Origin of the sequence: Bacterioplanoides sp. SCSIO 12839, from assembly GCF_024397975.1 — a bacterium.
Lineage (GTDB): Bacteria > Pseudomonadota > Gammaproteobacteria > Pseudomonadales > Oceanobacteraceae > Bacterioplanoides.
This window is the reverse complement of the sequence record NZ_CP073745.1, coordinates 2677986-2735656: the sequence shown is the minus strand read 5'-3', so window position 1 is coordinate 2735656 and position 57671 is coordinate 2677986. Positions and strand designations below refer to the sequence as shown.

The window sequence follows — 57671 nt, the reverse complement described above, 5'->3', positions numbered from 1 at the left end:
AAGCCAATGCCAAAGCGTTGGTACAAGCGATCGAAACCGTTATGCGCGACTTTAATACCCGTATTAACGAGCAATATGGTGATAACTTTAAACGCCTGAATGAAAGCGTTGGCAAAATGCTGGATTGGCAGAATAACTATCGGGATCAGTTACAACAGCTGATTACCGAGCAGGAGCGAACATCCGGCTCAATGAAAGAAGCCAGCCATGCGTTTGAATACATGGTGAAACATGCCAACGCCTTTAATGGCATTTCTGAATCGCTGCAGGATCTCCTGAATGGCCTGGAGGCACAACGCCAGAACCTGCAATCACAACTGGGTTCACTGGCTGACCTGGTGAATCATGCTGCTGATGGTTTGCCGAAGTTGGAAGAGCGGGTGGTGGCATTGACGCAGGGCATGTCAGAAGCTGTGCAGTCCCAGCAACGCTGGGCGGTTGAGCAATTAGGAGCAATGCAGCGTGGTGTTGAGCAGCAGCTAGAACAGCAACTGCAAGCCAGTAACGAACGCCTGCAAGAACAACAGCATCATAGTCTGCAGCAATTGCAGCGTCTCGGTGAGCGGGTTGAGCGTCAGGTTGTGGCGCTAGATGAAAGCATGGAAGAAGAGCTGAATAAGGCACTGAAGTCCTTTGGTATGCAACTGACGGCTTTATCTGAGAAGTTTGTGAGTGACTACACGCCGCTGACGAAACGTTTACAGCAGCTGGTTAAAGTAGCCGAATCTGTCGCTGAAACTGAGCATGATTGAGTAGCTGCCGATGAATGAAAATGAACTGGAGCAGTTAAAAGAACAGGAAGGCCATTGGGTTGCAGTATCGGATTTAATGGCAGGTCTGATGATGGTGTTTATGCTGATTTCCATTGTGTTTATGGTGAACGTTGAAACCGAGCGTAATAAAATTCGCGATATTGCCATTCTCTACGATCACCTGCGTACTCAGTTGTACGATGATCTGAATAATGAATTTGCTCCGGATATGCAACGCTGGGGTGCAGAACTGGACAAAGATCTGGCGTTTCGGTTTAACAATACGGATGTGTTGTTCGATCAGGGTAAAGCCGAATTAAAACCGGAATTTGCCGATATTCTGGCCGATTTCTTTCCCCGTTATGTAAATATTATTACTCAGCCGAAATACCGTGACGATATTCTTGAAGTGCGGATTGAAGGGCATACCTCCAGTGCCTGGTCAGGAGCGGCGAGTGATGATGATGCTTATATTCGGAATATGGATTTATCTCAGGAACGTACTCGTACCACGTTGGGTTATGTACTCGGGTTGAATAATGTGGCCACCAATAAAGACTGGTTAAAAACACATTTAACCGCCAACGGTTTATCGTCTGCCAAAGTGGTACGCTCTGAAAGCGGTGTCGAGAATGAAGAGGGCTCTCGTCGTGTGGAATTCCGTGTAAGAACCGATGCGGATAGCCGAATTGCCACCATTTTAGAGAAAGTTTTATGAAGCTGCCGGATTTTCTCGACGATGCTGACCTGAATGCTTTGCGCCAGAAAATGGGAGCTAAACAGCTGGGAGAATTTGAACTTTTTGATCCGCAAAAACAGCTGACGTATTCCGAGCGAGAAGCATTGGAAGAAGGCCACTTCTCTATCAATGCCGCCGAATTACGTGCCTTAAAAGATAAAACACTGGCGTATAAAAACTCCCGCATTTGGCTGGGTCATGAACAAAAATATCACCTGGCTTATTGCCAAACGGTTCAGCAGTTACGTCACCGTCAGGTGAGTGTTGTTACCGGGACAGAAGCTAATGCAGAGGATGATTTATGCCTGGAATGCCTTGCACTGCTGAAATACCAGGGAGTTGATAGTCGCCGGGTTCGGCGCAATGAGTTTACTGAGCATGTTCAGGAAGAGTTTGATTTGGCTGACTTCAAAAAAACGTTTCCTTTCTACCCGGTTTAGCCGATTGATTGATGAGTTGTCCGCTCAGAACAACTTACTGTCTGTCTGACACATAGCTCCTGTTTCCCCGCTTTTGCACAATACCTGGCTTTATCCTGATAAGAATAATAGCCATGCAAACAACCACTTCTCCATCAAACACAGCACCAGCTGCCTCAATAAATCCTGAAATGGCACAACACCCACATCACTTTTATCGCTGTCAGAACCCGGATAAACCGCTGCGACCAGCACCAGCGATCAGTGCTCAGTACAGTACAACGTACGAGGGTTATCGTCGTATGATGTTCGCGGATTGTGATTATCAGATGAAAATGTCGGCTGCCGAGTTTGATGCGTTTCCGGTGACCAGGCGCTGGATGGATGCTGAGTGGGAAGGTGATTACACCAGTGACCAACTGGCACTCTGGATGCGTCAGCAGCCTAATAATCAGGGCCGTAAGTTGTTCGAACAAGCGTTGGAAAACGGCATTAACTCGGTCGCGGATGCTCCGGATATTCTGAAAGAATTTTTCGCTCAAATAGATGCTATCCCACAGTTATTCGACCTGGACAAAGCCCAGAAAGGTGCCGACCTACTCGCGAATATGTCACCACTGATGCATTACATGGCGAACACCAGCCTGATCTGGGTATCCAGTACCATGGGCCCGGTATCGCGTATGGTCGGTTCAACCGGGCGCTTTTTTAATGTTGAAAACTCATTAAGCCGGTTTGTTGAAACCAGTTCGTATGTCGTGGGAGATGTGTCTTCTGCGGATGTATTTCAGCGTTTCAGCCAAAGTTTTAAAACCGGTGCTCGCGTGCGTCTGATGCACTCTCTGATTCGTAATCAGGTGATTAAATCGGATAACAAAGATTTAATCGACTTTGCTGAGCGTGGTCACCCGATGTCCGATCATATTGGTGCCAATGGCGGCTTTATGTTCACCTTGTATTGCCTGAAGTTCAGTGCGTCAATGGGGGCGAAATACAGCCGTGAAGATTATGAAAACTGCTGTGAACTGGCTCGGGTGATTTCTTACATTAATGGTACTGGCATTGATGTGTTACCAAAGGACCTGGATGAATGTTACCTCTACGTTGACCATTCTCTGGCGATGTGTGAAGGCCAAACGCCCTTTACTGAAAAACTGAACCAGGCATTTTATTTTGGTATTCCGGATTTAATTGCTAAGCGACAGAGTTCCAGGTTGTTAGCCTTGATGAATCCACTCAGTCGGGGTTTCTTAAATGGCATTAATCGTTGGGCGTACGGCAACGACATTTTCCGCGATATGCCTGGGATGCCACAGCAAGCGTTTTGGGCTGTGCCATTGTTTGTGCTGATGCGGGAAGTGCGTCGTGGCTATCTGATACTGGATAAACTGATTCCGTTTTATGAGCAACGGATGAAGCGCCGCCGTCAGAAGCATCGGGAATTCAGCAATAAGAAGTTCGTTTCTTTTGTTGCCAGGCTGATGAAGCGAGAGGGCAGTGACGAAGTTAAAATGACCTACGATGGTCATGACAACTCCACCACTAAAGATCTGAAAGGTGCAGACTCTTAATCTGTCTGTATATCAGTCCGAAAAGCGGCCGGGGAAATACCTTCCCGGCGGCTGAAAGATCGGTCAAACGATGAGCGATCGGCGTACCCCAGCTCCAAAGCAATATGATCAATTTTATTTTGTTTATCATTCAGCAGCTTGATCGCAAACTGATGGCGCACCTGCTCATGTAATTGTTTAAAACGGGTGCCTTCCTGTTGTAATCGCCGCGATAGGGTTTTCCCGCTGATATTCAGCAGGGACGCCACCTCGTTTAAGGTGAGATTAAAGGCGAAGCCCTGATCCTGTTGAGTCAGGATATTACTCACTTGCTGAATATAACCACTGGCTTGTTCTTTATGAATCACGTCATCCAGTTGTTGCCGGATTGCAGACTTCATCGCCTGGTCTGGAAAGTCCAGCCGAACTTCCAGGCAGGATTCGTCAAAGATTAATTCGGTATGGCTGTGGTTAAAGCTGACGTGTGTGTCCGGAAAATATTGGCTGTACAGCTCACTGTATACTGGTTCAGAAAACTGAAATTTCAGTGACCGTAATGGAATGGGCTGACTGCATAAAATTCTCGCACTTTGCAAAATAGCGCTGACAAATAATTCAGCCCGTGTACGTTCTTCATCGGGTTGTCCCGGACTGATCTGGTGACGGGCAATCACCAGGCCATTTTTTTGTTCAATGACTGGTGCTTTATCCGAGGATAAATAACGATAATAACGGGTAGACAGATCCGCCACTTCGGCAAAGGTATCGCAATAACTCAGCATAAAACCGAGCAGACCATAGTTCTTTAACTCAAATCCTTGCCCAGCGATTAGTCCCAGCTGTGGTTGCTTTGTCGCTTTCTTGACGAGTTCAAGTAAATGATCGACTTTCTCTATCGGGAGCCTGATATTGGGATTGCGCAGCTGCTCTTCATTGACACCTAATGTGGTTAATACCTGACCATGCCATGGGCTACCAGTGGTGTCTGATTGACGCATGTGATTTAGGATTGGCATCAGTATGGTGATACGCATTGAGCCCGACACAGAATTTCCTAATTTAAAAACCGTAAGTGAATCTTACATGGCTGTAGCTTTGAGTTCATTGCTGGTATGTAGATTTCAATGGCCGCCACGACTCTATTGAGGATCGTTATAATTTAACTTATTAGCAATCAGTGACAAGAGAACATTGTCTGACGTTATTTTTATGTATAAAAAAACCCGCTTAGTTTTCACTAAGCGGGTTTTTAAAATAAGTGGTAGCTATGGGCAGACTTGAACTGCCGACCCCAGCATTATGAATGCTGTGCTCTAACCAGCTGAGCTACATAGCCACTTCATACATTGAGAAGAAAGATAATGACCTTGCCGTCTCAAGTGGCGCGTATTATGCCACGATCTTCTGAGTCGTCAACTATTTTTTCACTAGGCTTTTCAATAAGTTAACTCAGAGTGTCTTTCCTGCGGTAGAGTTGGCCGAAGAGCCACAAAAAAGGCTGATATTTTTGAGAATATCAGCCTTTTTTAATGTTTCACTTGGCTACCATGCAGAGTGCGGGAGTTAGAGTCAAGCTCTGACGAGCTTAAACCGAGAACGACTCACCGCAGCCGCACAAGTCTTTGGCATTGGGGTTGTTGAACTTGATGGTGGAGTTCAGGCCTTCTTTGCTGAAGTCGATCTCAGTACCTTTCACAAAGTTAGCGGCATCACCTGCGACATATAACGTCACGTCATTGGCGGCCTGAATGGCAATATCGCCATCCTGAGCCGCTTCCACAAATTCAATGTCGTACTTAAAGCCCGAACAACCGCTCTTCTTCACACCAAGGCGAATACCTGCCATCTCGGTGTTTTTCTCCAGTTGTTTACGCACATGTTTGATGGCCGCATCAGTCATGCTGACTTGCGGCGTCTCTGTGGTAACACTGGCTGGATCGAAGGTTTCAATCGTCATTAGTATCTCCTCCTTTGCTCTTACAATAAGAACATTTTGGCTTTTTCCAAGCCGCGGAACAGTGTTTCTACGTCTTCCAGGGTGTTATAGAAAGTGTAGGAAGCACGTACAGTGCCTGGAATACAGAACTGATCCATAATTGGCATCGCACAGTGGTGGCCAGTCCGTACCGCAATACCTTGCTGGTCGAGCAGGGTGCCAACATCCGCCGGGTGTGCACCTTCCAGTAGAAAGCTGAACACGCTGGCTTTGTTTGCCGCCGTTCCAACCGCTTGAATGCCGCCCAGTTGCTCGGCCAGCTCTACCGAACGAGCTAACAAGGTATCTTCATGAGCAGCCAGTGCCACACGATCCAAGCCGTTGAGGTACTCAATCGCCGCTGCCAAACCAATAGCTCCAGCAATATTTGGTGTACCAGCTTCAAACTTATACGGCAGGCTGTTGTAGGTGGTTTTGCCGAAACTGACGTGTTCGATCATTTCGCCGCCACCCTGATACGGAGGCATGGCATTCAACAACGCTTCTTTGCCGTACAACACACCAATGCCGGTTGGGCCAAACAGCTTATGACCGGAGAAGGCGTAAAAATCAGCGTCCAGCGCCTGTACATCAATATCCCAGTGAGCCACCGCCTGAGCGCCGTCCAACAAGACTTTGGCGCCAACAGCATGGGCCTTTTCAATAATCTCAGCCACCGGGTTAATGGTACCCAAGGCGTTAGAGACATGAACAACAGACACCAGTTTTACCCGTTCGTTCAGTAATTCAGCGAAAGCGGCCATATCCAGCTCACCAGCAGCAGAGACCGGAATCGGAATCAGCTCAGCACCGGTTTGTTCGCACAACATTTGCCAAGGCACGATATTGGAGTGGTGCTCCATTGCGGTTACCAGGATCTGGTCACCGGCTTTGACGTTCTGGCGCGCCCAGGTATTAGCAACGATATTGATGGATTCGGTGGTACCACGGGTCCAGACAATTTCTTCCGCTTTAGCGGCATTTAAAAATGCCTGTACGGTTTTGCGCGCATCTTCAAAACGCTGGGTCGCACGGTCACTTAAGGTGTGTGCACCACGGTGAACGTTGGAGTTATCGGTGCGGTAATAATCGCTGATGGCGTCAATCACGGCATTGGGTTTATGCGTGGTGGCACCATTGTCGAGATACACCAGCGGCTTACCGTTTACTTCCTGATGAAGTGCCGGAAAGTCGTTGCGAATCTGGTTAATCAGGTCGGTCATTCTGTTTACCTGTTCTCTCGGCTGTTTCTCTATTGGGTGGGCGCATCAAACGAGCGCATTAAGCAATATGGCGAGTCAGTGATTGCTCACGACCAAAACGGTGCGCCAGAATCGGACGTAAATAATTGCCGATGGCTTCGTCCGGTAATGCTTCTAATAATTCGTTAATAAATCCAAAGCTCAGCATGACTTCTGCTTCGCGTTTGGAAATACCACGGCTTTGCATATAAAACAGCGCTTTTTCTTCCAGCTGAGCAACGGTGGCACCGTGAGCACACTGTACGTCGTCGGCGTAAATTTCCAGCTCAGGCTTGGTATTAATTTCCGCTTCGTTGGTTAACAACAAGTTTTTGTTGCTCATTTCCGCTAGAGTTTTCTGGGCATCCGGATGAATATGGATGCGACCATTAAATACCGCTTTAGCGCTGTCGTTCATAATGCCGCGGAACACTTCGTTAGTGGTGCAACGTGGCACCTTGTGTTCGATGCAGGTGTGGAAATCCACCAGTTGTTTGTTCTGCGGAACATACACACCGCTCATTTCCACATGAGAGCCGCCACCGTTGTGGTTAACCACAATATCGTTACGGGTCAGCTTGCTGCCTAGGCCTAAATGGAATGAGTGATATTGTGCATCACGCTCCAGGTCGACATGGGTTGCACCAATATGCAACGCATCTTCCTGAGACATATTCAGGCGGTAGTGTTGAAGCTTGGCGTTAGCACCAATGGCAATTTCAGTTACGGCATTAGTGAAGCTGTTTTGTTCGGCGTCAGCAGATGCATAATGCTCAACCAGCGTGGCATTGGCACCTTGTTCAACCACAACCAATAAACGCGCATTCACGCTGAAGTTATCGTCTTGCTTAGTGGTTAACCAGCTAACCTGAATGGCTTGTTCTTGCTGAACATTTTTACCGATGTGCAGAAATACGCCGTCGGTTAATTGCGCGTTATTGAGTTCGTTAAATAAATGACGATTCTGACCGGCAACAATGGTGTCGAGCTTATCGGCAATTAACGCTTTTTGGTCATCATTGGCCTGGCTGAATAACGTCAGGTTTTCCAGCGCTTCGTTGCTGGATAATTCTTCTGATAAAACACCATTAACAAATACCAGGCGCTGGCTACCCAGTGCAGGAATAGTTGCGATACCGTCTAAGCCTGCGGCGCTATGGCTGCTTGCCACATTGCCATAAACACCTTCGGTTAAATGGCGCAGGGAGGTATATTTCCACGCTTCGTGTTTGCGGTTCGGAATCACCGCTTGCTCAAACGCAGCTCGACCGGCTGTATTTAAGTCAGCAAAGGCGCTGCCATTTTGGCTAATGGCTTCGGTTAGAGTGAGCTGGTGAGCTTGAAATTGTTCAGACATTTTCCGCTCCTTATTGGCCAGCTTGTTCTAACCAGCCGTAACCTTTTTCTTCCAGCTCCAGTGCTAACTCTTTACCACCGGATTTAACGATTTTGCCGTCGGCCAGAACGTGAACATAGTCAGGTACGATGTAGTCCAGCAGACGCTGGTAGTGAGTCACAACAATAAAGCTGCGGTTTTCATCACGCATAGAGTTAACACCTTCAGCAACCACTTGCAGGGCATCAATATCTAAGCCAGAATCGGTTTCATCCAGAATGCACAGCTTAGGCTCTAACAGCATCATCTGCATTAATTCGTTACGCTTTTTCTCGCCACCGGAGAAACCTTCGCTCACGCCACGTTTCAGGAAGCTTTGATCCAGATTAACGGCTTTACACTTTTCACGTGCCAGTTTTAAAAACTGAACGCTGTCTAATGGCTCTTTGCCCTGATGTTCGCGAACGGCATCAACCGACGCTTTTAAAAATTCTAAGTTGGAAACGCCAGGAATTTCGACTGGGTATTGGAACGCCAGGAATAAACCTTCGCGGGCACGTTCTTCCGGGTCCATATCCAGAATATCCGTGCCGTTTAATTCGGCACTGCCGCCGGTTACTTCATAACCTTCACGGCCTGCTAATACATTACCCAGGGTACTTTTACCAGCACCGTTCGGGCCCATGATGGCGTGAACTTCACCGGGTTTAATCTCCAGGTTCAGGCCTTTGAGGATATCTTTTTCTTCAACTTTGGCTTGCAGGTTTTTGATGCTAATCATGGCGTTTTCCAAAATTTTTAATTTTTTACTTCAGCGCTTTTCGAATTGCTGAGAGGGAAATACAGGTTGTTATCTTCGGTGGCCTCCGGCAGCAGGGATGCTGGCGAAGAGCGTACATGGATGTATTTACAGCGTGCCGAAGAAGGTAATAACCTGTGATTTCTGAATGTGTTAAATAAAGCCCTTGGTTAATAAATGATTAACCCACTGACCCTTCGAGTGACACTTCCAATAACTTGCCGGCTTCCACGGCAAATTCCATCGGCAGCTCTTTAAATACCTCTTTACAGAAACCATTCACAATCATGGAAACGGCTTTCTCGGTATCAATACCACGTTGCTGACACAGGAATAATTGGTCATCACTGACGGTTGAGGTCGTTGCTTCGTGTTCAACCACAGCAGACGGGTGTTTGCTTTCGATATATGGGAAGGTGTGAGCGCCACACTTATCACCAATTAACAGCGAGTCACACTGGGTGAAGTTACGCGCGCCATCGGCATTCGGGCCCATGCGCACCAAACCACGATAAGCGTTTTGGCTTTTACCGGCTGAAATACCTTTAGAGATGATGGTTGAGCTGGTGTTTTTGCCCAGGTGAATCATCTTGGTACCAGTGTCGGCTTGCTGGAAGTTATTGGTTAACGCAACGGAGTAGAATTCACCCACTGCGTTGTCACCTTTTAAAATACAACTTGGGTATTTCCAGGTTACGGCGGAACCGGTTTCTACCTGAGTCCAGGAAACCTTGGCATTGGTATGAGCGACCGCACGCTTGGTTACGAAGTTGTAGATACCACCTTTACCTTCGGCATCACCCGGATACCAGTTCTGTACGGTGGAATATTTGATTTCAGCATCGTCTAATGCCACCAGTTCAACCACAGCTGCATGTAATTGATTTTCATCACGCATCGGTGCCGTACAGCCTTCCAGGTAAGAAACGTGAGAACCTTCATCGGCAACAATCAAAGTCCGTTCAAACTGACCGGTTTTAGCTTCGTTAATACGGAAATAAGTCGACAGTTCCATTGGGCAACGTACGCCTTTTGGAATGTAAACAAAGGAGCCGTCGGAGAATACAGCAGAGTTAAGAGCCGAATAAAAGTTGTCACGTTGTGGCACCACGGTACCCAGATACTTTTTCACCAGCTCTGGATGTTCATGAACGGCTTCCGACAACGGCATAAAAATCACGCCCGCTTCGGCCAGCGTTTCACGGAAGGTGGTGGCAACAGAAACCGAGTCGAATACTGCATCAACGGCAACACCGGCCAAGGCCATTTGTTCGTGCAGTGGAATACCCAGCTTCTCGTAGGTTTTCAGCAATTCTGGGTCAACTTCGTCCAGCGATTTGGGCTTATCTTCCATGCTCTTCGGCGCAGAGTAATAAGACAGCGCCTGGAAATCAGGCTTCTCGTAATTAACGTGGGCCCAATCCGGCTCTTCCATTTCCTGCCAGGCACGGAAGGCTTTTAAGCGCCATTCAGTCAGCCACTCAGGTTCGCCTTTTTTGGCGGAAATCCAGCGTACAACATCCTCATTGAGGCCCGGAGCAATGGTCTCCGATTCAATGTCCGTCACAAAGCCAGCTTCGTACTCACGATCAATGCGGTTACCGATCTCGGCATCTTTGCCAGTCAGTTCCACCGTCGCTTGTACCGACTCATCGGTAGCGGTTGTTTGTTCGATTTCTGCACTGCTGCTCATAGCTGTGTTTCTCCCAGTGACAGGTGTCTGTCGTTGCACGGTCTTGCAAACGTTACTGCCAGAGCATCCTGCATTGGCTTATTTAATTCCGAGCATTTTACTCGGGTTTGGTATCTCTGCCAAGAATCTATACCAGATTGGTATGCTTTTCTGAGCGGGCGCGAATTCTACCAAAATGAGTGAAATATGACCAATTGAGACAGTTTCTTATTCTCATTCGCACTGTGGTGGTGCATGTGAGAGTGAAAAAGAGGGGTGGAAGTGAAATGCAGGCAATAAAAAAGCAGCCGAAGCTGCTTTTATACGAGTGAGCAATGAAGGCTTATGCCCAACCTCCGCCATTGCGCTTACCACCTCGCAATGAAGGCAAAACAAGGCCTGCAAAAATACCGATAATCACCAGACCGCCACCATAGATCAGGTACGTTTGCTGACGATCATCGCGCAGCTGTGCGTTTTCGGCTGTCAGCGCTTCTACCTGAATCTCCAGTTCCTGGTTGCGTTTTGTCAGCTTCTTGCTCTTTTCATCCAAAGCCAGTGCATTCGATGAAATGGTTTTGATGCGATTCAGTTCTTTTTCCAGTTTGTCCTGACTACGGCTCAATCCAGAACGATCGCCTTTAAGCCCTTCAACCTGAGCTTCCAGCTCTGCTTTTTGAGTTTTAGTGGTTTCCAGTTCCGCTTTCAGCTTTTCCATCTCCCGATTGGCCAGAATCAGTTTTTCTTTGGCAACGGGTTCATTCACCAGAAAGCGGGTCAATACCCAGCCTTCCAGGCCTTTTGAGGTTTTAACGCGGGTGTAACCTTTGGCCGCATCTTCTTCGATAAAAATCAGATGCTCACCACTTTTCAGCGCTTTCAGGATACGAAACTCGGAGCTTGGGCCGCTACGCAGTTGCAACCAAAGGCTGTCAGCCACATAACGCTTTTCAACCGCTGCATAAGTGCCGGCGGAGAATGTTGTTAAAACAAACAGCAGGGTAGCGGCTGTTAACAAAAATTTGTTCACAATGATTTCCTTGTTTGGACTTATTGTTGGATTGAAGTCAGTGTAACGGAATTAAGGCAGTACTTTTTTGAACGGTTTAACAATTACCTGCTCATAAACGCCAGCCTGAACATAAGGATCGGCATCAGCCCAGCTCTGAGCGGCTTCCAAGGAATCAAACTCAGCAACCACTAAACTTCCAGTGAAGCCCGCTTCTCCTGGGTCATTGCTGTCAATGGCCGGGTGAGGACCCGCGACCAGAAGACGGCCCGCATCTTTCAGCGCATTCAGGCGTTCAAGGTGCGCAGGGCGGGCACCCATGCGCTTTTCTAAGCTATTTTCAACGTCTTGACTGATAATGGCGTACCACATGAGATGACTGCTCCTGAATTTCACTGTCGCTTAAATGGCGACCTGGATTTACAATGGTCAGCATTATGTCGTAAGCGGCTGAGTTAAGCCAACCTGTGCTTTGCCAAACCTCAGCTAAATTTAAAGGAGTGTCCTGTTGGCCTCAGAATTTGATCTACATTGTCACACTACCGCTTCTGACGGCAAGCTGTCGCCTGCTGATCTGGTTTTACGGGCTTGTGAGCGGGGTGTTAAGACATTAGCAATTACAGATCATGATACGGTTGAGGGTTATCGTGAGGCGCTGCCAGTTGCTCAGCAACAAGGGCTACGTTTGATTCCGGGGATTGAGTTGTCGACAGTGTGGGGAGGCATCAATGTTCATATCGTTGGGCTGAACTTTGATCCAGACAGCGATGCCATGCGTGAAGCTGAACGCGACCAGCTGGAAGCGCGGAAACAGCGCTCCGTTATTATTGCTGAAAAACTGTCGAAAAAACTGAGGCATGACATTCGCCTGGAAGATGTTCAGGCACTGGGGGGTGGCTCTGAAGGCAGTGAGCTGGTCGGCCGTCCACACTTTGCCCAGCACCTGATTAATGAAGGCCTGGTGCCGGATATGGCAACGGCGTTTAAAAAGTATCTGGGAGCCGGAAAAGCCGGTGATGTCAAAGCGAGTTGGCCCGGGACTGAACAAGCGGTGAAATGGATTGTTGCGGCGGGCGGCACCGCCGTGATGGCGCACGCGCACATGTACAAAATGACCCGCACTAAATTACGTGCTTGTATGGATGACTTTGTTGATGCAGGTGGTACAGCGATCGAAGTTGCCTACGGCCTGATGGACAGTGACCAGCAAGGGCAAATGCGCAGCATTGCTAAAGATTATGGTTTAAAGGGCTCGTGTGGCAGTGATTTTCATGGCCCGAATAAATTTGGTTTGGATTTAGGTGTTATGCCTCAATTTCCAAAAGACATCGAACCGGTCTGGGCCGACTGGAACTAAATGATATTTTCCGCGACGGATCAGCTGTTGTGGTATTGGAGTAAATAATGAGTCAGTTTTTCCAGATCCATCCGGAAAACCCACAACCAAGGTTAATTAAACAAGCGGCCGAGATTCTTCGCAGCGGCGGAATCGCGGTTATTCCCACCGATTGTGCTTATGCATTGGCGTGCCGTATTGGTGATAAAAACGCGACTGAAAAAGTACGCCGTTTACGTCAGCTGGATAAGCACCATAACTTCACCCTGATTTGTCGGGATTTATCTGAGTTATCGGATTTTGCCAAAGTGGATAACACGCAGTATCGGTTATTAAAGTCGCACACGCCGGGAGCCTATACCTTTATTCTCGAAGCGACTCGCCAGGTACCGCGACTGCTGATGCACCCGAAAAAACGCACCATTGGTATCCGGGTACCGGATAATCAGATTGCGATGGATTTAGCGGCAGAGATGAACGAACCGCTGATGACCACGTCCTTGATTATGCCGGGTGATGATATGCCAATGTCTGACCCATACGACATTCGCCAGCAGCTTGAGCATGAACTGGACTTGGTGATTGATGGCGGTTACTGCGGCTTTGAAGCCACCACCGTTATTGATATGACAGACGAAGTGCCGGAGCTGCTGCGCCAAGGTGTTGGAGACGCCTCTGCATTTGTTTAAATTAGTGGCATTTAGTTTGATAACGAGCCAGTAGCCATTGTTGCTAGGGCCTGTTAACAAGGCCCTAGCTCGTATGGTGCTCTGCCAGCCAGTCTTTTAACGCATTATCAATGCGGGTTTGCCAGCCCGGACCCGTTTCTTTAAAGGCTGTTAAGACATCTTCCGATAAGCGAATACTGATTTGTTTTTTTACGGGAGATTTTTGTTTACCCCGAACGCCTAAAGACTTTTTCAGTGATTGAGGAAGCACCTCATGCGCAGGCTTAAACATGTGTAAGTCTTCCGCTTCTAATTCTCGAACTTCTCCATTTGCATCAATGAGTGGCTTTTTCATAATGTTTTACCTCTCTGCTATTGGCTTTTCGCAAGCTGATCACACGAATGCCATGATCTATTTCTGTAAATACCAAAACGTGTAAGCGGGATTTGATAAAGCCCAGTGCTATGTAGCGAACTTCGCCATAATCATGCCGCAAGTCCTGTTTGATTAATGCGTTATTAAAGTCGAAGAGCCGTGCCTCTCTGAAATCAATGCCTCGTGAGGTTGTATTCCTCTGGTTTTTGACCGCATCAAACTCAATCTTCATCTCAATTCCCTTTGGGATGATCTTAGTCATCTGTAAGTTATGTTAGCTTACTTAAATTGTATATACAAAAAAATACTTAACTTAAGTGTTTACTGAGAAACGATCACGTCTAGGCCTGTATGCCGCTTGTTGAAACAGGTATGATAAGGCGCTTTATTTTTACCAAGTTTTGATTGAGTCCGTTTCCATGAGCAAGCAGCGCGTTCTTACCGGTATTACCACCACTGGCACTCCACACCTGGGTAACTACGTGGGTGCCATTCGCCCCGCGATTCGTGCCAGTCAGAGTGATGATGTTGAGTCTTTCTTTTTCCTGGCCGACTACCATGCCCTGATCAAATGTCAGGATCCGAAGCTGGTACACCAATCGACTACCGAAATTGCCGCGACCTGGTTGGCTTTGGGCTTAGATACCGACAAAACCATGTTTTATCGTCAGTCGGATATTCGCGAAATTCCTGAGCTGACCTGGATGCTGAACTGCATCTGTGCCAAAGGTTTGATGAATCGTGCTCACGCTTACAAAGGCGCGGTTGATGCTAACCTGGCTGAAAACGAAGATGCCGATAAAGCCATTACCATGGGCTTGTTCAGTTACCCGGTATTGATGGCAGCTGATATTCTGATGTTTGGTGCGAATAAAGTACCCGTGGGTAAAGATCAGATTCAGCACGTGGAAATGGCGCGCGATATGGCGCAGCGTTTTAACCATATTTATTCCAGCAAAAAGAATCCGTTGTTAACCTTGCCGCAATACGCCGTGGATGAAGATGTTGCCATTCTGCAAGGCTTAGACGGCCGCAAGATGAGTAAGAGTTATGGCAATACCATTCCTCTGTTCCTGACTGAAAAACAACTGCAGAAACACATCAATAAAATCAAAACCAATTTACTGGAGCCGGGTGAGCCAAAAGACACGAACGACTCAACCGTATTCCAGATCTGGAAAGCCTTCGCCAATGAAGAACAGCTGGCTGAAATGACTCAGGCTTACGCTGATGGTATTGGCTGGGGTGATGCTAAGAAAAAGCTGTTTGCATTAATTAATGCCGAAATTTCTGAAGCACGTGAAAAATACAATGAGCTACTGACGCGTCCACAGGATATCGAAGCGGAACTGCAAAAGGGTGCTGAAAAAGCTCGTAAGCTGAGTGTGCCACTGATGGAGCAGGTGCGTGAAGCGGTGGGTATTTTTGGCCTGAAGTAAGGGGTTGAAATAGGAAACTATTTCTTTCCCGCAGAAATTTAAAAGCCGATCCTAGTGATCGGCTTTTTTACGTCTGAAGCTCTTAAATAAACACTCACTATTGTTTTTTAGCAGCGACAGGATGTCGAATTAGCATCTAGCTACAGGGACGTAGCACAGATGCGACGGCTAAAATAATAGTGAGTGTTTATTTTGAAAGAGTTTCTAAGAATTTTAAAAAATCAGGTCGTTGCTCTACACCCTCAACAAAACACTGATCTCGTAACGATTTCAGCATTTTTACTAAGCTCTCTTCCTCATTCAGCTGGTTAGCTGGCAGCGTTAATAAATCATCCAATAAACAACCCAAAGCCCGTACCTCAACTTTCTCCATATCAGCACGCTGATTAGCTGGCAGTGTTTTGCAATCGGAAGCGGCGCCAAAATCACCCAGCAGAATTTCATTCTGATCATTCACCAAGGTGTTATGTGCGTACAAATCACCATGACTGACGCCTTGCTGGTGGAGGTGATGCGCTGCGCTGGCAAAGTCCGATACGATTTTGGCGATTTGCCCGGCAGTAAACGAAACACCTTCTGCAAAGGTGTCGCGGCTACAGGTATCAAAGTTAGGGGGATTACCCAGGTTACGATAACCCGCTGGAATCAGCTCCATTACGATGCCAAGTTCGCCGGGGTCTTTAATCTCACCAATAGTTTTTACAATATGCGGATGATGGCCTGCATCCAGGCAGCAATCTAACTCGTCTTGTGGATAGCCGTCGCTGGTGACATCCCCCTTAAATAATTTTACCGCAATATCCGGTTCACCCAGGTGTTCATGTGCCTGCTTCCAATGGCCACGATAAATGGTGCCGGAGGCGCCTTCGCCCAGTTTTTCATCCAGTTCGATATCACTGAGGTGAACAAACGGCACGGATTTCGACTCATGCTCCACGCCGGTAAATACTGAGCTGGAAAACGGATTGCCAGCAAACGCTAACCAGGATAGGCGAGGCAGTTGAAACAACCAATCGGGCAAAGATTCAAAGCGATTGGCGGACAGTCGAACCAGTTCCAGGTTACGGCAATTTGCCATACTGTCAGGCAATTCAGACAGTTGATTGCCCGCTAAGGCCAGCTTTTGCAGGCGATATAACTTGCCCATGGATTGTGGCAGCCGAGTCAGTTGGTTGCCCGTTAAAATCAACCAGCGCGTATGCTCAGGAATGCTGTTTTCGGCAAATTCGGTGAGCAGATTTTCTTTAAAGGCAATCATCTCCAGCGACGGGCATTGGGCTAATACCGGAGGGATATGTGTAAAGTGGTTGTTGGTCAGAAACAGGATTTTCAGTTTCTTCAGGCGTGGGAAATCATCCGGCAATTGTGATAGTTGGTTATTACCCAGATCAAGAATTTCCAAGGTATCGGCATGATCGAATACTTCTCGCGGAAACTCGGTTAACTGTTGTTGGATCTGAATACGTTTCATGGGCCGTCTGCTTACCTGTCATTATCAAGAAAGTCTTATCAATAATGCCGCCATCATAAGACAGATTGAGCGATTTAGGTAATGGTCGCTTTCCGCTAGAATGGGTGTGATCAATGGGGGCGACTTTGAATACATCCGATACACACACCGATGCGCAGCTAACGGCGGAACAAACAGCGCAACTAACGGCAGAACAGCAAGCCGTGGTGAATCATCAACACGGCCATGCCAAGGTGATTGCTGTTGCCGGTGCGGGTAAAACCACGACGCTGACACATTTTATTGCCGCGCGTTTGCAGCAAGGGGCGCAGCCGCGCCGAATGCTGGTGATGATGTACAACAAAGCCGCTCAACTCGATTTTGAAGCCAAGCTCCAGCGTTTATTACCGGGCCAGGCATTGCCAGAAGTGCGCACCTTTCATTCATTAGGATTGCGCATTTATCAGCGCTTGATCCAGCAAGGACAGTTGCCTGCATTTCAGCAAAAGTTATTGTCTGATGGTGAGATGGAAAACGTGGTCTGGCGTTTGTTGCAGCAGATTGCGGATGACGACACCAAACAGGAAATACTGTCGCAAAAAAAGAAATGGGTTGAACCGGCCATGGCGTTTATTGATCTGGTTAAAGCCGGATTGTTGCCCGCGCACGATGTGTTCGAAACACTGGATTTTCCTCCCGCTTGTCGCATTTTTATTGAGTGTTTTCAGCAGTTTGAACAATGGCGCAAACAGCAAGGTCGTATCAGCTTCAGCGATATGATTTATGATCCTGTGATGTTTTTCCTGAATAATCCGGAGGCGGCAAAGCAGTTTGGCGGCCACATGCAGTGGATTCTGGTGGACGAGTATCAGGATATTAATGAAATTCAGCAGTATTTTCTGGAAGTATTATACGGCGGCCGTGGTTCGGTGATGGTGATTGGCGACCCGGATCAAACCATTTATGAGTTCCGAGGCTCGAAACCGGGCTTTATTGTCGAGCAGTTTGATCAGCGTTTTAGCGGGCAGGATAATACCGCGATTGCTCGTTATGAATTGCCCCATACCTTTCGTTATGGTCATGAAATTTCGTTGCTCGCCAATCATTTGATTAGCCATAATCAAGAGCGCGAGCCGGTATTGTGTTTATCTCATCACAGTACCCCTGAAAGTGTTACTCAGTTACACACTACCAATAATGAAGCGGCATTGATTTTAAAACTGATTCAACGTGAAGCAGAATCCCGTCCATTAGAAAATATTGCGGTAATTAACCGCTTATGGGCGTTATGTGCTCCGGTTGAACTGGGCTTGTTGCAAAAGAAAATACCTTACCAGCTTCATAATTCATTATCGGTATTAGATCGTTGGGAATTACATATTTTCTGGTTGCTGTTTGAAGTTGCTGCCGGAAAATTTTCAGAACGTGATGTTAACAGGCGCGAGCAGGCCTGGTTGCATATTCTGACAACGCCTTATCCAAAAATTAAACGCAGTGTGCTGGAACATATCGCCAAGCAACTGGCGATGGCAGAAAAAGATTATGGCGAGGCATTTGTCGCTGCAATTCCTGAAGAGTTGTCAAAATGGCAGCGAGATCAATTGGAAGATCGTGCGGCCGTCATTGCCAATGCTGAATACATTAATACCTCGGCCTATCGGATCATTCAGGATTATATTGATCAGACTGATTTGTATCAGGGAATAGAAGATAGTGCATTTTCTGCCCAACAAATCGAAGATCGCCAGCAAACGATCAAAGCGTTTGTAGCTTTTATTCGTGATAGCCAACAAATGGTTAAGCACGCTTATGATTATTTATTGGAGCTTAAACAGCAGCGTTTACAGCAGGAAAACAACACGGGTGTGCACCTGACGTCTATCCACAAGAGCAAAGGTTTAGAGTGGCCGGTGGTGATTATTCCTGGCCTTAACGCCCATTATTTTCCGTATAATCCAGAAGGTGAGTTTACCACTCAGGCCAGCGAAGAAAGTGAGCGGCGTTTATTGTATGTGGCGATGACCCGTGCAAAAAATACCCTGCACCTGATCACACCATCACAAACGATTAAACGACAGAAAAACAACAATAACTCACTTGAGAAAATAAGCCGCTTCCAGCGTGAAGCCAATATTGACCATAGCCAGAAAATAGCCCGAGCAATCACCGGACAACAATCGATATTAGAATTAGTTGATAAAACGGCGCCGTGGGTGGGAGAGTATATACAAGCTGTGGGGGTGGACTTAGCGATAGCGACAGCCTCAAAATCATCTGCTGCAGAGCCTGCTTATGCAGAACAGAACCCGGGTAATTATATTATTGATCGAAAATACCCGGAGCCTGATAACAAACAACGTGTGGTTCATCAGGTATTTGGTCGAGGTTATATCCTGTCAGAAGATGAACGTTATCTGAAAGTTCGGTTTGATCATGAAGCCAAGCTAAGAACCTTTGATCGCAAGAAAGCCGCAGATTTTTTACAATATGATTCTTGAGAGTGGTGACGATCAGCTGGACTCATTGTAGTATCCTTGTGTGAATTTTATAGGGATGTATGAGTTAATGAAGCAAGTCATAAGTTATCTGATTTTATTCATTGTGGTTGTTGAGGCCGTTTGGTTTGTATCTGACCCAATGCGCAGACATTACATAGCAAGTCAGATACCGATAGAGCACTTTTCGCATGGCTATTCGCAAGAGTCTGCATATCAACCATTCATCCCCAGGCTAATACGGAGCATAGCCAATCCACCTGCACCTCCTTCAGTTGTTGTTGAGCAGAAGAAGCCTGTCGTTGCTCCTGTTAAATCTCCATTTGATATTTATGCTGGGGGTGTTAACTCATGTTTTCAGCCGCTTAAAGGACCGGGAAAAAATAAGTCTGATTCATCAAAAATCTATCGTTGGGTTGATGAAAATGGCAAAGTACATTTTGGGGATGATGGGAAAAATAAAGGATCTGTAATTCACGGAAATCGAGCGCCTGAACTATCCATTACCGTCAATGTAATTCCACATGATAGTCAGCCAAATAGACACTTCCAGAACAACCTTGCACGAGAAGCACGGTCAATTTATAACATTTTATTAGGAATTTTACCCCGAGAACAACTAAAACCGGTGTATCTTGATATTGTGGTGTTATCCAGCTATCGGAGTTTGAAAGATTATAAAACCTATCGCTTTTCGAAAGAGGGAAAAGGAACGGCTTATCAGCGAAACAGCCAGGCTGTAGCTTATGTAAGTATGCATCGGGGTGATGATGTTGATAGAAGTGTTAAACGTGAACTGACATATTCGATTGTCACTGCGCTGGTGGGGTCGGTACCTCAGTGGTTAGGAGAAGGTCTGGCCTCTTATATAGGTTACCTTGAGTGGAACAACATGAATTCTGCTATTGCGAGACCAAGGGGTAATTTTAGTAAAGGCTATATCAAGGATGATGACTTTATTGAATTGATGAATATGGACCACAGGACTTTTCAGCAAAGTAAAAGTTGGTCTTTAGGATACTTTGAGCAATCATACTCACTGTTTTACTTTCTGAAAAGCCACCAAGAAGGGAAGCAACTGATTACAAGGCTTTTTAAACATTATAGCCATTGGGATTGTCACCCTGATGATATCGAATCTGTGTTGCTGGAAAATTATCCGGGAGGGAGCTATATGCTGATGGAACGTTATAATCGTTGGTTGGAAAACAAAAATTTTTCCTCTCATAGTTTATAAATAATTTCTCTGTTTTACATGGGATAATGTATGAAGAGCTTGATCGAGAGTCTTTTTAAGATAGTGGCATATGTGGTGATGGTGCTGCTGGTGATCGAGCTCTTCTGGTATAACAGCACCCCGGAGCAGCGTAAGCATTGGTTAGAAATCAGTCCACGCCCATGGTTGGCGGATTATTTAGAATTACAGAAAACGAATTTCATAATCCCGCAGTTATTTCAGCTGATACAAAACCCGCCACACACCATTGTGGTGAGTGAAGATGTTGTTAAAACACCTGAACCTTCTCCACAAACGGTTGTGTCGAAAGAGCAGGAATCCGTTTTTACTCCGGGTATAAAATCGGCGGCTCACCATAGCGGAAAGTGCGTGAAGCCTCCGACACAAAAAAATCACGGATGTTGATCCTCAGGCGATCTATCGCTGGAAGGATGAAAATGGCAGGGTTCATTTTGGCGATAACTATAATAAAAAAACGCGACAGCAAGCTCAGGATCTGAGTAAAACCTACGGACGTCAGACGCAGGGTATTAAGCTGACATTGGATTTTAAAGGTTGGCAGGGAGACAGTCGGCTTGAATCAGAACTGCATAAAGAAGCATCATTAATGTATCGCATATTGACGCGATACATTCCCAAAGAGCAATGGCGCCAGATTAATCTGAATCTGGTGATCTTCCGTAATCAGGCGGCTTTTGAAGGATATAAACAGCAGCAACAGGCCAATGCCGGATGGGTGGCGTATTACCATGGCCGCCGGAATCAGGCATTTATGGCGATGCAGCCGAATCACCAAAGCACCCTGCGTATTGCTCGTCATGAGATGACCCATGCCATGATGCTTGGGATGTTAGGCAGCACACCGATCTGGATCAGTGAAGGTTTAGCACAATATATAGAGCGGTTGCGCTGGCAGCTCAGTTCGGCGCAGATCGAGGTGGATCAGGCTGCCTTTGAACAGTTGCCCGAGCACTCGGCTGCTTATCAGTTCAGCGCTATGGCGGCGATGAGCCATCAGCAGTTTAATGGTGAAAACCAACAGCAACATTACGCTCAGTCAGCGGCCATGATGCATTTTTTATTAGGCCATAAAGCAGGGCAGCAATGGCTGAGAAAGACGTTGGGATATTTTGCTCAGAATCCTTGTGGCGCTTATGACGCCCCCCGTTTTTTTGCACAGGCTTATCCGGGTGGCTTAGTGGCTGCTGCACAGCGCTATCAGAAATGGCTCAGTGGCGCTGAATTTCGCACTCACTATTATTAAATTGTGAGTGTGAAATTCAGGTGGCAAGGGATTAATTCTGGTTGTGAGTCGATTCGTATACCATGACCCGCCAGTTATGATTCAGAGGGTCGGGTGCTTCGGTTGATGGATTATCACGAGTAGGTTGTTCGATGTACAACCAGGCTGCTTTACCATCACCGATCGGAACAATTTCATCCAATCCCCCCAGCCAAAGGTTGTGCCGTTATCCAGTTTTAATTCCGTTGGACCTGCAACGATATTACCGTCCAGATCCAATTCCGCGAGGTAATAAGACATAGGCACTAACAGATCCAAACCGTTAATTCGGCTCAGACGAGTGTTGTAGCTATTGCTGTCCTGGTATTGGTCGCCATAGCAGAATTGTTTGGCATAACCCAACAGCAGGCGGCCATTACCAAGATTCACCAGCTGTGGGTCACTGTAAGAACAGGCTTGTGCGTCGCTGTCGGTCAGGCGTTTATTGTCGAAAGTGATATCGCCATCGGCATTCAAATCCCACTCGTCACCAATCCATTTAACCCGCTCACCCGGGATTGGCTCCTGGCCGTTGGTTTTTAATAAACCAATACGGGTGACTGAGCGCATGTAATGTTCGATGGAGCGTGTACTGCTGGTGTCTACCCCAACTTCAGGCGAAACCTTTAAATCATGAATATTAAAGAAGGGGGTCACACCATTATAGGTTTGGCTCTCATCCGTCAGTGACATTAAATGATCAAGGTAACCATTATCGCAGTTCGGGGTGGAGGAGGTATTACTCCAGCAACGGCCATTAATATCGAACGCGCCTTCTACCGGTAACGTTCTGTTAGTTGCGTCGTGCATAAAGCCATCAAAGGCGCTTTTTGACGTGTGTTGACCAGCAACAAACGCCAGCATATTGGTATTTTCATCCAGTGCGACTAAGGTGTGGCCGCCACCAATGGATTCATAGCTGTTGGTATTCTGCACTACGTGTACCCAACGGCCGCCCACTGTGGCATTGCTGTTTTCGTCTTTAATACCAATGTTACCGAGCTGGCTGTAAGGGTTGCCTCCCGCAGGACCAAATAAACTGTCATCGATGTAGCCAACATTGGCACCCATATAGTTATGGTCTGTGGTACATACTGCGGTGTATTCTTGCTTGAAGGGATCGTAAGCAACCCGTACGTGCAGTACATGGCCAACGGTGCAGTCTTTACTCCAGCCACGGCCGCTACGACCACTGGCTCCTGAGCCAAACAAGTCGTATTCCCAGATACCTTCGTTATCTTCAAAATCGCGTTTAATCACATTCAGTGAGCCAGAAACGTGGGAGGAGCCATCGTCAGCAAAATAACGGGTATTTTGGGCAAAAGCGTAGGTGCCCCAGCCACGGTCATCATCTTCGGCATCGGTATACAATAAATTCATTGCGGTTTTAGCACCGGAGCCGCCGGCTAATTTGGAAACAATAAAGCTGTCAAATTCATCATCCAGATTGACTGGTTCGGCATTGGCGTTCCATTCCAGCAACCAGACTTCATCGTTAGCCACATCGCGCTGAATATGGAATCTTTCTCTGAACTCGTCCATTTTTCCAGCAAAAGCCGGAGACTCGGCCAGTAAGGTGGAGAAGTGGCCAGAGTTCAGGTTTTTATAAACACTGTCGCTGTTAAACACGCCTGGGAAATGATTATTTAAGGTTGGCAGTACAGTGCTGATAGGAATAATTTCTTCAAGGTAAGTCGGCTCTCTGAAATCAAAGCGCTCGAAATTCACTAATGCATTCGGCAAATCTCTGAGGAAATTCGCATTGCCCTGATAATTATTCGACTGTTTCAGGTGTACATCATCGCTTTCAGCTACCAGGTCTTTATTGGCATTAAAACAAGGGTCAAGATTTTTTTCCGGCTCGGTTTCGCACAATAATGCTACGCGTGAGCAGTCGGCATTAACAGCAATACCGTGTGCCTGATGACACATGCCGTTGAGGATGATTTCGTTACCGGTACGAAGATAACTCTGGCTGGCACTGTCATATTGCATATGAAAAACAGAACCGACGTTATCTTCGATGCCATCACCGTCTTGTAATGTCATCGACACAAATAAGTTATCAACATTGTTGCCTTGATTATCCTGACTAACACAGTGCGCCCAGTGGGAGCGCATCGGAATAAAGATATCGTCTTTTTGATTTTCCCAACCCGTACGACCGTTGTAGCGTGAAGACTGAAATGTTTCACGGGCATTCGTCAGATTCTGTGGTAATTGTGTCGATGAAAAATGCAGCTGGCCCCAGTCATCGTCATTGCTGGATAAGGTCAATGTTTGGCCACTGGCCGGGGTAATATCGCCTTGGGAGGCACCAACGGTATAAATAACCTGGCCACCGCATTCGGTTAGTGTTGGATCGCCGGAACCCGGATTGTTTGGGGTTGTAGTATCGGAGCCGGGCTTGCCTGGGTCTGGGGTGTCTGAATCAGAGTCATCTGAGCGATCCGCCGTTGTTCCTCCTGTCGTTGAAGTAACACCATCGCTGGAACTTCCTCCGCCTCCACCACTGCAAGCGGTGATGCTGATGGTTATCAGCAGGGAAATAAACAAGGCATTAGTTTTGGGCAAGTTCTTCATCCTACACCCCTCTGGTTACTATGTTTTTATTGATACTATTGTCTTTTCTAAGGTGGCGCATTAGAAGACGCGGACGGGTGTTGATTTCTGTGATCTGTTTCTCTGAATGTGAACAATTGTTTTTCGTATCTTCATTGGCTGGTAACCAACAAGCCCTGTGATTCACCTCTTTCATTGTTATACTGATAGCTTCATGCAGCGTTGAATCAATAAACGCTGTTTCTTACCCTCCCGGAAGAACCGGGCCAAGTGGATAGCTGATAATGACTATTGCACAACATAAAGTTGTAACCGTTCACTATAAAGTGGTGGATGTGGAAACGGCCACTGTTATTGATTCATCGGAAGGTGGCGAGCCAATGACCTACCTGCACGGTGCTCAGAATATTATTCCCGGCCTGGAAAACGCGCTGGAAGGCAAGCAGGTAGGCGATGAGTTTGAAGTCACCGTAGCCCCTGAAGATGCTTACGGCGATTACAGTGATGAACGTATCCAGGTGGTTCCTGTGGCGGCGTTTGAGGGCGTAGAGCAGGTTGAACCGGGTATGGCATTCACTGCAGATACCGAGCAAGGTCCGGTTAATCTGATTGTTACTGAAGTGACAGACACAGAAGTGACTGTGGATGCGAACCATCCGTTGGCAGGCAAATCACTGCAGTTCAGTGTGACGGTTGAAGCCATTCGTGATGCATCTGATGAAGAAGTGGCACACGGTCATGTACATGGTCCTGACGGTCATCATCACTGAGCTAAGCCCAGCGTGAGTCTGTCGGATTAATCGTCAGATCTGCAATAAAAAACCACGGTCATATGATCGTGGTTTTTTATTTCCAACCCAGAAAATACATAGCGTACCCAATAATAAAAGCTGGCACCGCGCTATAAAGTGTTGCGCTTAAGGCTGCTTTTGGCGCTAACGCAATCGCTGGAAATAATGCATCACCATCGTTGCTGATGGCATTGGCAACCTGAGCGGCAAGCGGTACAACGCCATTTAAATATAAGGTTGTCAGCACAATTTGTGGGCCACAACCCGGCACAAAACCTAACAGAATAGCAAATAAGATAACGCTGCCGCCTAAGCTGCTGAACTGAGCCTGTAAGTCCAGTGCGGTAAAATACACCAGCAGTTCATAACATAAAAAACCGAGAATAACCCACACCGACACAAAGCTGGTTTCAGCGACGACCGTTTCTTTGAGGTATTTAATTTCTGATTTCACCGCAAATCGGGCAGACCAGGAATCCAGCGGCTGGCTGATCCAGATCGCAATACACAATAACGCACCGGTAAATCCGATCCACTTCACCGGCTCAACAACGGCAAATGCACCAAACCAGTGATTAGTATCCAGTTGAAACGCTTCTGCCAGACCAAGCACAGTCCCTGGTATTAGCATAAATATAAAAAAGTTCGTCAGGTTTGAGGGCAGGCGTGGTATTTCATAATCTTCCGTTTCAACGGAGTCATAGTCTGATTTCATATAGCCGGTGCCATGAATGGCATTAATGCAATAACCCGAAATAATGCCTGCACCCAGGCTTAAACTGTATACCAGCAGCGCTGTTTCGGGCTGTTGTGAGAGCAATAAAAAAGCGGCATCTCCCATGGTTGAAATCAAGACCGCGACCAATGCACCAAAAGTCATTTGGCCGTTTACAAATTGAGTGACCACAATAATGGCACCGCCACAACCCGGGAGCGCACCAAGAAAGGCCGCGACCGGAACCTGAAACAAGCCCGGGCGATTAAGCATTAGGGTCAGGTTCGCTTTCAGATAGCGATCGAGAAAATAGAAAACAGCCAGTGTGGCAGAGATGAAAATGCTGACACCTAAATAGGCATCACTCAGGGTAGAAATAATCAAATCCAACAGCGATGTATCGACCTGATATAAAAATAACAGTGCAAACAAGATCAGCAGCACTAACATATTGTCTTTGTTGAGCTGGGCCAATAAAGACGGTGGTTTTATCTGTCCCTGGCTGATGCCTATTTTTTTTAATATCCAGGTGGTCACAAACGCTCACCTGCATGCAAGTTGTTAAGAAGATTACTGACAAAATCGAGATGAGCCAGATTTTCATTCATGTTGCGATACGATAAGTCGAATACTTGATAGTCGTATTCCATTGAGATATTGCAGATTTCGTTATAAGCCTTCACGGAGAAAGCTTCGATATCGCGCAGGTGTTGTAATAAATTCTCGGTGGTCAGTGGATACTCTGGCGTAAAGAAAAGTTTTTGAGCCTGTTGTGAATGAGACGTTGCTTCCAAGCGTTTTAAGCAGGCGAGAATCTCATCGAAGTGGCTCTTATCCTCGTGCAGAGCGGTATGACAAAGATCGGTAATATCATCACTGATGCTGTGTGATGATTGCAAAAAATCGGTATACAGCTTGTGGGTCTGGCGTTCATTGTCCGCGACGGTTTTAAGAAGGCTGATCAGTTTTTGTGAGCGTTTTTCAGATGTGGTTGATTGAGTGGCGATAAACACAGAGAAACTCCTCATCTTTGTTAATGATAATTATTATCATTTAAAGTGAGGTGTATGTAAACCCTTTGTACTTTTCCCTGAGTATCCTTCCCTTTGTACTCTCAGCTTTCCTGTTTCATGCCCTCCAGCACATGCCGTTTCAACCGCTCCAGTTGTGCTTCATTCAGGCCCAGGTAATTCAGAATGGCCGGAGCCACGCGTTGCCATTCGTAGTTCTGATGAGCTTGTGCAATATAACCACAGGAATGGGAGATACGTTCAGCCAGCTTGAGCATGGCCATCAGATTCAGCATTTCCTCATTGGCATTTTCTTTAAATTGCTGATTGATCCACTGCGAAGCGTGATGATGCGAAATGACCTCAACCGCCATGTCGTCTACCAGCCAGCGCTTGGCCAACTGACCGCTGATTTCAGCATGAGTAACGCCCAGGTGATGTTTCTCAAAAGCGCTGATCGCGCCACTCTCATGACGATAAGCGGCTTTAACAATCACCCGATAGCGGCTGGTATGGTTATACAGTAATGCCATGCCGATGTTATGAAATAAACCAATTTCATAGGCGCTGTCGCTTTCAGCCAGCTTTAATTCCTTGGCAATAAGTACACAAGCCACCGCCACCCGGTTGGCGACATTCCAGATCTCTTCCGGAAAGCTTTGACTGCTAGTAAAGAAAGAAGCCCTTAATGAGCGGGCGGTTGCCAGGCGAACAATGCGTTCATGGCCCAGAAAACGAACGGCTTCTTCAATATTGGCAATGTTGCGTACCAGATTAAAGCAGGGGGCGTTGATGGTATTCACCACTTCGCTCGCTAACGCTTCCTGCTCAGCAATCATTTTGCCAATGGTATTGAGGTCCGCCATTGAGCGACTCAGTGTCTCAATGATTGCCGGTGGCGGTGGTATTTCAATCTTCCCTTGCAGGTTAATGGGTTGGTTGGTTTCCTGAGTTTCTGACATAACTGGCTCATTAACATAGTACGCTGCCTTAACTATAGCGCTTGATGCCAGAATTGCCTGTTTCATTCTGTTTTAGAACGCCGCTTAAGGCTCTGTTATCATTGTCTTTTTTCTATAACGGCAAGCAGGTAATTGTCATGATGAATATCATTGCTGCAATCATTATCGTCGCGCTGGTGGTGTGGGCTATCCGCCGTGCGACCGGTGTTAAGAAGCAGGCGGAAGAGAATAAGGTCAAAGCGGCTGAGTTCTGGAATGAAAATGCGACCAAAGACGGTGTGCAACAAACCCGCTCAGGCTTACAGTACAAGGTGCTTGAAGAGGGTACTGGCGCCAGCCCTGCGGCAACGGATATGGTGAAAGTGCATTACCACGGCACGTTGATTGATGGCAGTGTGTTTGATAGCTCGGTTGAGCGTGGCCAGCCAATTTCGTTTGGTTTAAATCAGGTGATTCCGGGTTGGACCGAAGGGCTGCAGCTGATGAAAGAAGGTGGCAAAACCCGCTTATTTATTCCTTCTGCGCTGGCTTACGGAGATCGGGCGGCAGGCAGTATTCCGCCAGGCTCTTTACTGATTTTTGATGTTGAACTGATTGCGATTCAATAAACGACGCTTCTGATCATAACCGTTTACAGCGATATAGCGACAGCAGTGGTAACAGTCGTAAGCGGTTTCCTCCTTTTCGCTCATGTTTTACATGAGTAGTTTCAAATGAGTAGTTTTCCTTTCTCCTCGTAGTTTCACTCACTAGTGATTGGCAGTTATCCAATGGCTGTCAGATGTGGTGTTCTTTCTGTTTTAGACCTTAGTAGGCAATTGCTTCTTCTCATGTAAAAAAACTACAGGGGGAGCTTGTGGTGCCTCTCAAAAACGGTCAAACTCTTTATCAGATAAAGAAATGACGGGAATAAATTCTGTGAATGTATGATAATGGTTACATTCGCGAGTCTTAATATTCTTCTTTTAAAGGCATTTATTAGCTTTTCGAATATAAAAGGATAATAGGTAAGACCAATATTTTTCTCGGTTTGCTTAATGTTAACTTTGTTGAAAACTGACAGGATTAATCAATGACCGACGATATCGATGTCTATGAAACCCAGGAGTGGCTGGATTCATTACATGCCACTATCCGCCATGCCGGACCTGAGCGTGCTGCTTTCCTGCTCAAGCAATTATTCGATAATGCCCTGGATAAAGGGGTTGCTTTACCTCAGGCGATTACCACGCCATATCGCAATACGATCCCACCTGAAAAAGAAAAAAGAATGCCTGGCGACTTGTTTATGGAGCGCCGTATTCGTTCATTAATTCGTTGGAATGCGCTGGCCATGGTGATGCGTGCTAACGATAACGATGAAGGTCTGGGTGGGCATATTGCCTCATTTGCTTCTTCCGCTACTTTGTACGATGTTGGTTTTAACTATTTCTTCCGCGGTAATGAGAATGGTCACCTGGGTGATCTGATTTATTTTCAGGGCCATGTAGCGCCGGGTATGTATGCCCGCTCTTACCTGGAAGGTCGTTTTGATGAAGAGCAGCTGGATAACTTCCGTCGTGAGGTGGATGGCAATGGCCTTTCTTCTTACCCACATCCATGGCTGATGCCAGACTATTGGCAGTTCCCAACCGTATCCATGGGCTTAGGTCCGATTCAGGCAATTTACCAGGCGCACGTGATGCGTTATTTGTCGGCACGTGAGTTATCGCCTCGCGGTGATCGTAAGGTCTGGGCATTCCTGGGCGACGGTGAATGTGATGAGCCGGAAACACTGGGTGCGATTTCTCTGGCGGGCCGTGAGCAGTTAGAGAACCTGATCTTCGTGGTGAACTGTAATCTGCAGCGTCTGGATGGCCCGGTGCGTGGTAACGGCAAAATCATGCAGGAACTGGAAGGTGTGTTCCGCGGTGCTGGCTGGAACGTGATTAAAGTCGTCTGGGGTCGCCATTGGGATGTATTGATGGAAAAAGACACCAACGGCATGTTGCAAAAGCGCATGGACGAAGTGGTTGATGGCGATCTGCAAAACTACAAAGCTAACGGCCCGGCTTATACCCGTGAACACTTCTTTGGCGAATACCCGGAGCTGGCGGAGCTGGCTGCTGAGTTAACCGATGAAGATATTGCCAAGTTAAACCGTGGTGGTCACGATCCGTTTAAAGTGTATGCCGCCTATGCTGAAGCCATGACGCATAAAGGTCAGCCAACCGTGATCCTGGCGCAAACCGTAAAAGGTTATGGCATGGGTGATGCGGGTGAAGCCGCTAACGATACCCACTCAGTGAAAAAACTGGATATTGAATCGTTAAAAGGTTTCCGCGATAAATTTGCGATTCCATTAACCGATAAAGAATTAGAAACCGTTCCGTATTATCGCCCGGCGCCAGACAGCCCGGAAATGAAATACATGCGTGAACGTCGCGAAGCGTTGCACGGTCCGGTGCCATCCCGTCGTACCGATTTTGAGCCATTAAAAGTACCTGCTCTGGACGCTTTTAAAGGCCAGCTGACCGGCAGTGGCGAACGTCAGATGTCGTCCACCATGAGCTTTGTGCGGGTGTTGTCACAACTGGTTAAAGACAAAGAAATTGGCAAGCGTATTGTGCCGATTGTGCCGGACGAAGCGCGTACCTTTGGTATGGAAGGTATGTTCCGCCAACTGGGTATTTATTCTTCCGCGGGTCAGAAATATACCCCGCATGATCACAGCCAGATCATGTATTACAAGGAAGATAAAAAAGGCCAGATCATGGAAGAGGGCATCAATGAAGCCGGTGCCATGTCAGCCTGGATTGCCAACGCAACAGCGTATAGCAACTCCAACTGCCCGATGATTCCGTTCTACGTGTTCTACTCCATGTTTGGTTTCCAGCGTATTGGTGATCTGGCCTGGGCGGCAGGTGATATTCAGGCACGCGGTTTCTTAATTGGTGCAACCGCCGGCCGTACCACATTAAACGGTGAAGGTTTGCAGCATCAGGACGGTCACAGTCATTTAATGGCACACACCATTCCGAACTGTCACTCCTATGATCCGACGTACGGTTTTGAACTGGCGGTGATTATTCAGGATGGCCTGAAACGTATGTACGACGATCAGGAAAACTGCTTCTACTACATCACCACCATGAACGAAAACTACGTTCATCCGGAAATGCCAGAAGGTGCGGAAGAAGGCATCATCAAAGGTATGTATCAACTGAAAGAAGGTAAAAAGACTAAGAAGTCTGATGCCCGTGTTCAATTGATGGGCTCCGGTACCATTTTACGTGAAGTGGAAGCGGCGGCGGATATTCTGCGTGAAGACTACGGTGTTGAATCGGATATCTGGAGTGTGACGTCCGTTAACGAACTGGCCCGTGACGGTCAGCGTTGTGAGCGTAACAACCTGCTGCATCCGGAAAAAGAAGCCGAAGTGCCTTACATCACTCAGCAATTAAGCACACAAAGTGGCCCGGTTATTTTTGCTTCGGATTACATTAAATCCTACGGCGAACAATTACGCGCCTTTGTACCGGGTGAATATAAAGTGCTGGGTACCGACGGTTTTGGTCGCTCGGATACGCGTAAAAAATTACGTCAGTTCTTCGAAGTCAGCCGTGAATTTATCGTACTGGCGGCATTAACCAGCCTGGCAAAAGACGGCAAGTTCGATGTAAAAGAACTGGAAAAAGCCCGTGTGCATTTAGGTATTGATGCCGAAAAACTGGACCCAACCCTGAGCTGAGAGGAGGCAAAACAATGAGCAATATTATCGTTAAAGTGCCGGATCTCGGCGGTTCAGAAAACGTCGAAATTATTGAAATTTCAGTCGCAGTGGGTGACAGCGTTGACGTCGAACAGGACTTAATTGTTCTGGAGACGGATAAAGCCACCATGGAAGTACCCTCCAGTCATGCGGGTGTGGTTACTGAATTATTGGTGAAGGTGGGCGATACCGTTTCTGAAGGCTCGGATATTCTGGCGCTGACCAGCGAAGCATCTGATGCACCGGTATCTGAAGCTGCGGTTGAACCCGTTGCAGAGCCTGAGGCAGTTGTGGAAGCGCCGGCTGCGGCACCTGCCACCCCTACCACAACCCCTGCTGCAGCACCTACAGCCAGTGAAACCATCGAGTTAACCGTACCGGATCTGGGCGGTGCCACCGATGTCGATATTATCGAATTAAGTGTTGAGCCAGGCGCCAGCGTCGAAGCGGAAGATTCGCTGCTGGTACTGGAAACCGATAAAGCCAGCATGGACGTACCAGCACCACAAGCCGGTACTCTGGTCGAGTTTAAAGTCGCGGTGGGCGATAAGGTTAATGAGGGTGATGTCTATGCCGTATTAACCACTTCAAACTCTGAAACTACTCCGGTCGCTGCTCCAGCATCTGAGTCAGCACCTGAGCCTGTGGCAGAAAAACCAGCGTCGGCATCTCAGCCAGCTTCGGCACCTGCACCAGTAAAAGCAGAGCCTGTAGCGGCAGCGCAAGATGCAGAGTCTAAGGCTGTGGTAGAAGGCAAAGGAGTTTATGCCGGTCCGTCATCACGTCGGTTGGCGCGTCAGCTCGGTGTCGATTTAACCAAGGTAAAAGGCTCTGGTGCGCGCAATCGTATTACCAAAGACGATATTCGTGCCTATGTAAAAGATCTGATTCAGAAAGCGGAATCCGGTCAGGTGGCCGTCACGTCTGGCTCGGGTATTCCAGCCGTTCCGGAAATTGATTTCTCCCAGTTTGGTGAAATCGACATGCAACCGATGAGCAAAATTAAAAAGCTCACCGCTGCCAATATGTCACGCGCCTGGTTAAACGTGCCCCACGTAACGCAGTTCGACGAAGCGGATATTTCCGATCTCGATGCGTTCCGTAAAGACATGAAAGCCGAAGCTGAACGTCGCGGTGTGAAATTAACGCCAATGCCGTTCCTGATTAAAGCGGCGGCGATGGCATTGCGTGCTGAACCAAGCTTTAACGTATCGCTGCACGCCGATGGCGAACACATGGTGCAAAAACACTACGTTCATATTGGTATGGCGGTGGATACACCCAACGGCCTGGTGGTTCCGGTGATTCGCGATGCCGATAAAAAAGGCATTTGGGAACTGGCGGAAGAAAGCAACGAACTGGCAGCTAAAGCCCGTGCCGGTAAATTAAAACCGGTGGAAATGCAGGGTGGTTGTTTCACCATCTCCAGCCTGGGTGCGATTGGCGGCACCGGATTTACGCCGATTGTGAATACCCCAGAAGTGGCGATTATGGGCGTATCAAAAGCCCAGATTAAGCCAATCTGGAATGGTAAAGAGTTCGAACCACGCAACATGCTGCCGTTGGCAGTATCGTACGATCACCGCGCAATTAATGGCGCAGATTGTGGTCGATTCTTTACCACTCTGGTCGCTATGATCAGTGATATTCGTCGTTTGGTGCTGTGATATTTAGTAGATTGAATGCACAGCAACAAATGAAGAATGCCCTTTGAAAAGAGGGTGATTAAAAGCCTGGTAAGGTGGCTGAATCTCCGGTATTCGAGAGCGGGGATTCAGGGCCAGGTTTTTTCCAGCGCAACACCGATACGTTTTCCGTCTGATACCGACCTCATATCGGATGGAGAGCGTATCGGTGTTTTTTTATGGCTCGTACTTTTTCCTAATTTTTGCGCACCTCTTGCTCCCGCACAGCCCCTCGTTCCCACGCTCTGCGTGGTAATGGTTCTGCCTCTGCCAAGTTTGCCCTACATACTGTGTTTTCCTGCTTGTCTGCATTCTCCGCCAGTGATATTTTAAAAACAATAGAGTCAATAGTGTGCACGACACGCTTGTCTGGAAGGGAATGATCTTGCTAAGGAAGGTTTCTGTTTTAAATCAGTTTGCATCCAAGTGCTAGAAGAGTTTCTTCAACTTTGAAAGGTGTGTCGCTTGCAAGGTAGTCAATCTTGCAAGGGCGTGTGATTAAACTGTTATGGCCTTTTAGGATCAGAGAAAAATGTCTACTAGCTCAATAAGTCGAAGAATGGAAGACAGTGTTAAGGCATTCATGGGCGAAGACTTCGAGACGTCTTTAATACATTACTTCCCTGCTCTTGATAAAACTGCAAAGAGAAGACGACCTAGCGAAGGTGTTGGAAATAGAATTCGAAACTTTCTAGATGATGAACTCGATATCATTAGCCATGTTGCTACCAGGAACATTTTTCGAATTGAATGCAATGGTCTGTCAATCCCACAAGCAATTTACAAATTTGGCAGAACATCTATAGCCCATGAAGGTGAACTGGACGCACGCCTTAACTTTGATAACCGAACAGGAATGAGTATAGGCCAAACGTGGAATCTACCGCCTTCGTTTATTACAGGATTAATTCTATCTGTAATAATTGCTCCCGAGAATGCAGGGGAAAAATTTGAAAATGAATATAGATTGAATATTCACGGTATAGATTTTCAGGTTTCCGAGCTTTGGGGGCAAAGGCAAAAAATCAGAGACTGGATGGAGTCCGTGTATGGGCGTCCCATTTTCAACTCGCAGCCATAACAAGTGGGTGTATGGGAAGCCATTACGTCCCGCCAATTTTTGCGTTTGCTTCGTAAATTATCGCAAAAAATAGCCCCACCACATAGCTCCTATGACCCTGGCGTGAGATTTATTATTGCTCCTAGTACCAAACTTGAACTGCGACGGTCGTAACTAAATCCCTCCGCTCCCACGCGGAGCGTGGGAGCGAGTAGAGTTTCAGGAAGCAAGTATTAACCGAAGGCATTACAATCACTGTATGCTTTTACAACTCACACTTCTTTGAGCTAAACGCCCGCACCATTAACCCAAACCGGGCTTTCAGATTACGGCAAGAAGCTCCCAGCAATTTTTTTATCCCGATATAACCATCCGTCACCTTGTCAGTACGCAACTCTCTTGCGACCTTCTCATAGTGCTGAAAATCAATGCAACCTTGTTCGGTTCGCTGAATGTGTGTGTGCGATAACCTGTTCATAGTGCTTCCCTCGTCAGTAGGTAGGTCGTGAGTAAGGCCTGTCTTGGTAGTTCGTTATCCGGTGTTGTCATGATTAAGATTACGACCAAATAATGATTGTTAATAACGATTAAAATTAATTAAATTGATCGTTAAATGTGATTTATAGGCCGCTGGCGGAGGACTTATGTCGTTACCCAATCTGAGTAGTGAAGTGCTGCGTACCTTTGTTGCGGTGGTGGAGCAACAGGGTTTTATTCGTGCTGCGGAGTCTTTGCATAAAACGCAATCAACCATCAGTCAGCAGATGAAAAAGCTGGAGCAGGAAGTGGGTGTTCCCTTGTTTAAAACGCTGGGGCGTAAGCGGGTACTTACGCACGAAGGCGAAATGATGCTGGGTTATGCCCGCCGATTATTGGCGCTACAGGATGATGCCATCGCCAGTTTGCAGAGTAGCGGCCTTCAGGGAGAGGTGCGCATTGGTGTTTCTCAGGGAATTGCGGAGTTGATGTTGCCCGACTTGCTGGCGGAGTTTGCCCGGCAAAACCCGGCAATTCGTTTGTATGTGGAAACCGGCTATTCCCCGGCGTTGCATCAGGGGTTTGATAATGACGAATACGACCTGATTATGACGGTATCTCTGCAGGAAATGCAGGGCAGTGGTGACTTATTGAATGTCGAGCCGCTGGCCTGGATTGGCGCCCCCGGCTGGCAATGGAGTGGTCAGCGGGAGTTACCCATCGCCGCTTACACCAGTAATTGTCAGTTCCGCATTGCCTGTCTGGAAGCGTTAAAACACCATGATATTCCCTGGCGTTTGGTGTACACCAGCTCCAGTTATCAGGGGTTAATGGCCGCGGTGAAAAGTGGCCTGGCGGTGACGGTTCGGCCTCAGAGTGCTGCGGCGGATGGTGGTGAGTTGGTGGGAGAACGACTCGGCTTGCCAGCATTGCCGAGTGTTTATTCCTGGCTGCGATACCGGCCCGGGTTTGAAGCCGGACGACAGCTGGCTGATTCGTTAAAGCGGGCATCGCTGAAGGCGAGATGATCTCGCCCGGTATAAAATCAGCGCAGCCATTGCTCCGGCAGGCCTTTGGTTTGAATCATGGCAGCAAAGTCCATGGTCAGGGCAATGGCGACATGCACCGCGACCCCTCCCCAGATTGAACGCGATTTTAACGCCAGAATGCCGAGAAAAAAGCCGAATAAAATAGCGCCGGTTGACTCTAACCAGAGCTTAGGGAAATGCAGCATTAAATACGGCAGGCACATAACCGCCACCGATAAACTGCCAAACTGAGTGCGTAAACCATTCACCAGAAAGCCCCGGAAAAAAAACTCAACGGCAATAAACTGGGTGATGTAAATACACTCCCACAATAACAAATCCAGCCAGCTGATATGGGCCAGGTCATAAAATGGGTAGTGGTTGGCAAAGTCACTGCGGAAGCTGGCCATAATGGCAAAACCAATAATCGGGGTGGTTAATAACACATATCCAAGCCAGTGTTTATGGACTTCACCCAGTTGCAAGCCGTAGTCTTTTAACGACTGTTTGAGTAAGCATTTAATGGTAACAACCGGGATAATAATAAATGCCAATAAATGCCAGAACCCCCACCATACATAGCCCCAGAGTTCGCGGTAAGCGCTGCCATAATAAGCATTCAGCCATTGCTTGTTAGGAATGGAAAACACACTCTCAAGCATCGGAATAGCAGTGCGTAAATTGCTGGAATATTTCAGATAATGCAGCATTAATAAACACACACAGGCAACGGCAATCACAACCCAGGCGCGGTTTTTCAGCGTATCCGGTGCGATGCCCTGACGATCTTTTTCTGCCTGACGGTCAATGTCGGTGACATGAGACCAGATCTGTTTCGGGTGAAGCCAATACAGGGGATTTTTATAGGAGCCGCTCACGTGTGTTTCCGTTTTGGATAAAAGGACAGCAGAGAGACTATTGAGCCGCTGCCCTCTTGGCAAGAGCGCAGCGTAAGTAGTTTTTCATGGTGTTAGCGCATGAGGCCAATACGCCTCAATGACCGCTTAGAATGGCTCTCTACCCGAGCACCTTGTTGCAGGGTTTCTTCAACAAAGGCCAGGTGATCATTCACCGCCTGTTGTGCTGCCTTGGGGTCACCGCTGATCACCGCATCTTTAATGGCCGCGTGTTGCTCGTTAATTTCGTGACGACGTTCGTCTTTGATGTATAAGTGTTCCAGGTTGCTGGCGATGGTTTGTTTAAACAAACTGAACAGGGCACGCATGGAGTGCAGTAATACCGCGTTGTGGGATGCTTCGGCGATGGTCAGATGAAAACGCCAGTCCATTTCAGCTTCTTCTTTATAACCTTTTCGCGCCTGGTGGCATTCCAGCCACTCCTGGTAGCGACGTTCTATAATTTCGTGATCAGCCGGTGTGGCGCGAAGTGCCGCATAGTGTGCAGCGACTTCCTCCAGTGCATGACGGAACTCCAGCAGGTCATAGTTAAACTCATCATGACTTTGAAATAACTGCGTAAGTGGATCTACGAACGATAAACCAATGTCGTTCGAGATAAACGTACCGCCGCCTTGCTTGCGCAATACCAGACCTTTGGCTTCCAGCTTTTGTAAGGCTTCACGCAAGGACGGCCGTGACACTTCAAATTGCAGCGCCAGCTCGCGTTCTGGCGGCATTTTCTGGCCTGGCGCCAGGCTGCCTTCCAGAATCATGGTTTCTAATCGCTTGGCGATAATGTCAGAAATTTTTGAGGCACGAATAGAATGTTCAGTCATAGAGCTTCCGCAGTGGCTGGTTGCATATTGGTATAAATACTTAGTCGCTGTTTTGGCTAATAAGGATTTTGTAAAAAGGTAAAACCAATCAGGTGAGTATATTGGAAGCCGATATCGGCTATCCAGATTAATTTACTCATACCAAGGTCTAAAATAAATAGGGGGATTAACCTGTCCTGGCATTTGACGCGCACTTCAGTATCACGATAATTTAGACACATAATCTCAATTGGATAAATGGTATTACCAATTTATTGAGTTGTCGATAATAAAATATAAGCGGTGATGTATGTCTTCGATGATGAATAAGCGCAATCGCACCTACCCGGCCAAGCCCCGGGCGGTATACCTGATGGGAACCTGTCTGGTGGACAGTTTTTACCCTCAGGCTGGTATGGATGCGATTTCTTTAATTGAGCGGGAAGGGGTCAAGGTGATTTTCCCTCAGGGCCAGACCTGTTGTGGCCAGCCTGCATACAACTCGGGCTATGACCAGGAAGCACGAGAGGTTGCTCGTCAGCAATTAAAAGCGTTTGCCGAAGACATTCCGGTGGTGGTGATGATGGGTTCCTGCGCCGCCATGGTTCATCACGATTATATCTCCCTGTTTGCGGGTCAGCCTGAACAGCCTCAGGCCCAGGCATTGGCTGAGCGCACCTTTGAGTTTTCTGAGTTCATGGTGAACGTGCTGCAGGTTGAGCTTAAAGAAACGGCTCAGCAACCGGTGAAAGTGGCGTTGCATACCTCTTGCAGTGCTCGTCGTTCGATGCAGGTCGCTGAAGAACACAAAGCGGTGTTGTCCGGCTTGTCGGGCGTTCAGGTTGTTGAGCCGGAGCGGGTCACGGAATGTTGTGGTTTTGGTGGCACCTTTGCAGTGAAACAAGCGGATATTTCGGCAGCGATGTCGGCCGATAAGGCAGACAACATTGCCGCAACCGGCGCCGATGTGCTCACCAGTGCCGATTGTGGATGCCTGATGAACATCAGTGGCACGTTAGATAAACAGGGCCGCTCGATGCCGGCCAAACACCTGGCAACGGTACTGTGGGAGCGCACACAATGAATCAGATCCGTGTTACCCAAATCAGCGCCGATGAAATGGCGACCCTGGTAAACCGCGAAGAACACGAATTTGCGGATATGCAGCAACGCCATTTTAAAGCCCGGGCAAAAATGTCACTGGAAAATGACGAATTGCGTGCCAGCTTTTTGGGCGCCAGCAATTTTCTGGTGGGAAAACGTAAAGCGATGTTTCCGGACGAAGATGAGCTGGCGGCGTTGCGCGATCGTGGCGAAGCGGTTCGCCAGCATACGTTAAATCAATTACCGGATTTATTAGAAAAGCTGGAAAATAATCTCACCGCTAACGGCATTGTGGTGCATTGGGCCGAAACGGCCGATGAAGCTTGCCACCTGATTCATAAAATTCTGGACACCAATAACGCCAAAACCGTGGTGAAAGGTAAATCCATGGTGACCGAGGAAATTGAATTAAATCATTACCTCGAAGCGCGTGGCATTGAATGTCTTGAATCCGATATGGGTGAATATCTGGTTCAGCTCGCCAAAGAAACACCGTCGCACATTATTATGCCGGCGATTCATAAAAATAAGCAGCAGATTGCCCGTTTGATGCACAGTCGCGCCGAAACCAGTGACGGCAAAGGGGTGCCTTACAGCGAAGATGTTGATGACTTAATTGGTAATGCCCGGGCGATTTTACGCGATAAATTTATGACCGCCGATGCTGGCATTTCCGGCGTTAACATGGCGGTTGCTAATAGCGGAACCCTGTGTTTAGTCGAAAATGAAGGCAATGGTCGTATGACCACCACCGCGCCTAAATTACACATTGCGGTCACCGGCATTGAAAAAGTGGTGGAGGATTTTTCTCAGGTCCCGGACGTGGTGAAACTGTTAACCCGCTCCGCCACGGGTCAGAAAATCACGACCTATTTTAATATGATTTCCGGGCCTAAAAAGCCAGAGGAAAAAGATGGGCCGGAACAGGTGCATCTGGTGCTGGTGGATAATGGCCGTTCGCGCATTTTTAATCACGAAACCTTAAAACCCACGTTGCAATGCATTCGCTGTGGCGCCTGTATGAATCACTGCCCTGTGTATGCCCGTATTGGTGGCCATGCGTATGGCTCAACCTATCCGGGGCCTATTGGTCAGGTGGTAACGCCACAAATTGGTGGCATTGATAAACACGGCGATATGTTAACGGCCTGCTCGTTAAATGGCGCCTGCGGTGAAGCTTGTCCGGTACGCATTCCGTTGCCCAAACTGATTCGTGAACTGCGGGCGGAAGCCGTAAGTAAAGACGTTAATTACGTTAAACCCGATTCAGTACGCCAGGTGTTTAATGCGGTTGAAGGACGTGGCACCAAACGCACATTAATGGAAAGCCTGATCTGGAAAGGTTGGGCAATGGCCCACGATACCCCGTTGCTGTACCGCCTGATGACCGGTGTAATGACACGTGGACGTAAATTATTACCGAAAAAACTCGCCCCCTGGACAAACACCCGATCCATGCCACAAGCCGCTGCTAAAAGTCTGCATCAGTTAGCAAAAGAGAGAGGTTTGGCCGATCAACCCGAGCGTGATGCGACAAGCAACAACGGAGAATCATCATGAGTAGTCGTGACCGTATTTTACAGCGTTTGAAAAATGCTCAGGCTGCGACGCCAGTGTCGCCTTCGCCGCTAGCGTTTGCCGCCACTGAAACCCGCCTGAAACCGGCTGAGTATAAATCTGAATTTGTGCAGAACCTGGTCGATAATCATGCCGAAGTGATTGAAATTTCTTCCCAGGATCTGGCGTCAACCGTGCAAACTCTGCTGGCCGATAAGCAACTGGAACGTTGCCTGATAGGCCAGAATGTGGAAGCTGCAGAGCTTAATAAAGCCTTGCCGCAGCTGGAAGTTTATGAACAGGCACTGGATAAAGAGGTGCTGTTTCAGCAGGTGAATGCAGGCATTTGTTGGGCGCAATATGGCCTGGCTGAAACAGGATCACTGATGTTGGAAACCAGTGTGCAACAGCCCAGAACCTTATCACTGGTGCCGCCGGTGAATATTGTGGTGGTGCGTGAGTCCGATTTATTAGCCGATTTTAATCAACTGGTTGGTTCAGAATATTGGCAGCAGAAAATGGCGGGCGAGACAAAACCAACTAATTTATTGCTGGTTTCCGGGCCGAGTAAAACCGCTGATATTCAACAAACGCTGGCGTTTGGTGCACATGGCCCGAAAGAGTTAGTCGTTATTTTAATCAGTGAGTGATGACATGGATAATCAAGAGTTTTTAGCTCTCTGCCGTTCGGCTGTTGGCGACCATAATGTATTAACCGGCGACACCAAAACGGAACATTACCGTACCGGCTTTCGCTCGGGTGGTGGTGATGCACTGGCGGTGTTATTTCCACAAACGCTGAAGCAGCAATGGCAATTATTGCAGGCGTGTGTTGAGGCCGACAAAATCATCATTATGCAGGCGGCTAACACTGGCCTGACCGAAGGTTCGACCCCAAGCGGTAATGACTACGATCGTGATGTGGTGATTATTAACACCCGTAAGCTGGATAAACTGATTCTGTTGAACGAAGGTAAGCAGGTGGTCAGTTTCCCGGGCTCATCTTTGTTCACTCTTGAGAAAATGCTGGCGCCACTTAAGCGTGCGCCACACTCGGTGATTGGTTCTTCGTGTATTGGTGCGTCGATTGTTGGCGGTGTTGCCAATAATTCCGGGGGTGCGTTAATTCAGCGTGGGCCAGCCTATACCGAGTTGTCGCTTTATGCGCAAATCACCGCTGAGGGCGAATTGGTATTGGTGAATCACCTGGGGATTAATCTGGGATCCTCCCCAGAAGAAATTCTCGACAATCTTGAGAATGAAACATTCAGCCCGGGCGATATTTTACAAGGCGATGAAAAAGCCTCGGCCAGCGACTATCCGGAAATTATCCGAGATATTAACGCCAATACCCCGGCTCGTTATAACGCCGATACGTCGCGCCTGTACGAGTCCAGTGGTTGTGCCGGCAAGCTGGCGGTATTTGCTGTTCGTCTGGATACCTTTGCCGTTGCCGAGCGTGAGCAAACCTTTTATATCGGCACCAATGATGCCGATCAGCTGACTGAGTTGCGTCGTCATATTCTGTCGGAATTTAAGCATTTGCCGGAAGTAGCCGAATACATGCACCGTGATATTTATGATATTGCGGAAAAATATGGCAAAGATACCTTTATGGTCATCAACTATTTTGGCACCGATATGCTGCCAAACATGTTTGCTCTTAAAGGTCGGATTGCAGCGACATTAAATAAAATCAGCTGGTTGCCTAAAGATATTCCCGACCGGGTGATGCAGTTCGCCAGTAAATTCTGGCCAAACATGCTGCCAAAACGTATGCAGGATTTCCGTAAAAAATACGATCATTACCTGATTCTTAAAATGAGTAATGACGGTATTGATGAAGCCAAACAATACCTGACGGAGTATTTTGGTCGTGACGACCGGGGTGATTATTTTGAATGCAGCGCCGATGAAGGAAAAAAAGCCTACCTGCATCGTTTTGCCGCCGCCGGTGCCGCCATTCGTTACCAGGCTGTTCATCAAAATAAAGTAGAAGATATCCTGGCATTGGATATTGCGTTACCGCGTAATAATCTCAGCTGGGAAGAGTTTCTGCCGGAAGAAATCAGCCAGCATATCGAGCACTCGCTCTATTATGGTCACTTTATGTGTTACGTCTTCCATCAGGATTACATCGTGAAAAAAGGCGTCGACCCAAAAGCACTAAAGGCTAAGATGCTGAAGCTGCTGAAAGATCGCGAAGCCAAATACCCTGCAGAGCACAATGTGGGTCATTTATACGAAGCTGAGCAGGGATTAAAAGATTTCTATCAGCAACTGGACCCAACCAACAGCTTTAACCCCGGGATTGGTAAAACCGATAAACATAAGCGCTGCTGCTGTTAAAACTGGCGTTGTTAAGACTGGCATTGTTGAGGCTGGCGTTCTAAGGCTTTAACAACGTTGATTTATATCGTTTAACAACTCAATCTTCTCCCGATCTCATCGACTCAAGAGGCCCGGGAGATTCACATTTGTCGTATTTTCGTCAACACTAGAGGTTGTGATGATGAGAGATACAGATAATGACAAACACCAGTGTACTGCCCGCGGCTCAGGCGGGCTTGTATCGTGAGCCGGGTATCCATGCTCACTACCTTGAATATCAACTGCTTCCCAATGTCGATGCCGATGCGGTAAAGCGAACCATTGCTCAGGCATTAATTCCGGTTGCGGATTGTTATGTTGGCGTGGCTTTTGGCGCTCAGGCCTGGGACCGTTTGCAGCCGCAATGGCGTCCTGCTGAATTGGTTCCTTTTGCCGAAGTGGCGGCCAAACATGTGATGCCAGCGACTCAGGCTGATGTGTTTTTCTGGTTGCATGGCGAAGACCGCGGTGAAGTGATGGCCGCTGCGTTACAGGTTCAGCAGCAATTGGCTGAGGTCGCCAGTATCACATTAGATGTCAGCGGTTTTAAGAATCAGGCTTCGCGCGACTTAACCGGGTTTGTTGATGGTACGGCGAACCCGAAAGAAGAAAAGCGTATTGCGGCGGCACAAATCCCATCCGGTATGCCGGGTGCGGGCGGTTGTTATGTGTTTTCACAGAAGTGGCGTCATGATCTTGAATCGTTCCGCAAACTGACGGTAAAGCAGCAGGAAGCTGTGATTGGCCGTACCAAGCAGGATGATATTGAGCTGGAAGGTGATGCCATGCCAGCGGATTCACACGTCAGCCGTACCGATGTCAAAGTGGATGGCATAGCGATGAAAATTTATCGTCGCAGTACACCGTATTATCAGAATGCAGACGATAAAGGCTTGTACTTTTTATGTTTTGCCAGTGAGGTGCGGCGTATTCAGATCCAGCTTGAACGTATGGTGGGTGCAACGGCGGATGGTATCAGTGATCACCTGATGGCGTTCTCTGAGCCGCTGAGCGGTTCTTATTGGTTTATGCCAGCCCAGGCAGATCTGCTGCAGCTATTAAAAGAGAATCCGTAAATGAATAAACACAATACCGGCCTGATTCTGGTGGACGTTCAGGGTAAATTGGCTGAGCAAATGGTCGATTATCAAGGCTTGTTCGAGCGCCTGAGAGTATTAATTGCCGGTGCTCAGCTGATGGATATTCCGATCGTCTGGATGGAGCAACTGCCTGCTAAGCTGGGAGCCACCCGGGATGAAATCATTGATTTATTACCGGGTCAGGCGCTGGAAAAAAATACCTTTTCCGGTTTAAAAAACGAAAAAATAGTTCAAACAATTCAATCTCATAAGCGCAGTAGCTGGTTAGTGGCTGGTATTGAAGCGCATATATGTGTTTATCAGACGGTGTCTGATTTGTTGTCTCAAAAATACGATGTGCAATTGGTGACGGATGCGGTGAGTTCACGCTCTGAAGAAAACAGAGCGCTGGCTATCGCAAAAATGCAGTCTCTGGGGGCCAGTCTGACGTCTGTCGAAATGGCCCTGTTTGAACTTCAGGAAATTGCTGAAGGTGATGTGTTTCCGGAGCTGATACGGTTAGTGAAATAAAATTTCCTGCATCAGCTGTTCTGCCTGATCAATGTAATGCTCACCAAACAGCAAAGCATGATTAAGAATGTGATACAGCTGATAAATAGGACGCCGCATCTCATACCCTGAGTCTGCGGCAATCACGCTGTGGTAACCCTGATAAAACTTCTTCGGAAAACGGCCGAATAACTCCGTCATCGCCAGGTCGGTTTCGCCGTCACCATAATAACTGGCCGGGTCAAACACCATCGGATAGGCCAGTGATTTATCCGGATTAAAACCGACATTTCCCGACCATAAATCACCATGAAGCAAAGCCGCTGCAGGCTGGTGTTCGGATAAAATCTGCTGACATTTTTGCAAGCATGGCTCGCTGTTGCTGAAGCGAATGTGTTGTTGCTCAAGCTGATTAATTAGTGGCATCAATCGCTGCTGGATAAAAAAGTCAGCCCAGTTGGTATTCCAGTTATTGTCCTGTGGTGTATCACCGCAATAGGTGGTACAGCCAAAGCCATAGCCTTGTTCGGATTCATGCTGATGCATTTGTGCCAGCTGCTGCCCGGCACTGAACCAGTCGCCATGAACGGCCAGTGGCAGGTGTTGCAGGATCAGATAACTTATTTGCTGGGTGTCGCTGCTGATGGTTGAGGCGGCTAAAGGAGCGCAGGTCGCGAGCGTATTGCTTTGCATCAGCGCTTTTAAACAGCGTTGCTCGGCGAGGCTCTGAAGGTGGCTTTCCAACGAACGGCATTTAATAAAATAAGCACCCGCTGCCGTTTGCACGGTAATTTGTGTCTGACCGGAGTGGCTCTGAAGGTTGTAACCTTTAATCTCCACGGATTGTGGAAATAAATTCTGATACTTCACTGCATGTTGCAGTATTTCCAGCACGATCTGGTCATTATCATCCTGAGGGATGTATTGATGTGCAGCCGATGCATTCATAAAAAAGGCCTCGCTTTCTAACAGCCTGATCAGTGTAAGTCACTCAATTGAGAAAAACTGAGTGACACTTATCAAATTGTTAAAAAAGCAGGCCTTATGAATTGCTGCCAAGTGTTAGGGTTTGTTAACAGGCCCTAGTGGAAAATCCAGTTCTCCCAGCTTTTAATGCGCATAATCAAACCACGAACCAGATTCAATAAGTGGCGGTCGGTGGTGAAAATTGTTGCCATGGCATCAGTACCCACCGGCAGTTTCAGATCAGCTGCACGTTCATCGGTCATTTTAATCATGACCAGAACACGGCCTGGTGCCCGATCATAAGCCCCTTTGATTGGCTGGCCACTGGCGGCGACCATGCCTTCGCCCATCGCCGGAACAACACGTTCAACTTGTGCAGAAAACACATGGCCCGGTGCTGCAGTAATAGCCAACTCAGCCGCTTCTCCGTTCGCCATTCCCTGTAAAGCTTGTTGCGGGAATGATCCTAACCAGGATTGTTCATTATGAACAAAAATCATCAGCTGGCTGAAAGCCATGGGCATGACAAATTGGCCCGGTCTGACCAGCTCCTGTGTCACCATGCCATCGGCCGGAGCCACAATGGTGCAGTTAGCCAGGTTAAATTCCGCTTCATCAACGGCTGCCATTAAACGTTCAACTTCCGCTTCTGCGCCCTGGCGGTCAAATTCAGTACCGGCGTTACGCTTGGCAAGTTTGGTGGCCTGATCCAGGCGAATTTTGGCCAGTTCAAGCTGGGCCTGAACCTGCTCTAAGCGAGAGCGGTATAACGTGTCATCAATTTTGAGTAACACATCGCCTTTTTTCAGCGGGGTGTTGGGTTCGGCAACCACTTCACTGACGTGACCCTGAACCAGCGCAATAATTGGCGTTACCGGTGCGGTTAAGCGTACATCCTTGGCCACTGGTGCGTGCATGTTCAGCAGTAAGAAACCAAAAAAGTAGACCACAATCGGCACCAGAACTGCGGTCACTACGGTGTAATCATTGATTGGAATCAAACGGAATTTTTTAAATAACAACCAGCAGCCAAGGCCATAAATGGCAGTAATTAACTCAAGCATGGTTTAGCTTCCCTGTTGTTGTAATGGTTGTTGTTGCTGTGAGTCAGCTGATTGAGTTTGTGCCAGCTGAGCTTCCAGTTTTTCGATGCGCTCAGCCAGGCCATCGTCACTGCGGTTTACGTCTACTTGTAAACGTTTCTCCGGCAAAATGGCCCACAGATACACCAGCGGCCATAACGCATGTAAGGTGAAAACACTCAGCCAGCAAGCAACATGAATTGCAGATTTATGCGGGTGATCGTTGTTTTCGGCAATGTGATGAGGAATGCCATGGAGCCAGACTAATGCATAAATCACCATGGTGATGCCTAACAGAAGGATGGCGAGTGCCACCCACTCAAATCCTGTGGTCATTGTTTATCCCTGCTAATTGAGTGGTAAATGAATATTCGTTAAGGCGCGAGTATATCCCAGCTGAGCATGATTGCGAGCCAGCTTGCCTGTTAAAAGTTATCAAATCATGGATTGTGGCTTTAACTGACCGATTCAGGCTGAGTGGTGCCAATGCGCAGGAGTTTTATGCAAGACATTATTTCCCTATGGGAATTAATAGGTGTGCTGTTAATGACAAAGCTGCAACGATCATCAGGTTAAGGTGTTGAGCGCTGTGGCCTTTCAGGTTGGTGTTTACTTACATGGTATCCGGTTGGTTGAATGGCCAGATCAGTGAAATGGCAGGGCGCCATTGGACTTAAGGATCACAGAAAGGTACAAAGTGATACATAATTTAACAATAACGATTGTTCACCAACCGCTGGATTATTATGACGACACTGATCGATGGCAGAAGCCGCCAGTCATTATCACTTATGGAAAGAGTACGTGAGAGCAAAGCCTGGAGCTGGCTGGCAGAAAGCCTGACTCAGGATAAGCGTTTTTCTTATTATTTCGAACCGCTGATGCAAATGCTGGTACCTAACTGGAGCAGTGTGTATAGCCGTGCCACCATCCTGACATCACGTAATGAGACTGACGATGTTTTTACTCTGGTGATTCGGCCACAAAAAGGCTGGGTTAAAGAGCGCTTTCTGGCCGGCCAGCACATTGAGCTGATCACTGAAAAAGACGGGGTTCGTAGCCATCGTACCTTCAGCATCTCGTCATCACCGGAATATTTCCGCAAAACCGGCCTGATTGAACTCACCATTCGTGTACAGGATCAGGGAGCCATCACTCCGTGGTTACAACAGCATTTTGTACAGGGAGGGTTGGCAAATATTTCAGCGCCGTTTGGTGACTTTACACTGGAGCATATAGCCGCTGAAAAAGGCAATGGCGCCCCGGTTCTGATGATTGCCGGTGGCAGTGGTATCACTCCGTTCCGGTCAATGTTGCAGCAGCTGCAGGCAACGGGTGAATCCCGCCCGGTGCATTTAATGTATTACGCTCGTAATGACGAACAGTTTCTATTTCGTCATGAGTTTGAGCGTTTGTTGAAAGAACAGAAGCATGTGTCCTTATCACTGATGAATGGCGAGCAGGTGGGTTTTATCCAGGCTCAGCATTTCAGTGACTTGCCCGTGGATATTCTGAACCCAGAACTTCAGGTCATGATTTGTGGGCCAACGCCGATGATTCAGTTGGCCAGGCAGGAGGCCGAGCTAGCTGGTATTGCCGCTGAGCGTATTGCTTTCGAATATTTCGGTGCGGCCCCGATTGATCAGGTAGACGGTGTTGAAGGTCAGCAGCATGTGTCCTGTACCACGTCTTCGGTACAGCTATTGAGTGATTCAGAGCACCCTAAGTCTCTGCTGGAACTGGCAGAAGAGGCGGATCTTAAGCCGGTCAGTGGCTGTCGTATCGGGGTATGCCACCAGTGTATCTGCAAAAAGCAAAGTGGCGTGGTGTACAACACCAAGACCCAGCAGTATTCGGATACCGGCCCTCAGGAAATTCAATTATGTGTCTCTGTGCCCGTCACGGATGTGGCGCTGGATTTATAATTTTAAGGAATTCTCACTATGACAACTTCATTTGAACAGCGCCCGGATGAGGCAACCTTAAATGCATTTCAGCAGGAGCTGGATGAAATCCGTGATGAAGCACTGGCCCGGCGTGGTCAGAAAGATGCCGACTATATCCGCAATGTGATACGAGTACAGCGAGGCTGCGAAATTGCTGGTCGTGTATTGATGGTGCTTGGATTTGTGCCACCCTTTAATTCGCTGTGGTGGGCAGTTTGGGGCTTAGGAGTGGCGTTATTATCGTTGGCGAAAATCCTCGATAATATGGAAATTGGCCATAACGTAATGCACGGTCAATACGACTGGATGAATGACCCGCATATCAATTCCCGTCACTTTAACTGGGATATCGCCGCCGACAGTGATTCCTGGAAGCGTTATCACAACCATGAACACCACACTTACACCAATATCATCGGCAAAGACCGTGACTTTGGTTATGGCTTGTTACGTTTAAGTGACGATATTCCCTGGCGCCCCAAAAACCTGTATCAGTTTTTTACCTACCTGAACCTGAGTTTATTGTTTCAATGGGGTGTGGCGTATCACGAACTGGCGGCTGAGCGTATTTTCTTTGGCAAACGCCGCAGCGAAAGCCACTTGCCGATCAGTCGGACACAGCTGAAAAAAGACTTCTTCAGTAAAATTAACAAGCAGGTGTTTAAGGACTATATTTTCTTTCCCTTGTTAGTGTTGCCGTTTGGCCTGGCCATTGCCGGATGGATTTTATTGGGCAACGTTATTGCTAACCTGGCGCGAAACCTGTGGACTTCCACCATTATTTTTTGTGGTCATTTCACCGAAGAGGTTCACACCTTTGACGAAAATGACTGCAAAGATGAAACCCGCGGCCAATGGTATTATCGCCAGATTCTGGGATCGTCCAACCTGGAAGGTGCGCGTTGGTTCCATATATTAACGGGTCACCTGAGCTGTCAGATTGAACATCATTTGTTCCCGGATGTTCCGGCGCGCCATTATGTATGGATGGCTGAGCGTGTTCAGCAGGTGTGTGATAAGTACCACATACCTTACAACACCGGATCATTTGGGCATCAATATCTGACCGTTGTGAAGCGGGTGCTGCGTTACTCACTGCCGGATAAAAAACAGCAGTCGAGCGGTACTCTACCGGCGAGCTGAACGGGGTTCAGCTCAGCTTATTCAAGGTGAGTCTGAATGAAAAAACTAGTGTATGCCCTGTTGTTTGTGATCGTTGTTATTGTTGCCGTTCTGGCGGGTATGATGGCAAGAGGTGCGTTTTCTTTTGGTCAGTTTGATCACTCCGGCCCGGTTTTATACTGGGTCAATGCCTCTCCGGTTATTGGGGGGCTTTATGCCGGTGCTGCAGATGGCAGTGCCCCCGCCAAAAAAATTCTGTTTAATCCATTCAGTCCTGATGCTGTTGCAATTGATAAAGAAAATAAGCGCATTTATTTCACCAATATGAGGTTGATGGATGACGGTAACGGCAACCTGATGAGTGCCGACATCGAGAAGGGGGAATTGACCAATCTCACGTATGTCGTGCCCGATGGCCTGGGAATACGGACTCCCAAGCAACTGGCATTGGATAAAGTGAATCAGCAAGTTTATTTTGCCGACAGAGAAGGGCGACGTATCTACCGCGTTCCGATGGCAGGTATTAAAAAAGCCTCTGAGCTTGAAGTGTTAGTCGATTTCACCAGCCTTCCTGAAAATCAGCACCAGTTTGTTGGCGTGGCGGTTGATGAATCCCACGAGCAGTTTTACTGGACTGATCGGTTTACCAATACCATATGGCGCGCTTCGGTTAATGCAGAGCATATAATTACTCCTGCCAATTTGGCCGAACAAGCCAGTCGGATTGTGACTTATCAGCAAGGTATGTTGCTGGAAATCGATATTGATCACATCAACCGGCATTTGTATTTCACTGATCGTGGTGAAGGTAACGAATTTATTGGCGAAACATTGCCAGCCGGATTTATTGGCCGGGTAGATCTGAATAATCTTGAGGCCGGGTATGAAGTGATTGTGCCAGGCCTGTTAAAAGACCCGGTGGGGTTGTCGGTGAGTCCTGAAACAGGCTTTTTGTATTACAGCACCAGTGAAGATTGTCGGATTTTTCGCCGCTCAATGCGAGATGGCCAGATCACACAAGTTCATCAAGGTCGACCGTTTTGTGAAGGCATGAAGTTTGTTAACTGGTAACGGATGGATAAATGAAAGAAGCCGGCTTAATACCGGCTTCTTTTATGCTCTCAGATAAATCAGAACAAGTTCAGAACCAGAGCCGCTTGTTCGCAATGATCTTTTTTCTTCAGATCGTTTTTCTGTTTTGACTGTTCTGATTTAATCCAGGTGTAGCTGCTCGGTGAGCCTTTACAGATAATCAGGCCAAGAACATTATTTTTCGATTTCACGAATAAATTCATATTCACCAAACCACGGGTGCGGGAGCGTAAATGGATTTTCTTCGGTGAAATAGTGTACGAGCGTAAACCATCTTTGGCGGTTACGTTCATACTTTGTCCGGCAGGTGCATTGACAAACACCGCATCGTCACGGATTTCCAGGCTGGTCCAGTTGGAGTCCGTTTCAAATTCCAGTTCGTAGATTTTTTCTTCGGCCATGGCCTCAACCGAAGTGGCCAATAACGCGGCTAACAGCAATTTTTTCATACAACCTTCCGTGGATTTTCCGGAGGTGGGTGAGTGGAAATTCCGGCCAATCAGGCGGCAGAATTTAAAGTAGTCATAGTTATATAGTTCATGATTCTTATATCGTCAAAGTCAGGCGCCAAGAAACAGCGCCTGATTTGAGGAAGAGGTTGGTGATTAAAGGTGGTTTTCAGCGTATTCGGCTAACACGGAGCGCGGTGAGCCTTCCAGATGTACGGTGCCACCCTGAGTGAAGTTTTTAAAACGCTCGATCAGATAAGTCAGACCTGAGCTGATTGGATTCAGGTAAGGGGTGTCGATCTGTGCCAGATTACCGAGGCACACAACCTTACTACCAGCACCGGCCCGGGTAATAATGGTTTTGATCTGGTGCGGGGTCAGGTTCTGGCATTCATCAATCAGAATCAGGCTGTGTTGAAAGCTGCGGCCGCGAATGTAATTCAGTGATTTAAACTGCAACGGCACTTTTTGCAGAATATAGTCGACGCTCGACGGTGAGTGCTCATCATCACTGTGCAACGCCTCTAAGTTATCGGTAATAGCGCCCAGCCAAGGCTCCATTTTTTCGGCCTCGGTGCCGGGCAGATAACCAATATCTTCATCCAGGCCACGGGTACTGCGGGTGGCAATAATACGGCGGAACTGGCTGGTGGCGACGGTCATTTCAATCGCTGCGGCCAGCGCCAGAATGGTTTTACCCGAGCCCGCCTGACCGGTAAGGGTAACCAGATCAACGTCCGGGTCGAGCAACAGGTTCAGTGCCAGGGCTTGAGGAATATCACGAGGTTTTAACCCCCAGGCATTCTGGTTCATCAGCTGTTCGGCGGGTAAATCCTGTAATACCGCGGTGGTTTCTTCGAGCGCCACAACTTTGGCGACAAAGCCTTTTTCATCAAAGATAAAACGATTGAGGTATAACTCCTCCGGCAGGTTGTTGAGGGGAATGCGGTGGTAGGTGCCGGTTTCATCATGAAAGGTTTCTACTTCACTCTGGCTGTCCCAGAACGAGTCGATATAGCTGTGGTAACCGGTTTCCAGCAGCGACACATCATCCAGCAGTTGGTCATTCTGATAGTCCTGGGCGCCCACGCCACAGCCTCTTGCCTTGAGGCGCATATTGATATCTTTGGTGATCAACACCACTTCCCGGCGCGGATGTTTTTCCTGCAGGCTTACCAGGCTGTTGATGATTTTGTTGTCGTTAAGATCGGAAGGGAGTGCGCGGCTGGGTGAGGTGAAGGTATCGAGAAGAATGGAGAAGTGGCCCTGGCTACCGCCATCCGGGCGAATAATCGGGACGCCTTTGGCGATTTCGGTTGGACTGGCATCACCAATAATCCTGTCGATTTGACGAATGGCTTCACGGCAATCCGTGGCTATGGCTGCTTTTCCCATTTTGAGCTTATCCAGCTCTTCCAGAACGGTCATGGGAATCACGACCTGATGTTCTTCAAAATTCAGCAATGCCTGAGGATCGTGAATCAGCACATTGGTGTCGAGAACGTACAGCTTGGTTGCAGATTTTGTTGCGGCCATAAAGTGAGTCTCGTTTGTCCTTGAACTCAATTCACTATGTTGGCTTTCGGATAGCATTGCAAGTGTCTGTTTTGTTACGTTTTTTGATGGCTATAATGGCGTTTTTGAATGCACCGGAATCAACAATGATTACATTTGGCCTGATCATTAACCCTTATGCGGGCATTGGCGGCGCTGTTGGCCTCAAAGGCAGTGACCAGATGGTCGAAGAAGCGTTTCGTCGTGGCGCGCAACAAAAGGCGATGTCACGAACTTCTGATGCACTGAGCGGTTTGTCCGAACACAAAGCGCGGTGTCGCTTTATAACCTGTCCCGGCGATATGGGGCAGTCGGTACTGGATGAGCTGGGCTTTGATTATTCGTTGCTGCCCATGCCGGAGAAAGAACAAACCAGCGCTGCAGATACTCAGCATGCCGTTACCCTGATGGCCGAGCAGCAGCCGGATGTTTTAGTTTTTGCCGGCGGAGACGGCACCGCAAGGGATATTCTGGCGGCGCTGGCAGAGTGTGAACACGGTGATATTCCGGTGTTGGGTATACCGGCGGGAGTAAAAATCCACTCGGGTGTATATGGCGTCACGCCACAGGCCAGTGGAGAGGTATTGAATACCTTACTGAATGGTGGCCTGGTGGATATTAAAGAGTCTGAAGTTCGCGACTTGGATGAAGAAGCCTTTCGCCAGGATAAAGTAGTGGCTCGCCATTACGGCGAGTTGCGTGTTCCTCAGGTTGGCCATTTTGTTCAGGCGGTGAAGCAGGGGGGAGTCGAGTCCGAAGAATTAGTCCTGGCGGATATCGCCGCTTTCCTTCGGGAAGAAATGGAAGACCAGCCTGCCACCTTGTTTTTAATTGGTTCGGGCAAAACCACTCAGGCGATTATGGAAGATCTGGGTTTCGACAACACTTTGCTCGGGGTTGATGCGGTTTATGTCGATAACGATGGCCATATTGACCCGATTGCCAATGATCTCAATGAGCAGGGCATTTTGCAGTTGTTTGAGCGTTACCCAAGCCGGAAAGCGGTGTTGAGTATCATGGGGGGGCAAGGGCATATTATTGGCCGGGGCAATCAGCAGTTCAGTGCTGCGGTGCTGAAACAGCTGGGTAAAACCAATGTGCAGCTGGTTTCTACGAAAACTAAGCTGACCGAACTGAATGGCCGTCCTTTGATTGTTGACTCTGGTGATGCGGCATTAAACCAGCAATGGGCGGGGACGCTGGAAGTCATTACCGGCTACCGGGATAAGGTCGTACAACCCGTTGTTTGATCTTCTGCCTTATACAAACGAGACAATAGCTGTATAAGAGGTACTATTGGTTCATAAATACATCTAATTACAATATCAACACAAATTGCCTACGCGGCTTTTGGCTTTTGATTTTACAATTGTTCACCTTTTTCGGTCATACCTCTGGGAGCAATTGTTAGCGAAGCCGTGTTATGAAGTGTGTTTATTGTAAAGCTGATGTTTTAAACGGTGACCCAATCACTGTATCTGGTTTAGGGCCTGCTCATCGTGGCTGCTTTGAGAACAGCCTGGTAGAGCAGCGTGTGTTTCGCCATTTGAATTTACGATCATTGCCCGACGCTGATCTTCGTGAATTATTAGATATGGCTAAGATGGAAATGAATGTGCGTGAAGCTGAACATCAGAGTGTCGACTTATGGGAAGATGACGTACTGTTTTGCTGAACAGAGCACACAACCGAGCAAGAATAGCTTTGCGGTTGTGTACCCGAGTTAAATGTAATCGTTAAGATGTCATCAATTACTACGTTGCGCCACTTCGGTGGTTTCTTGTGGAGTGGTCATACGAATATAGTCGAGTAAGATCTCACCGGCTTCTACCAGTACCGCATCCTCTTCTTCGTTTTCTTCCTCGTCTGTTTTCTCAGCATTGTCTGCTTCTGCTTGAACGTCTTCAGAAGCTGCTGGTTGTTTTTCCTCTTCCTCATCGTCAAGGCTATCCAGCAACTCCAGACCTTTCGCTTTACGGCGGCTGTTTTCCAGCGCCAAGCGGCGGTCATCATTGGCTTGACGTTCTTCTTTCCGTACTTTTTCGTTCAGTGATACCTGAGTTTTATCACGCAGCTCGGTAATCAGTGCTTTTTGTTCACGCATAAACAAGAAGTCTGGATTATCACTGATACGCTGTTGATGTTTTTCGCGCAATGACGGTACCAGCTGGGTTAATACACCAGATTGGTTGTGCTCAGCCGGGCGGATCGTATCCCATGGCAAAGCTTCATCCAGCGCGCTCTCACCAATTTTGTCTTTATCAAATAATGACGGGAACAGGATGTCAGGAATCACCCCCTGATGCTGGGTGCTGTCACCAGAGACCCGGTAAAACTTAGCCTGAGTAATCTTTAATTGGCCGTGATGTAGCGGGCGCAGTGACTGAACGGTGCCTTTACCGAAGGTTTGGCCACCGACAACCAAGCCACGTCCATAATCCTGAATGGCACCGGCAAAAATCTCTGAAGCCGAAGCACTGAGACGATTCACCAGCACTGTGATCGGGCCATCGTATAACACGCCTGGATCGCGATCCTGTAAGACCTCCACGCGGCCACGAATGCTGCGTACTTGTACCACCGGCCCGGTTGGGATAAACAGACCCGTTAATGAAATGGCTTCTTCAAGGGAACCGCCGCCATTATTACGCAGATCAATCACTAAACCTTCAACACCTTCCTGCTTCAGGTCCTGAATCAGCTTGGCAACATCCCGGGTGGTTGAACGGTAATCCGGCTTGTTTTCCATGCGGCCCTGGAAGTCGATATAAAAAGTCGGAATGTCGATGACACCCACTTTACGAGTGGTCGGATTCTCCGGGTCACCGCTCTGAATATTAATAATTTCGCTTTGTGCCGATTGCTCTTCGAGTTTGACTTCATCCCGAACAATCGAAATGACTTTACTCTCACTGCCATTACCACTGGTGGGCAGAATTTCTAACCGCACTGTGGTGCCTTTCGGGCCACGAATCAGGTCAACAACTTCATCCAGACGCCAGCCAATGACATCAACAATGTCACCTTGTTCATTTTGGCCAACACCGATGATTTTATCGGCCGGTTCCAGATTTTCAGCCTTATCAGCCGGGCCTGCTGGTACCAGTCGTACTACTTTGGTGTGTTCGTCTTCTGTTTGTAAAACGGCACCAATCCCCTGTAATGACAGGCTCATATTGATGTTGAAGTTTTCGGTGTTGCGAGGTGAAAAGTATTGCGTATGGGGGTCAAACGAACGCGTTACCGCATTCATAAAGGTTTGGTAGGCATCTTCGGGTTTTGTCAGGTGAACCCGGTTCAGTTGATTCTGATAACGTTTGGTTAACAGCTCAATGATGTCTTCTTTTTCTTTGCCCGCCAGCTTCAGGTTGAGCATGGAGTTTTTCAGGCGCTTTTTCCAAAGGCTATCCAGTTCACGGCTGGTGGTTGCCCATTGCGCTTCTTCGCGATCCAGTTCTAACGTTTCTTTGCCGTCAAAGGTGTAGCTGTTGGCATTGGTTTTTAATTCATTCAGCAGGAAAGATAAACGTTCAGAAACCCGTTGCTCGTAGCGATTAAAAATCAGAAAGCCAGGCTTCATATCACCACGTGCCAGCGCATCGTCCAGCTTGGTGCGATATTGTTCAAATTCCTGAATGTCTGAGGCGAGAAAATAGCTGCGTGTTCCGTCAACATCATCCAGCAGAATATCCAGAACTTTTGAGGATAAGTCGTCATTCAAACGGCGGTGCTCATAATGTCCGCTGAGCAGGTTATTCATAATCTGCTGGCTGGTAACAGAATGTGTACGGGTGGGTTCCAAAGGCTTAAATGGGGTACCTGGCTCAATGGTTTCAATGGAGCTGTATGCCGAAGCCGAAGCAAAAGCGAACGGAATCAATAATGCGTGTTTGGCCAGTTTATTCAAACGTGAAGATGGCTTGATCGGCTTATACTGTTTGATGTGACTGTACTGCTTGATGTGGCCGTACTGTTTAATCCGGGTATAACAATAAGAAATAAAACGCATAAAAGTCGCCGATTTTCGGGTTACTGTATTCAGTTATTATATATAAAGTCGCGTTGTACCAATCATAATGGGTCGCTATGATGCCGCACCTCTGATGCTACGGTATCTGAACTGGGCTGTCATCTTTAAGGCCGGGGCAGTCCAAATTGTTTACAAAGCCTTACATCATGTGCTGACTTGTGTCAGTCATATTAGACCAGAACCCGCTATTCTTCCCGGGTTTATGATTGGATAAAAACCAGCTGTGGATCAAAGACAGAAGCGGCTGGCTATGCAGGAGTCCTTTAGTGGCCAGAGTAAAACTCGAATTGCCTGACGATTTTTCGTTTGTAACCGAACTGGATGTCAGGGTGTCGGATATTAATTACGGCAATCATGTTGGTAATGACCGTATGATTTCGTTATTGCATGAAGCTCGTCTGCGTTTTTTGCGTCGCCACGATATGGGTGAATTTAATATTGCCGGTTTGGGCATTATGGTTACCGATATTGTTGTATCGTTTAAGGCAGAATCCTTTGTTGGTGAGCATCTGACGTTTCATGTTGGTCTCACAGACTTTAATAAATACGGCTGTGATGTGATTTATCGGGTAGAAAACCGCGATGAAGATAAAGTGGTTGCATTAGCCAAAACCGGCATTGTGTTTTTTGATTACGATGAACGTAAAATTGCCCGTATTCCCAAGGTATTTTACGAACGTTGTGCCCCGGAATTACTGGATACAGTGATTACCGAGTAAACTTATGGTGATCTGATTAAACCTCTTATTCAGGTGAGAATAAGAGGTTTTTTATGGTTGGATTGTTAGTTTAAATTAGACAAAGCCAAGCAGGTCAGTCGTTAAAATAGCTCAGTCATTAAAATAGTTAGTAATAAAATCCAGGAAGGCCCGGCTTTTATTCGCCAGATAACGGTTTTGTGGGAATACCACTTTAATGGTTCGTACCGGAATATCTGCTTCTTTGAATAGTTGGATCAATTCTCCGTTTTCCAAATGGCGTTCTGCTATATAGGTCGGAAGAGCAGTGATGCCCATGCCTTTGAGGCAGGCTTCATAGACCAGATCAATATCATTCACGGTTAATTTACGTTCAATATTCTGTAGCGTGAAACCGTGATCTTTTTCAAACTGGCGCAACCAGTTAATGCGCGCGTATTCGGCATTAGCGACCAATAAAATGCGGTGGTTGTTGATGTCTTCAAACGATTGTGGGGTGCCCCATTTCTGCAGATATTCAGGTGACGCACAAACCGCAATTTTTTGTTCCGCAACGGGTTTGGCAATTAAGCGGGAATCTTC

At 47.6% G+C, this 57671-nt stretch carries 54 protein-coding genes, 1 tRNA gene and 1 pseudogene (2 of these 56 cut by a window edge); 30 read left to right on the top strand and 26 right to left on the bottom strand.

Translation table 11 applies throughout. The annotated features are described in order from the left end of the window. The 4 genes from KFF03_RS12595 to KFF03_RS12580 form a co-directional block, all read left to right on the top strand. On the top strand, nucleotides 1-752 hold the 3' portion of the coding sequence (locus KFF03_RS12595) for a hypothetical protein (RefSeq protein ID WP_255857274.1). Its footprint begins 499 nt before the window's first position; 752 of the gene's 1251 nt are visible here — the last part of the coding sequence; the start codon falls outside the window, past its left edge; its stop codon occupies nucleotides 750-752. Nucleotides 753-762: 10 nt separating this feature from the next. Further along, entirely contained in the window at nucleotides 763-1470 is a 708-nt protein-coding gene (locus KFF03_RS12590) for an OmpA family protein (protein ID WP_255857273.1), read from the top strand. Beyond that, nucleotides 1467-1931 carry a hypothetical protein gene (locus KFF03_RS12585; RefSeq protein WP_255857272.1) on the top strand — a complete coding sequence of 155 codons (465 nt, stop codon included), beginning with the start codon at nucleotides 1467-1469 and terminating at the stop codon, nucleotides 1929-1931. The genes KFF03_RS12590 and KFF03_RS12585 overlap by 4 nt, the downstream gene beginning before the upstream one ends. 113 nt (nucleotides 1932-2044) lie before the next feature. Continuing rightward, a complete protein-coding gene (locus KFF03_RS12580) occupies nucleotides 2045-3481 on the top strand; it encodes an oxygenase MpaB family protein (protein ID WP_255857271.1) in 1437 nt (478 codons plus the stop codon). On the opposite strand, the gene KFF03_RS12575 is transcribed toward KFF03_RS12580, so the two are convergent. The 9 genes from KFF03_RS12575 to KFF03_RS12535 all read right to left on the bottom strand — a co-directional run bounded on the left by KFF03_RS12575 (nucleotide 3478) and on the right by KFF03_RS12535 (nucleotide 11864). Further along, a complete protein-coding gene (locus tag KFF03_RS12575; protein WP_255857270.1) occupies nucleotides 3478-4506 on the bottom strand; it encodes an AraC family transcriptional regulator in 1029 nt (342 codons plus the stop codon). The two genes, KFF03_RS12580 and KFF03_RS12575, sit on opposite strands and share 4 nt — an antisense overlap. A gap of 213 nt (nucleotides 4507-4719) precedes the next feature. Continuing rightward, a tRNA-Met gene (locus KFF03_RS12570) sits at nucleotides 4720-4796 on the bottom strand. 249 nt (nucleotides 4797-5045) lie between these two features. Then, nucleotides 5046-5417 (bottom strand): iron-sulfur cluster assembly accessory protein, encoded by a 372-nt coding sequence (locus KFF03_RS12565; RefSeq protein WP_255857269.1) that lies wholly within the window; start codon nucleotides 5415-5417, stop codon nucleotides 5046-5048. Between the two features lie 20 nt (nucleotides 5418-5437). Beyond that, complete coding sequence (locus tag KFF03_RS12560) at nucleotides 5438-6658, bottom strand: aminotransferase class V-fold PLP-dependent enzyme (protein ID WP_255857268.1); 1221 nt, start codon at nucleotides 6656-6658, stop codon at nucleotides 5438-5440. Between the two features lie 58 nt (nucleotides 6659-6716). Continuing rightward, nucleotides 6717-8033, bottom strand: coding sequence for a Fe-S cluster assembly protein SufD (gene sufD, locus KFF03_RS12555; RefSeq protein WP_255857267.1), 1317 nt, complete (start codon nucleotides 8031-8033; stop codon nucleotides 6717-6719). Nucleotides 8034-8043: 10 nt separating this feature from the next. Further along, on the bottom strand, nucleotides 8044-8793 hold the full coding sequence (gene sufC / locus KFF03_RS12550) for a Fe-S cluster assembly ATPase SufC (RefSeq protein ID WP_255857266.1): 750 nt from the start codon (nucleotides 8791-8793) through the stop codon (nucleotides 8044-8046). A 199-nt stretch (nucleotides 8794-8992) separates the two neighbouring features. Beyond that, nucleotides 8993-10504, bottom strand: coding sequence for a Fe-S cluster assembly protein SufB (sufB, locus tag KFF03_RS12545; protein WP_255857265.1), 1512 nt, complete (start codon nucleotides 10502-10504; stop codon nucleotides 8993-8995). A 322-nt stretch (nucleotides 10505-10826) separates the two neighbouring features. Beyond that, nucleotides 10827-11513 (bottom strand): TIGR04211 family SH3 domain-containing protein, encoded by a 687-nt coding sequence (locus KFF03_RS12540; protein ID WP_255857264.1) that lies wholly within the window; start codon nucleotides 11511-11513, stop codon nucleotides 10827-10829. Between the two features lie 51 nt (nucleotides 11514-11564). Continuing rightward, nucleotides 11565-11864: a YciI family protein gene (locus KFF03_RS12535; RefSeq protein ID WP_255857263.1), complete on the bottom strand. Its 300-nt coding sequence runs from the start codon at nucleotides 11862-11864 to the stop codon at nucleotides 11565-11567. A 136-nt stretch (nucleotides 11865-12000) separates the two neighbouring features. Between KFF03_RS12535 and KFF03_RS12530 the strand changes: the two genes are divergently transcribed. Both KFF03_RS12530 and KFF03_RS12525 read left to right on the top strand, forming a co-directional pair. After that, nucleotides 12001-12849 carry a PHP domain-containing protein gene (locus KFF03_RS12530; RefSeq protein ID WP_255857262.1) on the top strand — a complete coding sequence of 283 codons (849 nt, stop codon included), beginning with the start codon at nucleotides 12001-12003 and terminating at the stop codon, nucleotides 12847-12849. Between the two features lie 47 nt (nucleotides 12850-12896). Further along, nucleotides 12897-13517: an L-threonylcarbamoyladenylate synthase gene (locus tag KFF03_RS12525; RefSeq protein ID WP_255857261.1), complete on the top strand. Its 621-nt coding sequence runs from the start codon at nucleotides 12897-12899 to the stop codon at nucleotides 13515-13517. A gap of 64 nt (nucleotides 13518-13581) precedes the next feature. Here the strand turns inward: KFF03_RS12525 and KFF03_RS12520 are convergent, their stop codons facing one another. Together KFF03_RS12520 and KFF03_RS12515 are read right to left on the bottom strand one after the other, a co-directional pair. Further along, nucleotides 13582-13851: a BrnA antitoxin family protein gene (locus KFF03_RS12520; RefSeq protein ID WP_255857260.1), complete on the bottom strand. Its 270-nt coding sequence runs from the start codon at nucleotides 13849-13851 to the stop codon at nucleotides 13582-13584. Further along, entirely contained in the window at nucleotides 13832-14134 is a 303-nt protein-coding gene (locus tag KFF03_RS12515) for a BrnT family toxin (RefSeq protein WP_255857259.1), read from the bottom strand. The genes KFF03_RS12520 and KFF03_RS12515 overlap by 20 nt, the downstream gene beginning before the upstream one ends. Before the next feature lie 157 nt (nucleotides 14135-14291). Between KFF03_RS12515 and trpS the strand changes: the two genes are divergently transcribed. Next, the gene (trpS, locus tag KFF03_RS12510) at nucleotides 14292-15311 is read left to right on the top strand and encodes a tryptophan--tRNA ligase (RefSeq protein ID WP_255857258.1); all 1020 of its coding nucleotides are present in this window, start codon (nucleotides 14292-14294) and stop codon (nucleotides 15309-15311) included. A 187-nt stretch (nucleotides 15312-15498) separates the two neighbouring features. On the opposite strand, the gene KFF03_RS12505 is transcribed toward trpS, so the two are convergent. Continuing rightward, the gene (locus KFF03_RS12505) at nucleotides 15499-16782 is read right to left on the bottom strand and encodes a protein kinase (RefSeq protein ID WP_255857257.1); all 1284 of its coding nucleotides are present in this window, start codon (nucleotides 16780-16782) and stop codon (nucleotides 15499-15501) included. A 125-nt stretch (nucleotides 16783-16907) separates the two neighbouring features. On the opposite strand from KFF03_RS12505, the gene KFF03_RS12500 reads away from it, so the two are divergent. From KFF03_RS12500 to KFF03_RS12485, 5 genes and pseudogenes are all read left to right on the top strand, one after another. Continuing rightward, nucleotides 16908-19259 carry an ATP-dependent helicase gene (locus tag KFF03_RS12500; protein WP_255857256.1) on the top strand — a complete coding sequence of 784 codons (2352 nt, stop codon included), beginning with the start codon at nucleotides 16908-16910 and terminating at the stop codon, nucleotides 19257-19259. Between the two features lie 67 nt (nucleotides 19260-19326). Then, entirely contained in the window at nucleotides 19327-20493 is a 1167-nt protein-coding gene (locus KFF03_RS12495; protein WP_255857255.1) for a DUF4124 domain-containing protein, read from the top strand. A gap of 30 nt (nucleotides 20494-20523) precedes the next feature. After that, complete coding sequence (locus KFF03_RS12490) at nucleotides 20524-20898, top strand: hypothetical protein (protein WP_255857254.1); 375 nt, start codon at nucleotides 20524-20526, stop codon at nucleotides 20896-20898. Then, nucleotides 20885-20974 (top strand): annotated as a pseudogene (locus KFF03_RS17735) (DUF4124 domain-containing protein); the annotation flags it as partial. The gene KFF03_RS12490 and the pseudogene KFF03_RS17735, both read left to right, overlap by 14 nt. A 126-nt stretch (nucleotides 20975-21100) precedes the next feature. Then, nucleotides 21101-21757, top strand: a complete 657-nt coding sequence (locus tag KFF03_RS12485) for a DUF1570 domain-containing protein (protein WP_255857253.1) — start codon at nucleotides 21101-21103, stop codon at nucleotides 21755-21757. A gap of 81 nt (nucleotides 21758-21838) precedes the next feature. Here KFF03_RS12485 and KFF03_RS12480 read toward each other — a convergent pair whose 3' ends face one another. Continuing rightward, the gene (locus tag KFF03_RS12480; RefSeq protein ID WP_255857252.1) at nucleotides 21839-24358 is read right to left on the bottom strand and encodes a hypothetical protein; all 2520 of its coding nucleotides are present in this window, start codon (nucleotides 24356-24358) and stop codon (nucleotides 21839-21841) included. A 263-nt stretch (nucleotides 24359-24621) separates the two neighbouring features. Here KFF03_RS12480 and KFF03_RS12475 point away from each other — a divergent pair, with 263 nt between their 5' ends. Continuing rightward, nucleotides 24622-25107, top strand: coding sequence for a peptidylprolyl isomerase (locus tag KFF03_RS12475; protein WP_255857251.1), 486 nt, complete (start codon nucleotides 24622-24624; stop codon nucleotides 25105-25107). A gap of 76 nt (nucleotides 25108-25183) precedes the next feature. Here KFF03_RS12475 and KFF03_RS12470 read toward each other — a convergent pair whose 3' ends face one another. The 3 genes from KFF03_RS12470 to KFF03_RS12460 all read right to left on the bottom strand — a co-directional run bounded on the left by KFF03_RS12470 (nucleotide 25184) and on the right by KFF03_RS12460 (nucleotide 27815). Beyond that, nucleotides 25184-26380 (bottom strand): putative manganese transporter, encoded by a 1197-nt coding sequence (locus tag KFF03_RS12470; protein WP_255857250.1) that lies wholly within the window; start codon nucleotides 26378-26380, stop codon nucleotides 25184-25186. Continuing rightward, a complete protein-coding gene (locus KFF03_RS12465) occupies nucleotides 26377-26856 on the bottom strand; it encodes a ferritin-like domain-containing protein (RefSeq protein WP_255857249.1) in 480 nt (159 codons plus the stop codon). The genes KFF03_RS12470 and KFF03_RS12465 overlap by 4 nt, the downstream gene beginning before the upstream one ends. 101 nt (nucleotides 26857-26957) lie before the next feature. Then, complete coding sequence (locus KFF03_RS12460; protein WP_255857248.1) at nucleotides 26958-27815, bottom strand: HDOD domain-containing protein; 858 nt, start codon at nucleotides 27813-27815, stop codon at nucleotides 26958-26960. 137 nt (nucleotides 27816-27952) lie between these two features. Between KFF03_RS12460 and KFF03_RS12455 the strand changes: the two genes are divergently transcribed. From KFF03_RS12455 to KFF03_RS12440, 4 genes are all read left to right on the top strand, one after another. Continuing rightward, on the top strand, nucleotides 27953-28423 hold the full coding sequence (locus KFF03_RS12455; protein WP_255857247.1) for an FKBP-type peptidyl-prolyl cis-trans isomerase: 471 nt from the start codon (nucleotides 27953-27955) through the stop codon (nucleotides 28421-28423). A gap of 464 nt (nucleotides 28424-28887) precedes the next feature. Beyond that, nucleotides 28888-31545: a pyruvate dehydrogenase (acetyl-transferring), homodimeric type gene (gene aceE, locus KFF03_RS12450; RefSeq protein ID WP_255857246.1), complete on the top strand. Its 2658-nt coding sequence runs from the start codon at nucleotides 28888-28890 to the stop codon at nucleotides 31543-31545. A gap of 14 nt (nucleotides 31546-31559) precedes the next feature. After that, nucleotides 31560-33233, top strand: coding sequence for a dihydrolipoyllysine-residue acetyltransferase (gene aceF, locus KFF03_RS12445; protein WP_255857245.1), 1674 nt, complete (start codon nucleotides 31560-31562; stop codon nucleotides 33231-33233). A gap of 577 nt (nucleotides 33234-33810) precedes the next feature. Then, entirely contained in the window at nucleotides 33811-34332 is a 522-nt protein-coding gene (locus tag KFF03_RS12440) for a hypothetical protein (RefSeq protein ID WP_255857244.1), read from the top strand. Between the two features lie 244 nt (nucleotides 34333-34576). Here KFF03_RS12440 and KFF03_RS12435 read toward each other — a convergent pair whose 3' ends face one another. After that, complete coding sequence (locus KFF03_RS12435) at nucleotides 34577-34789, bottom strand: hypothetical protein (RefSeq protein ID WP_255857243.1); 213 nt, start codon at nucleotides 34787-34789, stop codon at nucleotides 34577-34579. A 166-nt stretch (nucleotides 34790-34955) separates the two neighbouring features. On the opposite strand from KFF03_RS12435, the gene KFF03_RS12430 reads away from it, so the two are divergent. Continuing rightward, nucleotides 34956-35816: a LysR substrate-binding domain-containing protein gene (locus KFF03_RS12430; protein WP_255857242.1), complete on the top strand. Its 861-nt coding sequence runs from the start codon at nucleotides 34956-34958 to the stop codon at nucleotides 35814-35816. A 17-nt stretch (nucleotides 35817-35833) separates the two neighbouring features. On the opposite strand, the gene KFF03_RS12425 is transcribed toward KFF03_RS12430, so the two are convergent. Both KFF03_RS12425 and KFF03_RS12420 read right to left on the bottom strand, forming a co-directional pair. Beyond that, nucleotides 35834-36694 (bottom strand): CPBP family intramembrane glutamic endopeptidase, encoded by an 861-nt coding sequence (locus KFF03_RS12425; protein WP_255857241.1) that lies wholly within the window; start codon nucleotides 36692-36694, stop codon nucleotides 35834-35836. 92 nt (nucleotides 36695-36786) lie between these two features. Further along, complete coding sequence (locus KFF03_RS12420) at nucleotides 36787-37551, bottom strand: GntR family transcriptional regulator (RefSeq protein WP_255857240.1); 765 nt, start codon at nucleotides 37549-37551, stop codon at nucleotides 36787-36789. A 289-nt stretch (nucleotides 37552-37840) separates the two neighbouring features. Between KFF03_RS12420 and KFF03_RS12415 the strand changes: the two genes are divergently transcribed. From KFF03_RS12415 to KFF03_RS12390, 6 genes are all read left to right on the top strand, one after another. Continuing rightward, nucleotides 37841-38614 carry a (Fe-S)-binding protein gene (locus tag KFF03_RS12415; RefSeq protein WP_255857239.1) on the top strand — a complete coding sequence of 258 codons (774 nt, stop codon included), beginning with the start codon at nucleotides 37841-37843 and terminating at the stop codon, nucleotides 38612-38614. Then, nucleotides 38611-40194 carry a LutB/LldF family L-lactate oxidation iron-sulfur protein gene (locus KFF03_RS12410; RefSeq protein ID WP_255857238.1) on the top strand — a complete coding sequence of 528 codons (1584 nt, stop codon included), beginning with the start codon at nucleotides 38611-38613 and terminating at the stop codon, nucleotides 40192-40194. Before KFF03_RS12415 ends, KFF03_RS12410 begins: the two co-directional genes overlap by 4 nt. Beyond that, on the top strand, nucleotides 40191-40841 hold the full coding sequence (locus KFF03_RS12405) for a lactate utilization protein C (protein WP_255857237.1): 651 nt from the start codon (nucleotides 40191-40193) through the stop codon (nucleotides 40839-40841). Before KFF03_RS12410 ends, KFF03_RS12405 begins: the two co-directional genes overlap by 4 nt. Nucleotides 40842-40845: 4 nt before the next feature. After that, entirely contained in the window at nucleotides 40846-42540 is a 1695-nt protein-coding gene (gene dld, locus KFF03_RS12400) for a D-lactate dehydrogenase (RefSeq protein ID WP_255857236.1), read from the top strand. A gap of 179 nt (nucleotides 42541-42719) precedes the next feature. Then, entirely contained in the window at nucleotides 42720-43637 is a 918-nt protein-coding gene (locus KFF03_RS12395; RefSeq protein ID WP_255857235.1) for a Dyp-type peroxidase, read from the top strand. Continuing rightward, nucleotides 43638-44171, top strand: coding sequence for an isochorismatase family protein (locus KFF03_RS12390; RefSeq protein WP_255857234.1), 534 nt, complete (start codon nucleotides 43638-43640; stop codon nucleotides 44169-44171). Here the strand turns inward: KFF03_RS12390 and KFF03_RS12385 are convergent. The 3 genes from KFF03_RS12385 to KFF03_RS12375 form a co-directional block, all read right to left on the bottom strand. Beyond that, nucleotides 44160-45098, bottom strand: a complete 939-nt coding sequence (locus tag KFF03_RS12385) for a fructosamine kinase family protein (protein WP_255857233.1) — start codon at nucleotides 45096-45098, stop codon at nucleotides 44160-44162. The two genes, KFF03_RS12390 and KFF03_RS12385, sit on opposite strands and share 12 nt — an antisense overlap. Nucleotides 45099-45232: 134 nt before the next feature. Further along, nucleotides 45233-45949, bottom strand: coding sequence for an efflux RND transporter periplasmic adaptor subunit (locus KFF03_RS12380; protein WP_370647480.1), 717 nt, complete (start codon nucleotides 45947-45949; stop codon nucleotides 45233-45235). 234 nt (nucleotides 45950-46183) lie between these two features. After that, the gene (locus tag KFF03_RS12375) at nucleotides 46184-46534 is read right to left on the bottom strand and encodes a DUF3302 domain-containing protein (protein WP_255857231.1); all 351 of its coding nucleotides are present in this window, start codon (nucleotides 46532-46534) and stop codon (nucleotides 46184-46186) included. Between the two features lie 410 nt (nucleotides 46535-46944). On the opposite strand from KFF03_RS12375, the gene KFF03_RS12370 reads away from it, so the two are divergent. Genes KFF03_RS12370 through KFF03_RS12360 form a run of 3 tightly spaced genes read left to right on the top strand, consistent with a single transcriptional unit; the run spans nucleotide 46945 to nucleotide 50337 of the window. Then, the gene (locus tag KFF03_RS12370; protein ID WP_255857230.1) at nucleotides 46945-48123 is read left to right on the top strand and encodes a flavin reductase family protein; all 1179 of its coding nucleotides are present in this window, start codon (nucleotides 46945-46947) and stop codon (nucleotides 48121-48123) included. Nucleotides 48124-48141: 18 nt separating this feature from the next. Next, nucleotides 48142-49287, top strand: coding sequence for an acyl-CoA desaturase (locus tag KFF03_RS12365; protein ID WP_255857229.1), 1146 nt, complete (start codon nucleotides 48142-48144; stop codon nucleotides 49285-49287). A 36-nt stretch (nucleotides 49288-49323) separates the two neighbouring features. After that, nucleotides 49324-50337 (top strand): hypothetical protein, encoded by a 1014-nt coding sequence (locus KFF03_RS12360; protein ID WP_255857228.1) that lies wholly within the window; start codon nucleotides 49324-49326, stop codon nucleotides 50335-50337. Between the two features lie 59 nt (nucleotides 50338-50396). Here the strand turns inward: KFF03_RS12360 and KFF03_RS12355 are convergent, their stop codons facing one another. Continuing rightward, the gene (locus KFF03_RS12355) at nucleotides 50397-50807 is read right to left on the bottom strand and encodes a hypothetical protein (RefSeq protein WP_255857227.1); all 411 of its coding nucleotides are present in this window, start codon (nucleotides 50805-50807) and stop codon (nucleotides 50397-50399) included. A 156-nt stretch (nucleotides 50808-50963) separates the two neighbouring features. Then, entirely contained in the window at nucleotides 50964-52343 is a 1380-nt protein-coding gene (locus KFF03_RS12350) for a PhoH family protein (protein ID WP_255857226.1), read from the bottom strand. A 125-nt stretch (nucleotides 52344-52468) separates the two neighbouring features. Between KFF03_RS12350 and KFF03_RS12345 the strand changes: the two genes are divergently transcribed. Both KFF03_RS12345 and KFF03_RS12340 read left to right on the top strand, forming a co-directional pair. Further along, nucleotides 52469-53611 (top strand): ATP-NAD kinase family protein, encoded by a 1143-nt coding sequence (locus KFF03_RS12345; protein WP_255857225.1) that lies wholly within the window; start codon nucleotides 52469-52471, stop codon nucleotides 53609-53611. A 173-nt stretch (nucleotides 53612-53784) separates the two neighbouring features. Next, nucleotides 53785-54036 carry a hypothetical protein gene (locus KFF03_RS12340; protein ID WP_255857224.1) on the top strand — a complete coding sequence of 84 codons (252 nt, stop codon included), beginning with the start codon at nucleotides 53785-53787 and terminating at the stop codon, nucleotides 54034-54036. Between the two features lie 72 nt (nucleotides 54037-54108). On the opposite strand, the gene KFF03_RS12335 is transcribed toward KFF03_RS12340, so the two are convergent. Further along, nucleotides 54109-56370, bottom strand: a complete 2262-nt coding sequence (locus KFF03_RS12335) for a carboxy terminal-processing peptidase (protein WP_255857223.1) — start codon at nucleotides 56368-56370, stop codon at nucleotides 54109-54111. A gap of 287 nt (nucleotides 56371-56657) precedes the next feature. Here KFF03_RS12335 and KFF03_RS12330 point away from each other — a divergent pair, with 287 nt between their 5' ends. Then, nucleotides 56658-57110 (top strand): thioesterase family protein, encoded by a 453-nt coding sequence (locus tag KFF03_RS12330; protein ID WP_255857222.1) that lies wholly within the window; start codon nucleotides 56658-56660, stop codon nucleotides 57108-57110. Nucleotides 57111-57221: 111 nt separating this feature from the next. On the opposite strand, the gene KFF03_RS12325 is transcribed toward KFF03_RS12330, so the two are convergent. Then, nucleotides 57222-57671, bottom strand: the 3' portion of a protein-coding gene (locus KFF03_RS12325; protein WP_255857221.1) for a LysR family transcriptional regulator. 444 nt of this gene lie beyond the right edge of the window; 450 of the gene's 894 nt are visible here — the last part of the coding sequence; its start codon lies off the right edge, out of view — the gene reads right to left on this strand; its stop codon occupies nucleotides 57222-57224.

What these genes read in the sequence shown, in the direction of transcription:
- KFF03_RS12590 (WP_255857273.1), top strand. Translation starts at nt 763, where the DNA reads ATGAATGAAAATGAACTGGAGCAGTTAAAAGAACAGGAAGGCCATTGG.
- KFF03_RS12585 (WP_255857272.1), top strand. Translation starts at nt 1,467, where the DNA reads ATGAAGCTGCCGGATTTTCTCGACGATGCTGACCTGAATGCTTTGCGC.
- KFF03_RS12580 (WP_255857271.1), top strand. Translation starts at nt 2,045, where the DNA reads ATGCAAACAACCACTTCTCCATCAAACACAGCACCAGCTGCCTCAATA.
- KFF03_RS12565 (WP_255857269.1), bottom strand. Translation starts at nt 5,417, where the DNA reads ATGACGATTGAAACCTTCGATCCAGCCAGTGTTACCACAGAGACGCCG.
- KFF03_RS12560 (WP_255857268.1), bottom strand. Translation starts at nt 6,658, where the DNA reads ATGACCGACCTGATTAACCAGATTCGCAACGACTTTCCGGCACTTCAT.
- sufD (WP_255857267.1), bottom strand. Translation starts at nt 8,033, where the DNA reads ATGTCTGAACAATTTCAAGCTCACCAGCTCACTCTAACCGAAGCCATT.
- sufC (WP_255857266.1), bottom strand. Translation starts at nt 8,793, where the DNA reads ATGATTAGCATCAAAAACCTGCAAGCCAAAGTTGAAGAAAAAGATATC.
- sufB (WP_255857265.1), bottom strand. Translation starts at nt 10,504, where the DNA reads ATGAGCAGCAGTGCAGAAATCGAACAAACAACCGCTACCGATGAGTCG.
- KFF03_RS12535 (WP_255857263.1), bottom strand. Translation starts at nt 11,864, where the DNA reads ATGTGGTACGCCATTATCAGTCAAGACGTTGAAAATAGCTTAGAAAAG.
- KFF03_RS12525 (WP_255857261.1), top strand. Translation starts at nt 12,897, where the DNA reads ATGAGTCAGTTTTTCCAGATCCATCCGGAAAACCCACAACCAAGGTTA.
- KFF03_RS12520 (WP_255857260.1), bottom strand. Translation starts at nt 13,851, where the DNA reads ATGAAAAAGCCACTCATTGATGCAAATGGAGAAGTTCGAGAATTAGAA.
- KFF03_RS12515 (WP_255857259.1), bottom strand. Translation starts at nt 14,134, where the DNA reads ATGACTAAGATCATCCCAAAGGGAATTGAGATGAAGATTGAGTTTGAT.
- trpS (WP_255857258.1), top strand. Translation starts at nt 14,292, where the DNA reads ATGAGCAAGCAGCGCGTTCTTACCGGTATTACCACCACTGGCACTCCA.
- KFF03_RS12505 (WP_255857257.1), bottom strand. Translation starts at nt 16,782, where the DNA reads ATGAAACGTATTCAGATCCAACAACAGTTAACCGAGTTTCCGCGAGAA.
- KFF03_RS12495 (WP_255857255.1), top strand. Translation starts at nt 19,327, where the DNA reads ATGAAGCAAGTCATAAGTTATCTGATTTTATTCATTGTGGTTGTTGAG.
- KFF03_RS12490 (WP_255857254.1), top strand. Translation starts at nt 20,524, where the DNA reads ATGAAGAGCTTGATCGAGAGTCTTTTTAAGATAGTGGCATATGTGGTG.
- KFF03_RS12485 (WP_255857253.1), top strand. Translation starts at nt 21,101, where the DNA reads ATGTATCGCATATTGACGCGATACATTCCCAAAGAGCAATGGCGCCAG.
- KFF03_RS12480 (WP_255857252.1), bottom strand. Translation starts at nt 24,358, where the DNA reads ATGAAGAACTTGCCCAAAACTAATGCCTTGTTTATTTCCCTGCTGATA.
- KFF03_RS12475 (WP_255857251.1), top strand. Translation starts at nt 24,622, where the DNA reads ATGACTATTGCACAACATAAAGTTGTAACCGTTCACTATAAAGTGGTG.
- KFF03_RS12460 (WP_255857248.1), bottom strand. Translation starts at nt 27,815, where the DNA reads ATGTCAGAAACTCAGGAAACCAACCAACCCATTAACCTGCAAGGGAAG.
- KFF03_RS12455 (WP_255857247.1), top strand. Translation starts at nt 27,953, where the DNA reads ATGATGAATATCATTGCTGCAATCATTATCGTCGCGCTGGTGGTGTGG.
- aceE (WP_255857246.1), top strand. Translation starts at nt 28,888, where the DNA reads ATGACCGACGATATCGATGTCTATGAAACCCAGGAGTGGCTGGATTCA.
- aceF (WP_255857245.1), top strand. Translation starts at nt 31,560, where the DNA reads ATGAGCAATATTATCGTTAAAGTGCCGGATCTCGGCGGTTCAGAAAAC.
- KFF03_RS12440 (WP_255857244.1), top strand. Translation starts at nt 33,811, where the DNA reads ATGGAAGACAGTGTTAAGGCATTCATGGGCGAAGACTTCGAGACGTCT.
- KFF03_RS12435 (WP_255857243.1), bottom strand. Translation starts at nt 34,789, where the DNA reads ATGAACAGGTTATCGCACACACACATTCAGCGAACCGAACAAGGTTGC.
- KFF03_RS12430 (WP_255857242.1), top strand. Translation starts at nt 34,956, where the DNA reads ATGTCGTTACCCAATCTGAGTAGTGAAGTGCTGCGTACCTTTGTTGCG.
- KFF03_RS12420 (WP_255857240.1), bottom strand. Translation starts at nt 37,551, where the DNA reads ATGACTGAACATTCTATTCGTGCCTCAAAAATTTCTGACATTATCGCC.
- KFF03_RS12415 (WP_255857239.1), top strand. Translation starts at nt 37,841, where the DNA reads ATGTCTTCGATGATGAATAAGCGCAATCGCACCTACCCGGCCAAGCCC.
- KFF03_RS12410 (WP_255857238.1), top strand. Translation starts at nt 38,611, where the DNA reads ATGAATCAGATCCGTGTTACCCAAATCAGCGCCGATGAAATGGCGACC.
- KFF03_RS12405 (WP_255857237.1), top strand. Translation starts at nt 40,191, where the DNA reads ATGAGTAGTCGTGACCGTATTTTACAGCGTTTGAAAAATGCTCAGGCT.
- dld (WP_255857236.1), top strand. Translation starts at nt 40,846, where the DNA reads ATGGATAATCAAGAGTTTTTAGCTCTCTGCCGTTCGGCTGTTGGCGAC.
- KFF03_RS12395 (WP_255857235.1), top strand. Translation starts at nt 42,720, where the DNA reads ATGACAAACACCAGTGTACTGCCCGCGGCTCAGGCGGGCTTGTATCGT.
- KFF03_RS12390 (WP_255857234.1), top strand. Translation starts at nt 43,638, where the DNA reads ATGAATAAACACAATACCGGCCTGATTCTGGTGGACGTTCAGGGTAAA.
- KFF03_RS12385 (WP_255857233.1), bottom strand. Translation starts at nt 45,098, where the DNA reads ATGAATGCATCGGCTGCACATCAATACATCCCTCAGGATGATAATGAC.
- KFF03_RS12375 (WP_255857231.1), bottom strand. Translation starts at nt 46,534, where the DNA reads ATGACCACAGGATTTGAGTGGGTGGCACTCGCCATCCTTCTGTTAGGC.
- KFF03_RS12370 (WP_255857230.1), top strand. Translation starts at nt 46,945, where the DNA reads ATGACGACACTGATCGATGGCAGAAGCCGCCAGTCATTATCACTTATG.
- KFF03_RS12365 (WP_255857229.1), top strand. Translation starts at nt 48,142, where the DNA reads ATGACAACTTCATTTGAACAGCGCCCGGATGAGGCAACCTTAAATGCA.
- KFF03_RS12360 (WP_255857228.1), top strand. Translation starts at nt 49,324, where the DNA reads ATGAAAAAACTAGTGTATGCCCTGTTGTTTGTGATCGTTGTTATTGTT.
- KFF03_RS12355 (WP_255857227.1), bottom strand. Translation starts at nt 50,807, where the DNA reads ATGAAAAAATTGCTGTTAGCCGCGTTATTGGCCACTTCGGTTGAGGCC.
- KFF03_RS12350 (WP_255857226.1), bottom strand. Translation starts at nt 52,343, where the DNA reads ATGGCCGCAACAAAATCTGCAACCAAGCTGTACGTTCTCGACACCAAT.
- KFF03_RS12345 (WP_255857225.1), top strand. Translation starts at nt 52,469, where the DNA reads ATGATTACATTTGGCCTGATCATTAACCCTTATGCGGGCATTGGCGGC.
- KFF03_RS12340 (WP_255857224.1), top strand. Translation starts at nt 53,785, where the DNA reads ATGAAGTGTGTTTATTGTAAAGCTGATGTTTTAAACGGTGACCCAATC.
- KFF03_RS12335 (WP_255857223.1), bottom strand. Translation starts at nt 56,370, where the DNA reads ATGCGTTTTATTTCTTATTGTTATACCCGGATTAAACAGTACGGCCAC.